This is a genomic window from Streptomyces caelestis (genome assembly GCF_001279005.1).
Classification (GTDB): domain Bacteria; phylum Actinomycetota; class Actinomycetes; order Streptomycetales; family Streptomycetaceae; genus Streptomyces; species Streptomyces heliomycini.
On sequence record NZ_LGCN01000204.1, the window covers coordinates 1 to 57,500 of the forward strand.

The 57,500-nt window shown below is 72.1% G+C and carries 48 protein-coding genes, 1 tRNA gene and 1 pseudogene (1 of these 50 running past the window's edge); 23 read left to right on the top strand and 27 right to left on the bottom strand.

The genetic code is table 11. The features are described 5' to 3' along the window. Positions 1–122 precede the first annotated feature (122 nt). From ADK41_RS21840 to ADK41_RS21860, 5 genes and pseudogenes are all read left to right on the top strand, one after another. Positions 123–1,246, top strand: a pseudogene (locus ADK41_RS21840) (LCP family protein); the annotation flags it as partial. A gap of 245 nt (positions 1,247–1,491) precedes the next feature. Then, positions 1,492–3,264 carry an LCP family protein gene (locus ADK41_RS21845; RefSeq protein ID WP_030821604.1) on the top strand — a complete coding sequence of 591 codons (1,773 nt, stop codon included), beginning with the start codon at positions 1,492–1,494 and terminating at the stop codon, positions 3,262–3,264. A 74-nt stretch (positions 3,265–3,338) separates the two neighbouring features. After that, the gene (locus ADK41_RS21850; RefSeq protein ID WP_234318624.1) at positions 3,339–4,961 is read left to right on the top strand and encodes an LCP family protein; all 1,623 of its coding nucleotides are present in this window, start codon (positions 3,339–3,341) and stop codon (positions 4,959–4,961) included. Between the two features lie 152 nt (positions 4,962–5,113). Then, positions 5,114–6,688 carry an LCP family protein gene (locus tag ADK41_RS21855; protein WP_030821608.1) on the top strand — a complete coding sequence of 525 codons (1,575 nt, stop codon included), beginning with the start codon at positions 5,114–5,116 and terminating at the stop codon, positions 6,686–6,688. Positions 6,689–7,054: 366 nt separating this feature from the next. Continuing rightward, positions 7,055–7,282: a hypothetical protein gene (locus tag ADK41_RS21860; RefSeq protein ID WP_030821610.1), complete on the top strand. Its 228-nt coding sequence runs from the start codon at positions 7,055–7,057 to the stop codon at positions 7,280–7,282. Positions 7,283–7,370: 88 nt separating this feature from the next. Here ADK41_RS21860 and ADK41_RS21865 read toward each other — a convergent pair whose 3' ends face one another. Further along, positions 7,371–8,408, bottom strand: a complete 1,038-nt coding sequence (locus ADK41_RS21865; RefSeq protein ID WP_030821612.1) for a glycosyltransferase family 2 protein — start codon at positions 8,406–8,408, stop codon at positions 7,371–7,373. A 231-nt stretch (positions 8,409–8,639) separates the two neighbouring features. On the opposite strand from ADK41_RS21865, the gene ADK41_RS21870 reads away from it, so the two are divergent. After that, positions 8,640–10,001, top strand: a complete 1,362-nt coding sequence (locus ADK41_RS21870; protein ID WP_030821614.1) for an LCP family protein — start codon at positions 8,640–8,642, stop codon at positions 9,999–10,001. A gap of 6 nt (positions 10,002–10,007) precedes the next feature. On the opposite strand, the gene ADK41_RS21875 is transcribed toward ADK41_RS21870, so the two are convergent. Then, a complete protein-coding gene (locus tag ADK41_RS21875) occupies positions 10,008–10,565 on the bottom strand; it encodes an acyl-CoA thioesterase (RefSeq protein WP_030821618.1) in 558 nt (185 codons plus the stop codon). Between the two features lie 119 nt (positions 10,566–10,684). Here ADK41_RS21875 and ADK41_RS21880 point away from each other — a divergent pair, with 119 nt between their 5' ends. Further along, positions 10,685–11,944, top strand: a complete 1,260-nt coding sequence (locus tag ADK41_RS21880; RefSeq protein WP_199821908.1) for an LCP family protein — start codon at positions 10,685–10,687, stop codon at positions 11,942–11,944. A gap of 48 nt (positions 11,945–11,992) precedes the next feature. Here the strand turns inward: ADK41_RS21880 and ADK41_RS21885 are convergent, their stop codons facing one another. Beyond that, positions 11,993–12,358, bottom strand: coding sequence for a four-helix bundle copper-binding protein (locus ADK41_RS21885; protein WP_030821623.1), 366 nt, complete (start codon positions 12,356–12,358; stop codon positions 11,993–11,995). Between the two features lie 237 nt (positions 12,359–12,595). Here ADK41_RS21885 and ADK41_RS21890 point away from each other — a divergent pair, with 237 nt between their 5' ends. After that, positions 12,596–13,759, top strand: coding sequence for a phospholipase D-like domain-containing protein (locus ADK41_RS21890; RefSeq protein WP_030821625.1), 1,164 nt, complete (start codon positions 12,596–12,598; stop codon positions 13,757–13,759). A gap of 73 nt (positions 13,760–13,832) precedes the next feature. Here the strand turns inward: ADK41_RS21890 and ADK41_RS21895 are convergent, their stop codons facing one another. Beyond that, the gene (locus ADK41_RS21895; protein WP_030821627.1) at positions 13,833–14,990 is read right to left on the bottom strand and encodes an acyl-CoA dehydrogenase; all 1,158 of its coding nucleotides are present in this window, start codon (positions 14,988–14,990) and stop codon (positions 13,833–13,835) included. Between the two features lie 181 nt (positions 14,991–15,171). On the opposite strand from ADK41_RS21895, the gene ADK41_RS21900 reads away from it, so the two are divergent. After that, a complete protein-coding gene (locus ADK41_RS21900) occupies positions 15,172–16,515 on the top strand; it encodes a UDP-glucose dehydrogenase family protein (protein WP_030821629.1) in 1,344 nt (447 codons plus the stop codon). Positions 16,516–16,749: 234 nt separating this feature from the next. Here ADK41_RS21900 and ADK41_RS21905 read toward each other — a convergent pair whose 3' ends face one another. Then, positions 16,750–17,256 carry a CGNR zinc finger domain-containing protein gene (locus ADK41_RS21905; RefSeq protein ID WP_030821631.1) on the bottom strand — a complete coding sequence of 169 codons (507 nt, stop codon included), beginning with the start codon at positions 17,254–17,256 and terminating at the stop codon, positions 16,750–16,752. A gap of 110 nt (positions 17,257–17,366) precedes the next feature. On the opposite strand from ADK41_RS21905, the gene ADK41_RS21910 reads away from it, so the two are divergent. Together ADK41_RS21910 and ADK41_RS21915 are read left to right on the top strand one after the other, a co-directional pair. Further along, positions 17,367–17,726 (top strand): VOC family protein, encoded by a 360-nt coding sequence (locus ADK41_RS21910; RefSeq protein ID WP_030821633.1) that lies wholly within the window; start codon positions 17,367–17,369, stop codon positions 17,724–17,726. 25 nt (positions 17,727–17,751) lie between these two features. Further along, the gene (locus ADK41_RS21915; protein ID WP_030821634.1) at positions 17,752–18,144 is read left to right on the top strand and encodes a VOC family protein; all 393 of its coding nucleotides are present in this window, start codon (positions 17,752–17,754) and stop codon (positions 18,142–18,144) included. Between the two features lie 228 nt (positions 18,145–18,372). Here ADK41_RS21915 and ADK41_RS21920 read toward each other — a convergent pair whose 3' ends face one another. Genes ADK41_RS21920 through ADK41_RS21930 form a run of 3 tightly spaced genes read right to left on the bottom strand, consistent with a single transcriptional unit; the run spans position 18,373 to position 21,226 of the window. Further along, positions 18,373–19,551: a dipeptidase gene (locus ADK41_RS21920; protein WP_030821636.1), complete on the bottom strand. Its 1,179-nt coding sequence runs from the start codon at positions 19,549–19,551 to the stop codon at positions 18,373–18,375. 14 nt (positions 19,552–19,565) lie between these two features. After that, entirely contained in the window at positions 19,566–20,090 is a 525-nt protein-coding gene (gene purE, locus ADK41_RS21925; RefSeq protein ID WP_030821638.1) for a 5-(carboxyamino)imidazole ribonucleotide mutase, read from the bottom strand. Further along, positions 20,087–21,226 (bottom strand): 5-(carboxyamino)imidazole ribonucleotide synthase, encoded by a 1,140-nt coding sequence (locus ADK41_RS21930; protein WP_030821640.1) that lies wholly within the window; start codon positions 21,224–21,226, stop codon positions 20,087–20,089. The genes purE and ADK41_RS21930 overlap by 4 nt, the downstream gene beginning before the upstream one ends. Positions 21,227–21,376: 150 nt before the next feature. On the opposite strand from ADK41_RS21930, the gene ADK41_RS21935 reads away from it, so the two are divergent. After that, complete coding sequence (locus tag ADK41_RS21935) at positions 21,377–21,919, top strand: GtrA family protein (RefSeq protein ID WP_051843020.1); 543 nt, start codon at positions 21,377–21,379, stop codon at positions 21,917–21,919. Positions 21,920–22,141: 222 nt separating this feature from the next. On the opposite strand, the gene ADK41_RS21940 is transcribed toward ADK41_RS21935, so the two are convergent. Further along, positions 22,142–23,416, bottom strand: a complete 1,275-nt coding sequence (locus ADK41_RS21940; RefSeq protein WP_030821644.1) for an ATP-binding protein — start codon at positions 23,414–23,416, stop codon at positions 22,142–22,144. Between the two features lie 33 nt (positions 23,417–23,449). Next, positions 23,450–24,127 (bottom strand): response regulator transcription factor, encoded by a 678-nt coding sequence (locus ADK41_RS21945; RefSeq protein ID WP_030821646.1) that lies wholly within the window; start codon positions 24,125–24,127, stop codon positions 23,450–23,452. A gap of 513 nt (positions 24,128–24,640) precedes the next feature. On the opposite strand from ADK41_RS21945, the gene ADK41_RS21950 reads away from it, so the two are divergent. Beyond that, positions 24,641–26,137, top strand: a complete 1,497-nt coding sequence (locus ADK41_RS21950; RefSeq protein WP_030821648.1) for an oligopeptide:H+ symporter — start codon at positions 24,641–24,643, stop codon at positions 26,135–26,137. Positions 26,138–26,356: 219 nt separating this feature from the next. Here the strand turns inward: ADK41_RS21950 and ADK41_RS21955 are convergent, their stop codons facing one another. Together ADK41_RS21955 and ADK41_RS21960 are read right to left on the bottom strand one after the other, a co-directional pair. Then, positions 26,357–26,920, bottom strand: coding sequence for an ATP-binding protein (locus tag ADK41_RS21955; RefSeq protein ID WP_030821650.1), 564 nt, complete (start codon positions 26,918–26,920; stop codon positions 26,357–26,359). Between the two features lie 242 nt (positions 26,921–27,162). Then, positions 27,163–27,540, bottom strand: coding sequence for an STAS domain-containing protein (locus ADK41_RS21960; RefSeq protein ID WP_030821652.1), 378 nt, complete (start codon positions 27,538–27,540; stop codon positions 27,163–27,165). 251 nt (positions 27,541–27,791) lie between these two features. Between ADK41_RS21960 and ADK41_RS21965 the strand changes: the two genes are divergently transcribed. Beyond that, complete coding sequence (locus ADK41_RS21965) at positions 27,792–28,706, top strand: RNA polymerase sigma factor SigF (protein ID WP_106979396.1); 915 nt, start codon at positions 27,792–27,794, stop codon at positions 28,704–28,706. An 82-nt stretch (positions 28,707–28,788) separates the two neighbouring features. Here the strand turns inward: ADK41_RS21965 and hutI are convergent, their stop codons facing one another. From hutI to hutU, 4 genes are all read right to left on the bottom strand, one after another. After that, positions 28,789–29,961 carry an imidazolonepropionase gene (gene hutI, locus ADK41_RS21970; RefSeq protein ID WP_030821656.1) on the bottom strand — a complete coding sequence of 391 codons (1,173 nt, stop codon included), beginning with the start codon at positions 29,959–29,961 and terminating at the stop codon, positions 28,789–28,791. Between the two features lie 20 nt (positions 29,962–29,981). Beyond that, complete coding sequence (locus ADK41_RS21975; protein WP_030821658.1) at positions 29,982–31,325, bottom strand: formimidoylglutamate deiminase; 1,344 nt, start codon at positions 31,323–31,325, stop codon at positions 29,982–29,984. Continuing rightward, the gene (locus ADK41_RS21980; RefSeq protein WP_030821660.1) at positions 31,322–32,524 is read right to left on the bottom strand and encodes an allantoate amidohydrolase; all 1,203 of its coding nucleotides are present in this window, start codon (positions 32,522–32,524) and stop codon (positions 31,322–31,324) included. Before ADK41_RS21980 ends, ADK41_RS21975 begins: the two co-directional genes overlap by 4 nt. A 425-nt stretch (positions 32,525–32,949) precedes the next feature. Continuing rightward, complete coding sequence (gene hutU / locus ADK41_RS21985; protein ID WP_030821662.1) at positions 32,950–34,614, bottom strand: urocanate hydratase; 1,665 nt, start codon at positions 34,612–34,614, stop codon at positions 32,950–32,952. Between the two features lie 139 nt (positions 34,615–34,753). Between hutU and ADK41_RS21990 the strand changes: the two genes are divergently transcribed. Then, complete coding sequence (locus ADK41_RS21990; RefSeq protein WP_030821664.1) at positions 34,754–36,166, top strand: diaminopimelate decarboxylase; 1,413 nt, start codon at positions 34,754–34,756, stop codon at positions 36,164–36,166. A 76-nt stretch (positions 36,167–36,242) separates the two neighbouring features. On the opposite strand, the gene ADK41_RS21995 is transcribed toward ADK41_RS21990, so the two are convergent. Next, positions 36,243–36,827 (bottom strand): hypothetical protein, encoded by a 585-nt coding sequence (locus ADK41_RS21995; RefSeq protein ID WP_030821666.1) that lies wholly within the window; start codon positions 36,825–36,827, stop codon positions 36,243–36,245. A 119-nt stretch (positions 36,828–36,946) separates the two neighbouring features. After that, complete coding sequence (locus tag ADK41_RS22000; protein ID WP_030821668.1) at positions 36,947–37,789, bottom strand: MurR/RpiR family transcriptional regulator; 843 nt, start codon at positions 37,787–37,789, stop codon at positions 36,947–36,949. Between the two features lie 268 nt (positions 37,790–38,057). On the opposite strand from ADK41_RS22000, the gene ADK41_RS22005 reads away from it, so the two are divergent. After that, the gene (locus tag ADK41_RS22005) at positions 38,058–39,749 is read left to right on the top strand and encodes an LCP family protein (protein WP_030821670.1); all 1,692 of its coding nucleotides are present in this window, start codon (positions 38,058–38,060) and stop codon (positions 39,747–39,749) included. A gap of 85 nt (positions 39,750–39,834) precedes the next feature. Next, positions 39,835–40,257, top strand: a complete 423-nt coding sequence (locus ADK41_RS22010) for a hypothetical protein (protein ID WP_030821672.1) — start codon at positions 39,835–39,837, stop codon at positions 40,255–40,257. 339 nt (positions 40,258–40,596) lie between these two features. Here ADK41_RS22010 and ADK41_RS22015 read toward each other — a convergent pair whose 3' ends face one another. Next, a complete protein-coding gene (locus ADK41_RS22015) occupies positions 40,597–41,985 on the bottom strand; it encodes a cystathionine beta-synthase (protein ID WP_030821674.1) in 1,389 nt (462 codons plus the stop codon). A 163-nt stretch (positions 41,986–42,148) separates the two neighbouring features. On the opposite strand from ADK41_RS22015, the gene ADK41_RS22020 reads away from it, so the two are divergent. The 3 genes from ADK41_RS22020 (at position 42,149) to ADK41_RS22030 (ending at position 45,933) form a co-directional block, all read left to right on the top strand. Then, positions 42,149–43,171 carry an SGNH/GDSL hydrolase family protein gene (locus ADK41_RS22020; protein ID WP_078661840.1) on the top strand — a complete coding sequence of 341 codons (1,023 nt, stop codon included), beginning with the start codon at positions 42,149–42,151 and terminating at the stop codon, positions 43,169–43,171. A 473-nt stretch (positions 43,172–43,644) separates the two neighbouring features. Then, positions 43,645–44,865 (top strand): acetyl-CoA C-acetyltransferase, encoded by a 1,221-nt coding sequence (locus ADK41_RS22025; protein ID WP_030821680.1) that lies wholly within the window; start codon positions 43,645–43,647, stop codon positions 44,863–44,865. A 285-nt stretch (positions 44,866–45,150) separates the two neighbouring features. Continuing rightward, positions 45,151–45,933, top strand: a complete 783-nt coding sequence (locus ADK41_RS22030) for a hypothetical protein (RefSeq protein WP_030821682.1) — start codon at positions 45,151–45,153, stop codon at positions 45,931–45,933. A 9-nt stretch (positions 45,934–45,942) separates the two neighbouring features. Here the strand turns inward: ADK41_RS22030 and ADK41_RS22035 are convergent, their stop codons facing one another. Further along, positions 45,943–46,254, bottom strand: a complete 312-nt coding sequence (locus ADK41_RS22035) for a hypothetical protein (RefSeq protein WP_106979391.1) — start codon at positions 46,252–46,254, stop codon at positions 45,943–45,945. Positions 46,255–46,356: 102 nt separating this feature from the next. On the opposite strand from ADK41_RS22035, the gene ADK41_RS22040 reads away from it, so the two are divergent. Beyond that, positions 46,357–46,587 (top strand): DUF4287 domain-containing protein, encoded by a 231-nt coding sequence (locus ADK41_RS22040; RefSeq protein WP_030821685.1) that lies wholly within the window; start codon positions 46,357–46,359, stop codon positions 46,585–46,587. 69 nt (positions 46,588–46,656) lie between these two features. Here ADK41_RS22040 and ADK41_RS22045 read toward each other — a convergent pair whose 3' ends face one another. Together ADK41_RS22045 and ADK41_RS22050 are read right to left on the bottom strand one after the other, a co-directional pair. Then, positions 46,657–47,550 carry a Bax inhibitor-1/YccA family protein gene (locus ADK41_RS22045; RefSeq protein WP_030821687.1) on the bottom strand — a complete coding sequence of 298 codons (894 nt, stop codon included), beginning with the start codon at positions 47,548–47,550 and terminating at the stop codon, positions 46,657–46,659. 652 nt (positions 47,551–48,202) lie between these two features. Further along, positions 48,203–48,289, bottom strand: a tRNA-Leu gene (locus ADK41_RS22050). A 388-nt stretch (positions 48,290–48,677) separates the two neighbouring features. Here ADK41_RS22050 and ADK41_RS22055 point away from each other — a divergent pair. Continuing rightward, positions 48,678–49,448: an ABC transporter ATP-binding protein gene (locus ADK41_RS22055; protein ID WP_030821690.1), complete on the top strand. Its 771-nt coding sequence runs from the start codon at positions 48,678–48,680 to the stop codon at positions 49,446–49,448. A gap of 65 nt (positions 49,449–49,513) precedes the next feature. Continuing rightward, complete coding sequence (locus tag ADK41_RS22060) at positions 49,514–52,042, top strand: ABC transporter permease (RefSeq protein ID WP_030821692.1); 2,529 nt, start codon at positions 49,514–49,516, stop codon at positions 52,040–52,042. A 61-nt stretch (positions 52,043–52,103) separates the two neighbouring features. On the opposite strand, the gene ADK41_RS22065 is transcribed toward ADK41_RS22060, so the two are convergent. The 5 genes from ADK41_RS22065 to ADK41_RS22085 all read right to left on the bottom strand — a co-directional run. Then, complete coding sequence (locus ADK41_RS22065; RefSeq protein ID WP_030821694.1) at positions 52,104–53,402, bottom strand: SAM-dependent methyltransferase; 1,299 nt, start codon at positions 53,400–53,402, stop codon at positions 52,104–52,106. Positions 53,403–53,982: 580 nt separating this feature from the next. Beyond that, on the bottom strand, positions 53,983–55,374 hold the full coding sequence (locus ADK41_RS22070; protein ID WP_051843022.1) for an NAD(P)/FAD-dependent oxidoreductase: 1,392 nt from the start codon (positions 55,372–55,374) through the stop codon (positions 53,983–53,985). Between the two features lie 442 nt (positions 55,375–55,816). Then, positions 55,817–56,758: a Ppx/GppA phosphatase family protein gene (locus ADK41_RS22075; protein ID WP_030821699.1), complete on the bottom strand. Its 942-nt coding sequence runs from the start codon at positions 56,756–56,758 to the stop codon at positions 55,817–55,819. Beyond that, positions 56,755–57,288, bottom strand: coding sequence for a DUF501 domain-containing protein (locus ADK41_RS22080; protein ID WP_030821701.1), 534 nt, complete (start codon positions 57,286–57,288; stop codon positions 56,755–56,757). Before ADK41_RS22080 ends, ADK41_RS22075 begins: the two co-directional genes overlap by 4 nt. Positions 57,289–57,319: 31 nt before the next feature. Then, on the bottom strand, positions 57,320–57,500 hold the 3' portion of the coding sequence (locus ADK41_RS22085; protein ID WP_030821702.1) for an FtsB family cell division protein. The gene runs 296 nt beyond the window's last position; 181 of the gene's 477 nt are visible here — the last part of the coding sequence; its start codon lies beyond the right edge, outside the window; it ends in the stop codon at positions 57,320–57,322.

Here is a 57,500-nt window from a genome sequence, read left to right on the forward strand (position 1 = left end):
CCGTCCGCCCCGCTCCCTCCCCCGTCCGGCGCACCACCACCCGCCCCGGACCGCCGTCCCGGGGCATCCTCGTACGCGACGGCACCACCGCACGCCGTACGCAGTGAGGGGTGGACCCGGTCATGAGCGACACCGCAGGCGCGTCCTCCGCGCGGCCGGAGGGCGGCCGTGCCCTCGGTCCGGGGACGGGGTCCTCGGCGAGCGGGCGGGCCCGGCGCCGGCGCCGGGCGGTGTACCGGAAGCCGGAGGGGAACATCACCCCGGACGAGGCGGCGGCGGCCGAACTCGAGCGGTTCGGGGAGGAACGGCCCACGGCGCTCGTCGAGGACGCCCGGAACATCCTGCCGATCGGCTCGGACTCGCGCTCCGGGGAGGGGAACGCCCGCTACGGACGGGACGCGGGGGCGGAGCGTTCGGACACCGTGATCCTGCTGCGCCTGTCGGCGGGCCGGCGCGGCGCCACCGCGGTGTCCGTCCCCCGGGACCTGACGGTGGACGTGCCCGGCTGCCGCCGCCCCGACGGATCGCGTTCCGAACCGGTGTTCGCGATGTTCGACTCGGCTTTCGTGGTGGGCCGTTCGTCCTGCGCCATCCGAACGGTGGAGAAACCGACGGACATCCGCGTCGACCACCACGTCGTCGTCGACTTCGCCGGTTTCAAGGACGTGATCGACGCGGTGGGCGGGGTCGGGGTGTGCCCGCGCGAGCCCGACGAGGACGCCGGACCGGGACTGCCGGCGGGCCGGGGGACGCCGAACGGGGAGCAGGCGCTCGGTCACGTCCGCGCCCGCAAGGCCCTCGGCGACGGCAGCGACACCGGCCGGATGGAGCGGCGGCAGCGCTTCCTCGGCGCGCTCGCCCACACGAGGGGCGGCAACGACGTGCTGCTGAATCCGGTGAGACCGTACCCCGTCCTGGACGCGGCCGCCTCGTCGCTCACCACCGATCCGGGACTGGCCGGTCCGCGAAGTCCGTACGGCCTTGTGCGCGGACTGCGGGACATCCCCACGGAGGGCGTGCAATTCCTGACCGTTCCCGGGAGCCGTACGTCGGGAACGTGAATCGGGACCGATCCGCACGGCCCGCCGCGGAGGAACTGTTCGAACGGCCGCGCAGGAGCGCACCCGTGATTGTCGCCACGGAAGGTGACCGGAAGGCCACGGGAAAGGGATCCGGGAAGGCGTCCGGCAACTCCTCCCCGGCACCGACGTTCCCGGGGAACACGGCCGTCGAGGACACCTGTGCGCAAAGCCTGCTCCAAGCCAACTCCAAGGCATCGCACCTTTGTCCGAGGAAATGGGTGGATTGCCCACTTGTGAGGAAGTGGAATTCGTCACCGCCGTCGCTTCCACTCGATCAGGACCGTTAGTGTGAGCGCTCCGGTGCGTCCGTTCCTTCAGGCCTGTCCTGAGAATCCCGCACTGTGTGACAGACCCGAGCGCCTTGGGAGGGGAAAGGCGCCGCGTGGGCCCGACGGAGGATTCAAGCGACGTGGACGCGCAAGGCCGTGGGCGGGCGGAGAACATCGATCCCGCAGACCAGTGGGTGCTCAACCCGGACACTGGCGAATACGAGCTGCGACTGGGCCCTTCCGCACCGCAATCGGCGGTCCCCGGGCCACGCGGTCCACGCCCCCGGGGCGCGGGGCGCGGCCGGCCGGCGCCGTCGGGCCGCGCGCCCGAACGCGAGCGGAAGGCGCCGGACCGGAAGACGCCGGACCGGGAGACCCCGGACCGTGAGGTGCCGTCGCAGCGCAGGCGCCGGGGCGCGCCGGAGGAGCCGCCCCCGGGGCGGCGCGGGCGCCGGCCGGCGAAGAAGTCGAAGACGAAGAAGGCCCTGCTGTGGACCGGCGGCACGATGGCGTTCGTGGTGCTCGCGGCCGGTACGGCCGGGTACTTCTATCTGGAGCACCTGAACGACAACATCCAGTCCGTCTCCGACGACGGCGCCAGCACGGGCGGCTTCAGCAAGGACAAGGCGATCAACATCCTGCTGATCGGCACCGACAAGCGCACCGGCTCGGGCAACGACGGATACGGGGACGCGGGCAGCGAGGGGCACGCCGACACCACGCTCCTGCTGCACGTCTCCAAGGACCGCTCCAACGCGACCGCGTTGAGCATTCCGCGTGACCTGATAGTCGACGTCCCCGACTGCCCGACGGAGCAGGAGGACGGCAGCGAGAAGATCATCCCGGGCTCCGTCGGCGTCCGCTTCAACACCAGCCTCGGCCAGGGCGGCCGTACGCCCAGCTGCACCATGCGGACGGTGACGGAGCTGACCGGCATCACGCCGGACAACTTCATGGTGGCCGACTTCAACGCGGTGAAGACGCTGACGTCGGCCGTCGGCGGCGTCGAGGTGTGTCTGGCCAAGGACATCGACGACCCGGACTCGCATCTGAAGCTGCCCAAGGGCACGCACACCATCGAGGGTGAGGACGCGCTGGCGTTCGTCCGTACCCGGCACTCGGTCGGCCTCGGCGGCGACCTGAGCCGGATCGAGCTGCAGCAGCAGTTCCTGAGCTCGCTGATGCGGAAGCTGAAGTCGAACGACACGCTCACCAGCCCGACGAAGATGATCAAGCTGGCGGAGGCGGGCACCGAGGCGCTCACCGTCGACTCCCAGCTGGACAGCATCAACAAGCTCAAGGACCTCGGTCTGGAGCTGGGCAAGCTCAACGTCAAGAACCTGACCTTCGCGACCGTGCCGGTGAAGGACAATCCGGCCGAGAGGGTCAAGGCGACGGTCGTCCTGAAGGAGGGGTCCGCCCAGCAGGTCTTCGACATGATCAAGAACGACGTCTCCTTCACCGAGGTCAAGCAGCAGAAGAAGAAGGAGAAGGCCGCCGTCGCCGCCCGGCTGAAGGGCGAGAAGGCGCCGGCCTCCGAGGTCCGGGTGCAGATCATGAACGGCGGCGCCGAAGCCGGCAGCGCCCAGGAGACCCTCAGCTGGCTGCAGGTCGAACAGGGTGTCGCCAAGTCGGAGAACGCCGGCAACGCGCCCGAGGAACTGAGCAGGACGACGCTGGAATACGCCCCTGATCAGGCCGCCCAGGCACGCCGTCTGGCCGACATCCTGGGTCTGTCGGGGTCGGCGATGAAGCCCGGTGAGAGCGTCACCAACTCCCAGGGCGTGCCCGCGATGACGCTGACCCTCGGCAAGGACTTCAAGGGTGCGGGCGTCAAACTCAACGCGGCCGCGGCGGACGTGCCCGATGACGCTCAGAAGTCCACGGCGGACAAGGTCGAGTGCGCCAAGTGACCTGAGGGGCCTGTTCCGCGTCCTCCAGGGCGCGGGGCAGGCCCGTTGCGTGGCGTGAGGGGACGACGGTGACGGTGACGCGGAGCGGTGTGCAGGAAGAGCCGGGACCTGGCCTGCCGGACGGCGGCCCGCAGGCCCCGGACGGCGCCAACGGCCCACCGGAAGGCGGACGACGGCCGTCCGCCGGGCGGGGCCGGCGCGCGCTGCGCTGGTCGGCGACGACCCTGGCCGTGCTGATACTCGGGACGGCCGGCGCCGGTTACCTGTACTACGAGCACCTGAACGGCAACATCGAGAAGGGTGAGCGCAGCAGCGGTGACTCCGAGGCGCACAAGGCCGAGCCGAACGCGGCCGGGCAGACGCCGCTGAACATCCTGCTGATCGGCTCCGACAGCCGCGCCTCCGACGAGAACGTGAAGCTCGGCGGCGGCCGGGACACCCGCGGCAACCCGCCGCTGGGCGATGTGCAGATGCTGATCCACCTCGCCGCCGACCGTGAGAGCGCGGCCGTGGTGAGCATCCCGCGCGACACCCGGGTGGACATCCCCCGGTGCGAGGACCCGGAGACCGGTGACACCTACCCGGCGACCAACGACATCATCAACACCTCGCTGGGCCGCGGCGGTCCCGGCTGCACGCTGGCCGCCTGGCAGAACCTCACCGGCGTCTACATCGACCACTGGATGACGATCGACTTCGCCGGCGTGGTGAGCATGGCCGACGCCATCGGCGGGGTCGAGGTCTGCGTCAACCAGAACGTATGGGACCGCCCGCTGCCCGGCGTACCCGGCGGCTCGGGCCTGAAGATGCGGGCCGGGTCCGAGAAGGTCGAGGGCGAGCGGGCGCTGCAGTGGCTGCGCACCCGGCATGCCTGGGGCAGTGACCTGCTGCGGGCGCGGGCACAGCACATGTACATGAACTCGATGATCCGCACCCTGCGGGACCAGAACGTCTTCACCGACACGGGCAGGCTGACGGACCTGGCGGAGGCGGCGACGACGTCGCTGACGGTCTCGGAGGAGATCGGCTCGGTGAAGAAGCTGTACGACCTGGGGATGCAGCTGAAGACGGTGCCGCCGGACCGCATCACGATGACGACGCTGCCCACGGTCGAGGACCCGCAGAACCGCAACCACCTGCTCCCGGCCGGCGCCGGCGCCGAACAGGTGTGGGCCATGCTCCGCGACGACGTGGCGTTCGATGCCAAGGGCGGCGCGAGCGGCAAGAGCGGCAAGGACGGGAGCAAGGCGGCCGCCGCGGCCTCCGGCGACCCGGCCGCACCCGCCGGGGAGATCGCCGTCCAGGTGCGGAACGCCACCCGGTCCGCGACCCTCGGCCCGGTAGGCGGCAGGGCGGCCGCGGTCGCCGGGACGCTGGTGTCGAAGGGCTTCACCCGGGCCGCGCCGGACACGTCCGCCGCCCTCGCCGAGGAGCGGACCGAAGTGCGCTATCCGGGCGCCGCGTCGCGCGGGGACGCCCAGCGGGTCGCCGAGTCGCTCGGGATCCCGGTGAGTTCGGTCAAGCAGTCCACCGGTGTCTCCGGTGTCACGGTGGTGGTCGGCGCCGACTGGCGCGAGGGCACGGCCTATCCGGAGCAGCCGGCGCCCGAGGCCGGGGACCTGCCGGAGGACGCCGACGCCCTCAACGGCTCGGAGACGGGCACGTGCATGGACGTGTACGAGCCCTACCGCTGGTAGCGAGCGCGGGGCGCCTTTCCCGGCCGGCCGAAACTTGTTGAAGTCGTTGGGATTCCGGGGGCAACTGAAGGGCCCGTCGTGCGTCTAACAGGAGGCAGGACGGCCCTGCTTGACGAGGCGAGAGGTTGCCAGGAGTGGGGAGAACGGGGGTGGTGACGCAGAACGCCGCGCCGGAGACGCTCGGTGACGGCGAGCCGGAGGAGGGCCCGGACGAGAAACCCTCCGACGGCGCCGACGCCCCCCGCCCGCGCCGGGTGCGCCGGCTGCTCACCTGGTCCGCGGCGACCCTCGCACTGCTCATGGTCGTCGGGGCAGGGGCGGGTTACCTCTACTACCGGCAGCTGAACGACAACATCAAGAAGGACCCCCTCAACCTGGGGGACAGCAAGGTCGCCGAGCCGACGCCGAACGCGGCCGGGCAGACCCCGCTGAACATCCTGCTCATCGGCAGCGACGCCCGGGACTCCGAGGAGAACCAGCAACTCGGCGGCGCCCGCGAGACCTTCGGCTCCACCCCGCTCGCCGACGTACAGATGCTGGTGCACCTGTCCGCCGACCGGTCCAACATGTCCGTGGTCAGCATGCCGCGCGACACCCTGCTCGAGATCCCCAAGTGCACCGACCCCGAGGACGGCACGGTGTACCCGGCGAGCGACGGGCGCACGATGACCAACCAGAGCCTCGGGCACGGCGGTCCCGGCTGCACCGTGGCCACCTGGCAGGAGCTCACCGGCATCCACATCGACCACTTCGTCATGGTCGACTTCGCCGGCGTGGTGTCCATGGCGGACGCGGTCGGCGGTGTCCCGGTGTGCGTCGACGCGAACATCCACTCCCGCGACAGCCAGGGCCACGGCTCCGGTCTGAAACTGGAGGAGGGCACCAACTACGTCAAGGGCGAGCAGGCCCTGCAGTGGCTGCGCACCCGCTACGGCTTCGAGGACGGCAGTGACCTCGCCCGTGCCAAGGCACAGCACATGTACATGAACTCGCTGGTCCGGCAACTGCGGGAGAACGCCACCCTGAGCAGCCCCAACAAGCTGCGCAGACTGGCCGAGAAGGCCACCGAGGCGCTCACCGTCGACCCCGGGCTCGACACGGTGAAGAAGCTCTACGACCTGAGCACCGAGCTGCGCAAGGTGGCGCCGGAGCGCGTCACCATGACCACGATGCCCAACCGGTACGTGGGCGCCCGGGTGGAGCCGACCGAGGACGCCGAGAAGCTGTTCCGCCTGGTCCGTGAGGACATCGCCCTCGACGGCAAGGACGCGGAGCCGGCGAAGGCCGAGCCGAAGGCGCCGGCGGACCCGGCCGCCGACGACGCCGACATCGCCGTACAGGTCGTCAACGGCACCCGCACCGACACCCTGGCCGCCGCCGCGGGGCGCACCGGCACGGTCCGCGACGCGCTGAAGGAGAAGGGCTTCACCGGGGCGACCGCCGACACCACCAGCGCAGTCAGCGCCGAGCGGACGGTGGTGCGCTATCCGGGCGCCGACCTGGAGGGCGACGCCCGGCGGGTCGCCGAGGCGCTCGGCATCCCGGCGGGTTCGGTGAAACGGTCCACCGACGTGTCCGGCGTCACCCTCGTCGTCGGCGCCGACTGGCGCGAGGGCACGACGTACAAGGCGCCGGTGGAGGACAACACCACCCCCGAGTCGGCGCAGGCGCTCAACGGCGCCGACGACAAGGCGTGCATGCACGTCAGCCCGGGCTTCACCTGGTGAACGCGCGACCGGAGTGAACGTGACGAGCCCCTTCCGGCCGCTGTCGCGCACACCGCGGCCGGGCGGGGGGACGGCGCCGGTCGTCGGGCTCCCGGGCAGGCGGGCGGTTCCGCACCGGTGATGCGCTCATCGGCCATCGACCCCGCCTTTCCGGTTCTCTCCCCGTACGGGAAATCCCGGCCCGGCTCCGCCGCGTAGTGATCCTGGACGGCTCCGGGCCGAGGTCCTCCGGCAGGGTCTCGCAAGGGCCCACCAGTGATCGGACCCGCGCCGGTGCGACCGCGGGGCCATGGCATCCCTGCCGGCCGCCCCGGGCGACAGCCGGCCTTCCAGCCCGTCGCCTTCGCCATCACCGGAACGGTCCTCATGACCGGCACCGCGGCGGCCGCCTCGTACCACAGCGCCCGTGGTTCAGGTTGCAAAGTGATCGACTCGATGGATGCGGGTGAGGGCGACACGTTCCTGACCTGCAACAGCTCCACCGGATACGACTGCGTCGTGACCGTGGGGGGCGCCCCGGGTGCCCGCATCGACCGGGGCGGCCGCGCCGAGTCCACCTGCACGCGCATCAACCACACCGTCCACTGCGGCTGACGGCGCCCGCCCGACAGCTCAGGCAGCCCCGCCCGTCGCAGCGCCAGGGTTCCGTCCCCTTCCGGCCGGGGCGCCCGGCGCGACGACGTCAGGCGGCCGGCGCGTCCGCGGGGACGGCGGGCCGGCGCGAGGCGATGACCTTCTTCGCCAGGGCGCGCGGGCTGGTCAGGAAGCCCCAGCCCCACGACATGTGCATGGTGGCCAGCGCCACCGGGATCTGCAGCCGCGCCTTGGGCGGCAGCCCCTTGCCCGCGGGGACGGACCCCAGCACGATCGCCGCGAGGTAACCGCCGGGCACCACGAAGCCCCACGGGGTGAGCACCGCGCCCACCACGATCCCGGCCGCGATCGCGCACACCGCGGTCGGCGGGGCCAGGTAGCGCAGGTTGATGGAACCGGAGTGGTAGCGGGCCACGACGTGCCGCCAGCGGCCGTAGTCCTTGTACTGCTTGGCCAGCGCCCGCACGCTCGGCCGGGGCCGGTACGACACCTTCAGCTCCGGCGAGAACCAGATCAGCCCGCCGGCCTCACGTATGCGGAAGTTCAGCTCCCAGTCCTGGGCGCGGATGAACTCCACGTTGTAACCGCCCTGCCGCTCCAGCGCCTCGCGCCGGAACACCCCCAGGTACACCGTCTCGGCGGGAGCGGCCTCGCCGCCGGTGTGGAAGGCGGCGTTGCCCACGCCTATCTTCGACGTCATCGCGGCCGCGACGGCGTGCTCCCAGTCGTTCTCCCCCTCGGCGTGCATGATGCCGCCGACGTTCTGCGCGCCGGTCTCCTCCAGGAGCCGCACGGCGGTCGCGATGTAGTTCGGGGAGAGCATCCCGTGCCCGTCGACGCGGACCACGATCGGATGGCGCGAGGCCTGGATCGCCGCGTTGAGGGCGGCCGGGGTGCGGCCGGTCGGATTGGGCACGGTGTGCACCCGCGGGTCCTCGGCCACGAGCTCGGCGGCGATCTCGTCCGTGCGGTCCGTGGACGGACCGAGGGCGATCACGACCTCCATCTCGCCGGCGTACTCCTGGGCGAGGATCGCGCGGACGGCGCCGCGCAGGTGCCGCTCCTCGTTGAGGACGGGCATGATCACGGAAACGGCGGGGAGCCGCACGTCGGGATTGGCGTTCATAGAGGGCTCACGTTACCGCGAACGGGGGACACCGACGCGCGCGCCGGGGGCGATGCGCCGGACCGCAGATCGTATCGGCCTACCGTGCTCACGATCCCACGCACGGCCGTCGTCCGGAGGTGTCCCCCCTTGCCCACGCCGCCGCGGTCCCCCCGGCCCCGCACCGCACCGCAGCGTCCTCCGCGGCCGCCCGCGCCGCGCGGGAAGCCGCGCGGGAAGCCGCGCTGGGTCGTGCGCACCGTCACCACGCTCTCGGTCGTGGTGCTCGCGGCCGCGGGGATCGGGCACGCGGTGATGAGCGGCCTCGACGAGGACATCGCCCGGGTCGACCCGTTCCGCGACATGAAGAACCGTCCCGAGGCCGGTCACGGCATGAACATCCTGCTCGTCGGCACCGACGGCCGGGAGCGGATCGGCGCGAGGGAGCGGGAGAGGTACCGGCTCGGCGGGGCGCCCTGCCACTGCACCGACACGGTCATGATCGTGCACATCTCGGCGGACCGCGACCGCGCCTCCGTGATCAGCCTGCCCCGCGACTCGTACGCCGTGACGCCCCCGCACACCGACCGCGTGAGCGGCGAACGGCACGAGGGGCACCCGCTCAAGCTGAACGCGGCGTACGCGGAGGGCGGGCCGCGGCTGACCGTGCGCACGGTCGAAAAAATGACCCGGGTGAAGATCGACCACTACCTGGAGGTCGACTTCACCAGCTTCATGAGGACCGTGGACGTGGTCGGCGGCGTCGAGATCTGCACCGGCAGGCCGCTGAAGGACGGCCGCACCGGCCTCGACCTGCCCGCCGGCCGGCACACCCTGAAAGGCGGCCAGGCCCTGCAGTACGTCCGTTCCCGGCACGTCGACGGCGCCTCCGACCTCAGCCGGATGAGGCGTCAGCAGCACTTCATGGCGGCCCTGGTGGACCGGGTCACCTCCTCCGGCGTCCTGCTGAACCCGATGAGGTTCCGGGACGTGACCCGGGCGGTGCTCGGCTCGGTCCGCGCCGACGAGGGCTTCGGCACCGACGAGCTCCTCGACCTCGGCCGGGCGATGCGGAACTTCTCGCCCTCCTCCTCCGAGTTCGCCACCGTGCCGATCGCCGACATGAAGTACGCCGTGAAGGGCGTCGGCTCGACGCTGAAGTGGGACGCCGACCAGTCCGAGCGCGTCTTCGACGCGCTGCGCCGGGACGAGCCGCTCTCCGCGCACCGCACCCCCGACGCGGCGCTCCGGGTCCCGGTGGACCCCCGGCGGGTCCGCGTCCAGGTCGAGAACGGCACCCGCACCACGGGCCTCGGCCGGCGGGTGGACGCCGCGCTGGCGGCGACCGGCTTCGACACCACCCGCGCCCCGGTCAACGCGGCGGACCAGGGCGTGCGGCGGACGGTCGTCGCCTACGACCCCCGCTGGGACCGCTCCGCGAAGTCCCTCGCGGCGGCCCTTCCCGGCAGCGAGCTGCGCGCGGTGAAGGGCCAGGGCGCCGTGCTGAGGGTGATCGCGGGCGCCGACTTCGAGAAGGTCCGCAAGGTGCGGGCGCAGGACCCGGAGCGGGGCGAGTTCGGGGTGGTGCGGGGCGACGAGGTGGGCTGCTCCTGACCTCCGTCAGTCCTCGAACCCTTCGGCGGCCCGCTTCTCCCGCAGTTCCACGATCGCCCGGCGGCGGGCCAGGCGGTGGGCCCGGCGGATCTGGGCCTCCTGGTAGCGGCGCCTGTCCCGCTCGGTCTCCGGCGTCACCGGCGGCACCCGGCGCGGCTTGCCGTCGGCGTCGACGGCCGCGAAGACGAGGTACGCCGAACCGACCTGGGTGGGCGGCGCGGACTCGTTCCAGCGCTCGGCCAGCACCCGCACCCCGACCTCCATCGAGGTCCGCCCGGTCCAGTTGACCTGGGCCTTCACATGCACCAGATCGCCGACGCGGACCGGCTCCAGAAAGGCCATCTCGTCCATGGAGGCGGTGACGGCAGGCCCTCCGGAGTGCCGTCCGGCGACGGCGCCCGCGGCGTCGTCGACCAGCTTCATGATCACCCCGCCGTGCACCGTGCCCAGCAGGTTGGTGTCGTTGTGGGTCATGATGTGGCTGAGGGTCGTACGGGACGCCGAAGTGGGCTTGCCCGGGATGTCCGGACTCTCCGTGGCTGCGGCGGGGGCCTGATCTGTCATGGCCTCCACCTTATGCCGAGGTCGCACTCGCGGAATTTGTGTCGGATTCGCAACAGCGGTGACCTGATTTTCCGACGACCCTTGCACGGCGCACAGCCGGGACCTGCACACTGTCTCCCATGACTGATTGGCCCGAGGCACGGTCCGACGACAACCGCGGCGGACGCTACGGACGCGGCAGCGCGAGCGCACGGCCCGAAGGCGCCCGCGTCATGCGGCAGGTCCGCCGCGGCCCGGCGGCCCCTCCCGGGCAGGGCGGGTACGGCGTCCCGCAGCAGCCGTCGTACGTGGACGGCCACGGCAGCGGCGGCGGCTACGACAGCGGCTACAACACCGGCCAGGTGTACGGCGCCCCCGGCGGCGGACCGGGCGGGGACGGCCATGGCCCGCAGCGCCCCGCGCCGGACTGGCGCCGCCGCGTCAAGTGGACGGCGATCACCGTGGCGACGGTGCTGGTCGTGACGACCGTCGGCACCTACTTCTGGGCCGACTCCAAGCTCAACCGCGAAGTCGACCTGTCGAAGGTGATCGAGCGGCCCGAGAAGGGCGAGGGCACCAACTACCTCATCGTCGGCTCCGACAGCCGCGAGGGGATGTCCGACGAGGACAAGAAGAAGCTGCACACCGGGTCCGCCGAGGGCAAGCGCACGGACTCGATGATGATCCTGCACACCGGCGACAACGGTTCCACCCTGATCTCGCTGCCCCGGGACTCCAACGTCGAGATCCCGTCCTTCGTGGGCTCCGACTCGGGCAAGTCCTACCCGGGAACCGGCCGGCAGGTGAAGCTCAACGCCGCGTACGCCGAGGACGGGCCCGAACTGCTGGTCCGCACGGTCGAGTTCAACACCGGCCTGCACATAGACCACTACGTGGAGATCGGCTTCGGCGGCTTCGCCGGCATCGTGGACGCGGTCGGCGGTGTGGAGATGGACATCCCGCAGGACATCAAGGACACCAAGTCCGGCGCCGACCTCAAGAAGGGCAAGCAGACCCTGAACGGCGAGGAGGCCCTGGCCTTCGTCCGCACCCGCTACGCTCTGGCGGGCTCCGACCTGGACCGTACGAAGAACCAGCAGAAGTTCCTCTCCGCCCTCGCCAACCAGGTGGCCACGCCGGGCACGGTCCTCAACCCCTTCACGTTCTACCCGACCATGGGCGCCGGCCTGGACTCCCTGATCGTCGACGAGGACATGGGCCTGTTCGACCTCGCCGACATGTTCTGGTCGATGAAGGGCGTCAGCGGCGGCGAGGGCACGTCCATGAACATGCCGATCGCGGGCTCCGCCGGCGGCAACCTGCTCTGGGACAAGGCCAAGGTGAAGCAGCTGGTGAACCAGCTGAACAACGACGAGAAGGTCACCGTCAAGGGCGGCTGAACCGGGTGTGGGCGCCCCACGGGGCGCCCACGCCCGTGCCCGGCGGTGTCACATCGTGGCGCCCGCCATGGCACGGCACATCTCGGAGCAGCGGCGACAGGACTCGGCGCAGCGCGTCATCCTCTCGTCGTCCGGCATGGACATGCACGCCTCGGCGCACATGTCGCAGGCCTGCGCGCACATCATGCACATCTCGTTCGCCAGCGGCGAGCGGCGCATCATCATGTCCGCGCACATACGGGTCATCTCCGAGCAGTCCATGAGCGCCCGCATGATCCGCATCCGGTCCTGGCCGCCCCTCTGCAGGCAGGAGCTCATGGTCTCCTCGCACACACCGTGGCAGGCCATGCACGCCTGGACGCAGTCCTGCATCTCCTTGCTCATCGGTTCCATGGTCGGCTGCTGCTGGGTCATGGTTCCTCCCGGGGAACGGCGGGACCGCTTCCGGCCCCGCCCCTTCCGTCCTACGCCCCCGGTCCCATGAGCACCACAGGAGACGGGACGCCCGCCGGCCCGTTCCCCCGCCGGGTGTCGGGCAGGACACACGGGGCGCCCGCGTGGAACCTCCGGCAGCGGCAAAAAGAGGAGAGGCGGCCGGGGCGACACCGGCCGCGCCACGGGGCGGGACGAGCGACCAAGGGGAGAGCACACATGACACCGCAGGAGGAGCGACAGCGGCTGCGCAGACGGCTGGAACGGCTCATCGGCATCGCCGCGACCGAGGGCAACGAGCTCGTGCCGCTGCGCAACGGCGACCAGATCTTCCCCGCGATGCTGGAGGCCGTCCGCGCCGCGGAACACACCGTCGACATGATGACGTTCGTGTACTGGCGCGGCGACATAGCGCGGGAGTTCGCCGACGCCCTGGCCGAGCGGGCGCGCTCGGGGGTCCGGGTGCGGCTGCTGCTGGACGGTTTCGGCGCCAAGGAGATCGAGCCGGAGCTGCTGAACGCCATGGACGACGCCGGCGTCCAGGTGGCCTGGTTCCGCAAGCCCACCCGGCTGTCCCCGATGCGGCAGAACCACCGCTGCCACCGCAAGGTCCTGGTGACCGACGAGCACACCGCCTTCACCGGGGGCGTCGGCATCGCCGAGGAGTGGTGCGGTGACGCCCGCGGCCCGGGCGAGTGGCGCGACACCCACGTGCGGGTCAGGGGACCCGCCGTGGACGGCATCGCCGCGGCCTTCGCCCAGAATTGGGCCGAGTGCCACGACGACCTGTACGACGAGCACGACCGCTTCACCTCCCAGGAGCAGCCGGGGAACGCCACGGTGCAGGTGGTGCGGGGCTCGGCCAGCTTCGGCTGGCAGGACATGCAGACACTGCTGCGCGTGATGATCACCTCGGCGCGGGAGCGTTTCCGGCTCTCCACCGCCTACTTCGCGCCCGATCCCTACTTCATCGGCCTGCTGGCCGACGCCGCCCGCCGGGGGGTGCGCGTCGAGATCCTGCTGCCCGGCCCGTACACCGACCAGCGGGCCTGCCTGCTGGCCGGACGGCAGCACTACCAGACCCTCGTCGACGCGGGCGTGGAGGTGCGGGAGTACCAGCCGACCATGCTGCACACGAAGATCATCACCGTGGACGGCGTCTGCTCCCTCATCGGCTCCACCAACTTCAACCGCCGTTCCCTGGAGCACGACGAGGAGGTCATGCTGGCCGTCCTCGACGAGGACTTCACCGCCGCGCTGGACGCCGACTTCGACGCCGACCGCAAGCTGAGCGAGCCCGTCGACCCGGCCCGCTGGCGCCGCCGTCCCCTGACCGCACGCCTCGCCGAGGCCGCGGTCACGCCGATCCGCCGCTTCCTGTGACGGCGCGCGGCGGCCGGGAAGGGGGAAGGGCGCCCGGCCCGCGGACGCCCTTCCCCCGTCGGTCCGCCGGCCCTTACGGCAGGTTGCGGGCCATCACGATCCGCTGGACTTGGTTCGTGCCTTCATAAATCTGCGTGATCTTCGCGTCGCGCATCATGCGCTCGACCGGGTAGTCGCGGGTGTAGCCGTAGCCGCCGAGGAGCTGGACGGCGTCCGTGGTGACCTCCATGGCGACGTCGGAGGCGAAGCACTTCGCCGCGGCGCCCTGGAAGGTCAGGTCGGCGTCGCCGCGCTCGGACTTGGCCGCGGCGGCGTACGTCAGCTGGCGGGCGGCCTCTATCTTCATGGCCATGTCGGCGAGCATGAACTGGACGCCCTGGAAGTCGGCGATCGGCTTGCCGAACTGCTTGCGCTCCTTGACGTAGCCCTTGGCGTAGTCGAGGGCGCCCTGGGCGATGCCGAGGGCCTGCGCGGCGATGGTGATGCGGGTGTGGTCCAGGGTCCTCATCGCCGTGGCGAAGCCGGTGCCCTCCTCGCCGATCATGCGGTCGGCGGGGATGCGGACGTTGTCGAGGTAGACCTCGCGGGTCGGGGAGCCCTTGATGCCGAGCTTCTTCTCCGGGGCGCCGAAGGAGACGCCCTCGTCGGACTTCTCGACGACGAAGGCGGAGATGCCCTTCGAGCGCTTGGCGGGGTCGGTGACGGCCATCACCGTGTAGTACTCGGACTCGCCGGCGTTGGTGATCCAGCGCTTCACGCCGTTGAGGACGTAGGCGTCGCCGTCGCGGACCGCCCTGGTCTTCATGCCGGCCGCGTCGGAGCCCGCGTCGGGCTCGGAGAGGCAGTACGAGAACATCGCGTCGCCCTTGGCGAGCGGGGTCATGTACTTCTTCTTCAGCGCCTCGGAGCCCGAGAGGATGACCGGCAGCGAGCCCAGCTTGTTCACGGCGGGGATGAGGGAGGAGGACGCGCAGACGCGGGCCACCTCCTCGATCACGATGACCGTCGCGAGGGCGTCCGCGCCGGCGCCGCCGTACTCCTCGGGGACGTGGACGGCGTGCAGGTCGTTCGCGACCAGCGCGTCGAGGGCCTCCTGCGGGAAGCGGGCCTCCTCGTCCACCGCGGCGGCGTACGGCGCGATCTTCGCCTCGGCCAGTGAGCGGACGGCGTCGCGGAGCATGTCGTGCTCCTCGGACGGGCGGTACAGGTCGAAGTCAGCCGATCCGGCCAAGGTCTCTCACGCTCCAAAACACTGCGATGCTGATCACGCTAACTACCGTTAAGTAACTCAAATGTTAGGCCTTCACCGGCGTCCGTGGATAGGTGAGCTGGACGACAGGCCGCCGAGGACGTTCCGGGGCCCCCGGTTATGCTCGGGCCCGCACTGCATGCCGCACACCCCTGGAGCACTCATGGCCCTCAAGATCACCGTGATCGGCACCGGTTATCTCGGTGCGACCCACGCGGCGGCCATGGCGGAGCTGGGGTTCGAGGTGCTGGGTCTCGACGTCGTGCCGGAGAAGATCGACACGCTCCGGCGCGGTGAGGTCCCGATGTACGAGCCGGGGCTCGAGGAGCTGCTGCGCAAGCACGTCGCCGGGATCGAGGGGTCCAGCGGGCGGCTGCGGTTCACGATGGACTGGGCCGAGGCGGGCGAGTTCGGCGACGTCCACTTCGTGTGCGTGAACACCCCGCAGCGGCACGGGGAGTACGCGTGCGACATGTCGTACGTCGACTCCGCGATCGCCTCGCTCGCGCCGCACCTGAAGGGTCCCGCGCTGGTCGTGGGCAAGTCGACGGTGCCCGTCGGCTCGGCCGACCGGCTGGCCGCCTACCTGGCCGAGCACGCCCCGGCCGGCCAGGACGCGGAGCTGGCGTGGAACCCGGAGTTCCTGCGCGAGGGGTTCGCCGTGCGCGACACGCTGCACCCGGACCGGGTCGTGGTGGGCGTGCGCAGCGAGCGGGCGGAGAAGGTGCTGCGGGAGGTGTACGCCACGCCGGTCGAGGAGGGAACGCCGTTCGTGGTGACCGACTTCGCGACCGCGGAGCTGGTGAAGACCTCGGCGAACTCCTTCCTGGCCACGAAGATCTCGTTCATCAACGCGATGGCCGAGGTGTGCGAGGCCGCGGACGGTGACGTCGCCAAGCTGGCGGAGGCCATCGGCTACGACGACCGGATCGGCGCGAAGTTCCTGCGGGCCGGGATCGGTTTCGGCGGCGGCTGCCTGCCGAAGGACATCCGGGCGTTCATGGCGCGCGCCGGCGAGCTGGGCGCGGACCAGGCGCTGACGTTCCTGCGGGAGATCGACTCGATCAACATGCGCCAGCGCGGCCGGATGGTGGAGCTGACGAGACAGGCTCTGGGCGGCGGGTCGTTCCTGGGCAAGCGGGTGGCGGTGCTGGGCGCGACCTTCAAGCCGGACTCGGACGACGTCCGGGACTCGCCGGCGCTGAACGTGGCCGGGCAGATCCATCTGCAGGGCGGCCAGGTCACGGTGTACGACCCGAAGGGCATGGGCAACGCCCGCAGTCTCTTCCCGACCCTGGGGTACGCCGACTCGGCGCTGGGGGCGGTGCGCGGCGCGGACGTCGTGCTGCACCTGACGGAGTGGCGGGAGTTCCGCGAGCTGGACCCGGCGGCGCTGGGCGAGGTGGCGTCCCAGCGGCTGATCCTCGACGGGCGCAACGCGCTCGACCCGGAGGAGTGGCGGCGGGCCGGCTGGCGCTACCGCGCGATGGGGCGCCCCACCGCCTAGACGGAAACAGGTGACGCCGGTTCGGCCGAGGCTCAGTCGGCCGAACCGGCGTCCTGCCGCATTCTGCCCCACCGGGCGGGTCCGGCGCGCCCGCGCGCCTTTCGCACGGGCCCGGCCAGCGCCCTGAAGGGGCGCGGGACCGTACCGATGTGCGGCTGCCGCCGCGTGGGCGCGACCGGCCGCGACGGCGCCGCGGACGACCGACGGCACGTCGCCGCTCTCCCGGCGGAGCGCTCACGCGCCCTTCGCCCGGTACCGGCGCATCTTCGCGCGGGCCCCGCACACCTGCATGGAGCACCAGCGGCCGCGGCCGGCGGGGCTGCGGTCGTAGTACGCCCAGAGGCAGTCGGCGGCCTCGCAGGCCTTCAGCCGGTTCCAGGTGCCCGCCGTGACCGCTTCGGCGACGGCGGCGGCCACGCGGGAGAGCAGGGACCCGTCGTCGACGGGGGCGAGGGCGGCGGAGCCGTCCGCGGTGTCGACGGTGACCACCAGGGGCGCCCGGGCGAGCAGTTCGCCGAGCGGGGTGACCGCGTGGTGGGGCGGGTGTCCGGCGTGGGCGAGGAGCGTGGCGCGCAGGGACTCGCGCAGTTCGCGGGCGGGGGCGGCGGTCTCCTCGGTGAGCCCGAAGGGCGCGCGGCCGTCCGCCGTGTCCAGCGCGTCGGCGCCCGACTCGACGTCCAGCGTGTTGACCAGGGCCTGGACCAGGGCCAGCTTCCCGGGCGGGGCCGCTCTCTCGCTCATGTCTGGACCGTACCTCCCGCTTTTCCCCTTGCGACGTTACCCCTCATAGGGCAGCATGCGGTAACGGATACCGGTTGACCGGCTCTGCCGGTAACGATGAGGAGGAAGTCATGCCCGTTGCCAAGGTGGGATCCGTCGTTCTGGACTGTCCGGACCCGCGCGCGCTGGCCGATTTCTACGCCGGGGTGGTGGGCGGCACCGTGGTGGACGAGGGCGAGTGGGTGGACCTCAAGGTGCCCGGCGGCCCGGTCGTCGCCTTCCAGGCGTCCCCCGGGTACGCACCGCCGCGGTGGCCGTCGGCCGACGGCTCGCAGCAGTTCCACCTGGACCTGACGGTCGAGGACCTGGACGCGGCCGAGAAGGAGGTCCTGGCGCTGGGCGCGAGGCCGCTGGACGCGGACGACCGCACGCGGACCTTCCGGGTTTACGCGGATCCGGCCGGGCACCCGTTCTGCCTGTGCGCCGGCTGACCCGCTGATCCCCGGAGGATGATCCATGGCCCCCGTGGCCCGTTTCCGTTCCGTCGTTCTCGACTGCCCCGACCCGCGTGAACTGGCCGTCTTCTACGCGGCCGTCGGGGGCGGCACGCCCGTGGAGGAGGACCCGGACCGGGTGGTGCTGCAGGTCCCCGCGGGACCCCGGCTCGCCTTCCAGCGGGCGCCGGGGCACACCCCGCCGAAGTGGCCGAGCGCCGACCACGACTCCCAGCAGTTCCACCTCGACTTCGACGCCGGCGGGACCTGGGAGGAGGTCGACGCGGCCGAGGAGAAGGTGCTGGCACTGGGGGCGCGGGTGCTGGACCGGGAGGACTCCGAGAGCAAGGGCTTCCGGGTGTACGCCGATCCGGCGGGGCATCCGTTCTGCCTCTGCCGGATCGAACAGCCCTAGCCGTCCGGCCCGGTGGCGCCGGGCCCACAGGGGCGGCGGGGACGGCGGCGGGTCGGGGGCCGGCGTCCGGTTCGCAGACGTGCTCGTACGTCTCCGGCGGGGTGCGGACCGTCCTGGAGACCGGCCGTCACGGGCTCCGTACGTCATGCCCCGGCGGTACGGTCGGCGTCGCGCGGAGCGCCCGCCGGCTTCCCGGTGGCCGGGGGCACGGCCGCCCCCGGCCGCCCTTCAGCCGTCCAGCGACTCGAGCGTGGCGTGGGACGGCGCCCGGGTCTCCTGGAGGCTCCGGGCCACGTCCTCCGCGGCGCCCAGCACCCGTACCGCGTTCTTCCAGGTGAGCTTGGCCAGGTCGGTCCTCGACCAGCCGCGGTCGAGGAGCTCGGCGATCAGGTTCGGGTAGCAGGAGACGTCGCCGAGGCCGTCGGGGGTGAAGGCCGTGCCGTCGTAGTCGCCGCCGATGCCGAGGTGGTCGACGCCGGCGACCTCGCGCATGTGGTCGAGGTGGTCGGCCACGGTGGACACGGTGGCGACCGGGCGCGGGTGGGTCTCCTCGAAGGCGCGGTGGACCTTCATCCCCTCGGCGGTGGTGTCGAGGTGGTGGAAGCCGTGCGCGCGCATGTTCTCGTCGGCCGCGGCGGTCCAGTCGACGGCCGCCTGGAGCACGAACTTCGGCACGAACGTCACCATCGCGACGCCGCCGTTGGCGGGCAGCCGCTCCAGGACGTCGTCCGGGATGTTGCGCGGGTGGTCGCAGACCGCGCGGGCGGAGGAGTGGGAGAAGATCACCGGCGCGGAGGTGGCGTCCAGCGCGTCCCGCATGGTCGTCGCGGCGACGTGGGAGAGGTCGACCAGCATGCCGAGCCGGTTCATCTCCCGCACCACCTCGCGGCCGAAGGCCGACAGTCCGCCCACGCCGGGCTCGTCGGTCGCCGAGTCCGCCCAGGCCACGTTGAAGTTGTGGGTGAGGGTCAGGTAGCGGACGCCGAGGTCGTACAACCCGCGCAGGGTGCCGAGGGAGTTCGCGATGGAGTGGCCGCCCTCCGCCCCCATGAGGGAGGCGATACGGCCCTGGCCGCGCGCGGCCTCCATGTCGGCGGCGGTCAGCGCGGGCGCCAGCTCCCGCGGGTGACGGGCCAGCAGCCGACGTACGCAGTCGATCTGTTCCAGCGTGGCCGGCACCGGGTCGGGCCGGTCCGCGCGGACGTACACCGACCAGAACTGCGCGCCGACCCCGCCCGCGCGCAGCCGGGGTATGTCGGTGTGCAGGTGGGCGGACTGGTCGCCGGCGATGTCGCGGGCGCCGAGGTCGTAGCGGACCTGTTCGCGCAGCGCCCACGGCAGGTCGTTGTGCCCGTCGACGACGGGGAACTCGGCCAGCAGCGCGCGGGCGTCGTCGAGGGACGTCATGGCACCCGCCCCGCTCACTTGCCGAAGCCGAAGCCGTTGCCGGAGCCCTCGGCCTTGGCGCGCAGCCGCCTGCCCTTCTCGGTGGCCTGGTCGTTCAGCTCCTGCTGGAACTCCCGCATGCGGCCGAGGAGTTCCTCGTCATGGGCGGCGAGGATACGGGCCGCGAGCAGGCCCGCGTTGCGGGCGCCGGCCACCGAGACGGTGGCGACCGGGACGCCGGCCGGCATCTGCACGATGGACAGCAGGGAGTCCATGCCGTCGAGGTACTTCAGCGGGACGGGCACGCCGATGACGGGCAGCGGGGTGACGGAGGCGAGCATGCCGGGCAGGTGGGCGGCGCCGCCCGCGCCCGCGATGATCACCTTGAGCCCCCGGTCCGCGGCCTGCTCGCCGTACGCGATCATCTCGCGGGGCATGCGGTGCGCGGAGACGACGTCGACCTCGTAGGCGACCTCGAACTCGTCGAGGGCCTTGGCGGCCGCCTCCATGACGGGCCAGTCGGAGTCCGAACCCATGACGATGCCGACAACGGGACTCATTCGGTGATCGTGCCTCTCAGGTAGCCGGCTGCGTGACGGGCGCGCTCCAGCACGTCGTCCAGGTCGTCGCCGTAAGTGTTGACGTGGCCCACCTTGCGGCCGGGCTTCACGTCCTTGCCGTACATGTGGATCTTCAGCTGGGGGTCGCGGGCCATGCAGTGCAGGTACGCGGAGTACATGTCCGGGTAGTCGCCGCCGAGGACGTTGACCATGACCGTCCACTTCGCGCGCGGGCGGGGGTCGCCGAGCGGGAGGTCGAGGACGGCGCGGACGTGGTTGGCGAACTGCGAGGTGATCGCGCCGTCCATGGACCAGTGTCCGGAGTTGTGCGGGCGCATCGCGAGCTCGTTGACGAGGATGCGGCCGTCGCGGGTCTGGAACAGCTCGACCGCGAGGTGGCCGACGACGCCGAGTTCCTTGGCGATGTTCAGCGCCATCTCCTCGGCCTTCAGCGCGAGGTCCTCGGCGAGGCCGGGGGCGGGCGCGATCACCGTGTCGCAGACGCCGTTCACCTGCCGCGACTCGACGACGGGGTAGGCGACGGCCTGTCCGTGCGGGGAGCGGACCACGTTGGCGGCCAGCTCGCGCACGAAGTCGACCTTCTCCTCGGCGAGGACGGCGACACCCGCCCTGAACGGCTCGGCCGCCTCCTCGGCGGAGTCGACGACCCACACGCCCTTGCCGTCGTAACCGCCGCGGACCGTCTTGAGGACGACCGGGAAGCCGTCGCCCTCCGCCGCGAACGCCGTCACGTCCTCGGGGTCGGCGACGATGCGGTGCCGCGGGCACGGCACGCCGATCGCGTCGAGCTTCGCGCGCATCACGCCCTTGTCCTGGGCGTGCACCAGCGCGTCGGGGCCCGGGCGGACGGGGATGCCGTCCGCCTCCAGGGCCCTGAGGTGCTCGGTGGGCACGTGCTCGTGGTCGAAGGTGATCACGTCGCAGCCGCGCGCGAACGCGCGCAGCGTCTCCAGGTCGCGGTAGTCGCCGACGACGACGTCGCCGACGACCTGCGCCGCGGAATCCTGCGGAGTGTCACTGAGGAGCTTGAACCTGATGCCGAACGGGATGCCCGCCTCGTGTGTCATACGAGCGAGCTGGCCACCGCCGACCATGCCGACTACCGGGAACGTCACGCCCCCAGGGTATCGGCCGAGCCACCGTGGCCGATTTACCGGTCCCCCGGACGGGCCGCGGCCGGGATCCTCGTCCGCAGGAAGATCGCGGGGACGGGTGGTTAGCATGGTCTGATTGACGCCGACCGAGGGACGGGGGTCAGCACGACCATGGGACGCGGTTCCTCAGGGCCTCCGACCACGGCCCCGGCACCGCCTCCGCGCGGCGGTGTGCGGGAGCGGTTCGACCGGCTCGTCCGTGAGGTGGCGAAGTTCGGCGCGGTCGGCGGAGCCGGCCTGCTGGTCAACCTCCTCGTGTTCAACCTGGTCCGGCAGGTGACGGACCTCCAGGTGGTGCGGGCGAGCGTCATAGCGACCGTCGTCGCGATCGTCTTCAACTACATCGGCTTCCGCTACTTCGCCTACCGGGACCGCGACAGGTCCGGGCGCACCCGGGAGATGTCGCTGTTCCTGCTGTTCAGCGTGGCCGGCCTGGTGATCGAGAACGGCGTGCTGTACACGGCGACGTACGGCTTCGGCTGGGACAGCCCGCTGCAGAGCAACATCTTCAAGTTCTTCGGCATCGGTGTGGCGACCCTGTTCCGCTTCTGGTCGTACCGCACCTGGGTGTTCCGCGCGCTGCCGGCCCGGGAGCCGGTGACGCGGGGCGCCGCGCGCCCCGAGGGCTCCCGCGCGACGCAGCGCGTGCTGTAGGGCCTGCCCGGCGGACCATGCCGGAGACGCGGGGCCCGACACACATCCGCGGCATTGCCGTCGGTTGCCGGCTCCCCCACGCTCGGCTTCGCTCGCGCGGGAGGGGCCCCCATCGCGTCGACGCCCTCCTCCGCCTCGCAGGCGCACGCACCAGGCCCCGCTCACCCGTGCTTCGAAGCGCCGCCGGTCTCCTCCGTTTTCCCGCCGGACAGGCCTTGGCCGTCAGCGCACCGTCCGGCGGGACTCGTCGTCCGGGGACTTCTGCGGGGGTGTGCGGGAGAGGAACAGGCCGAAGACGGCCGGACTGGCCTGGAGCATCTCCAGCCGACCGCCGTCCGCCTCCGCCAGGTCGCGGGCGACGGCGAGGCCGATGCCGGTGGAGTTGTGGCCGCTGATCGCCCGTTCGAAGATCCGCGAGCCCAGGTCGGCGGGGACGCCCGGACCCTCGTCGGTGACCTCGACGACCACCTGGTTGCCGGTGACCCGGGTGCGCAGGGCGACCGTGCCGCCGCCGTGCATCAGCGAGTTCTCGATCAGCGCGGCCAGCACCTGGGCGACGGCGCCCGGCGTGCCCACCGCCCGCAGCTCCCGTTTGCCGGAGGTGACGATCGCCCGGCCCGCGCTGCGGTAGGCGGGGCGCCACTCGGCGAGCTGCTGCTTGATGACCTCGTCGAGGTCGAAGGTGACCGCGGAGCCGGTGCGGGGGTCGCGGGAATTGGTCAGCAGCCGCTCCACCACGTCCGTCAGCCGCTCCACCTGCGCCAGCGCGATCGTCGCCTCCTCCTTCACCGTCTCCAGGTCGTCGGTGAGGGTGATCTCCTCCAGCCGCATGGACAGGGCGGTGAGGGGCGTGCGCAGCTGGTGGGAGGCGTCGGCGGCCAGCCGCCGCTCCGCGGTCAGCATACGGGCGATGCGCTCGGCGGAGCGGTCCAGCACGTCCGCGACCCGGTCCAGCTCGGGAACGCCGTAGCGGCGGTGGCGGGGGCGCGGGTCGCCGGAGCCGAGGCGCTCGGCGGTCTCCGCGAGGTCGGTCAGCGGGGAGGCGAGCCTGTTGGCCTGGCGGATCGCCAGCAGCACCGCCGCGACCACCGCGAGCAGCGCCACCAGGCCGATGATCAGCAGCGTACGGCCGACCTCCCGGGTCACCGAGGAGCGCGGCTCCTGGACGGTGACCGTCTCGCCCTCCTCGCCGGGCGCCGAGCCGCTGATGACGTCGCCGTCCGGCTTGGCGCCGACCTCGATGGGCGGCTTGCCGGGGATCCGGATGACGGCGTACCGGTCCTCGGTGACCTGGTTGCTGAGGATCTCGGCGGTGACCTTGTCCTCGACGATCAGCCGGCTGTCGACGATGCTGGCCAGCCGTACCGCCTCGGACTCCACCCGCTCCCTGGCGCTCTCGCTGATGGTGCGGGTCTCGACGATGACCAGGGAGACGCCGAAGACGGCGATCACGACGAGCACCACGGCGAGCGTGGACTGGATCAGACGGCGGCGCATGTCCTCTTACTCACTGGCGAACCCCGACGGGGTTCAGCTCTTCTCGAACCGGAAGCCCACACCGCGCACGGTCGCGATGTAGCGGGGGTTGGCCGCGTCGTCGCCCAGCTTCTTGCGCAGCCAGGAGATGTGCATGTCGAGGGTCTTGGTGGAGGACCACCAGGTGGTGTCCCAGACCTCGCGCATCAACTGGTCGCGGGTGACGACCCGGCCCGCGTCCCGCACCAGGACCCGCAGCAGGTCGAACTCCTTCGCGGTGAGCTGGAGCTCCTCGTCGCCCATCCACGCCCGGTGCGACTCGACGTCGATGCGCACCCCGTGGGTGGCGGGCGGCTGCTGGGGCTCGGCGGAACCGCGCCGCAGCAGGGCCCGCACCCGGGCCAGCAGCTCGGCGAGCCGGAACGGCTTGGTGACGTAGTCGTCGGCGCCCGCGTCCAGGCCGACGACCGTGTCCACCTCGTCGGCGCGCGCGGTCAGGATCAGCAGGGGGACCGTGTGCCCCTCGGAGCGGAGCCGGCGGGCGACCTCCAGACCGTCCATGCCGGGCAGTCCGAGATCCAGCACCACCAGGTCGACGCCGCCCTGCATGCCGGCTTCGAGCGCGGTGGGTCCGTCCTCACGCACCTCGACTTCGTAGCCCTCCCGGCGCAGGGCGCGGGCCAGCGGCTCCGAGATGGACGCGTCGTCCTCGGCGAGCAGTACACGGGTCATGCAGTGATGGTAGTCCCGCCGCCGAGGGGCCCGGGGTGTGATCGCGGGCGTTGTCCCTTACCTCCGGCATGCCCGTTTCCCACCTACGGCGCTCTTGGTTCGCGCCTGCGGCTGTGGGGTGCGAACCTGAGAGAGACCTTCGAATGGGTGATCGCGGTTCCAGTGAAACCTGTGATCCCTGTCTCAAGTCCTTCCATATCCGGCACTGTCCTGCCGTATGGTGAATCAACGCCTGTTGCACCACGGGGGCCTTTGGCGCAGTCGACGCCGAGGGTCTCTTTTGTGTGCGGGCCGGCTTCTCCGCCGGCCCCGGAAGGAATGACCTGTGGCCGGGCCTCCCCGCGCACTGACGCGCGTAGAGGTGTGGATCCCGGTGGTCGCCGTCCGCCGTTCCGCGACCCGGAGCGGCCTCCCCCGGGCGTGGGGTGGACGGTACGACCCCGCCGGTGCCGGCCGCCCCCCACCGGGCGCGTACACGCTCGCGCGACGCGTCCCGACCAGCAAGGATCGACCATGGCGTCCAGCCTGACGAAGGACTCGGTCACCCCGGGCACCCCCGGCTCCGAGAAGACCTTCTTCGGCCACCCCCGCGGACTGGCCACTCTCTTCATGACCGAGATGTGGGAGCGTTTCTCCTACTACGGCATGAGGGCTCTGCTCCCGCTGTACCTCGTCGCGCCGGGCGGCCTGGCCCTGAGCGCCGGCACCGCGACGGCGATCTACTCGGTGTACGTGTCGCTGGTGTACCTGCTCGCCATGCCCGGCGGCTGGTTCGGCGACCGTGTCTGGGGTCCCCGCAAGACCGTCGCCGTCGCCGGCGGCGTCATCATGCTGGGCCACCTGACGCTGGCCCTGCCGTCCTCCGGCACCTTCTACGCGGGTCTCGGTCTGGTCGCCATCGGCTCCGGCCTGCTGAAGGCCAACATCTCCACCATGGTCGGCCACCTCTACAAGGGCCCGGACGACCCGCGCCGGGACGGTGGCTTCACCGTCTTCTACATGGGCATCAACCTGGGCGCCTTCGCCGCGCCGCTGATCATCGGCACCATCGGCGAGAGCGTCAACTGGCACCTGGGCTTCGCGCTCGCCGCGCTGGGCATGGGTCTGGGCCTGGTCCAGTTCCTGCTGGGCAGCCGTCACCTGGACGCGCACTCCAGCGTCGTCCCGAAGCCCCTGTCGGCCGAGGAGAAGTCCGCCACCCTGCGCAAGGCCGCCCTCTGGGCGGGCATCGCCGTCGTCGCCTACACCGCCCTCGGCCTCTCCGGCCACTACACGCTGAACTGGGTCCTGGTCCCGCTGACGCTGCTCGGTGTGATCATCCCGGTGATGGTGCTGGTCCGCATCAAGCGCGACAGGGAGCTCGACCGCGCCGAGCAGTCGAAGATGTCCGCGTACATCTGGTTCTTCGTCGCCGCGGCCGTGTTCTGGATGATCTACGACCAGGGCGGCTCGACGCTGTCGATCTTCGCCGACGCGTCGGCCGACAACACCGTCCTCGGCTGGGGGTTCCCGGTCTCCTGGTACCAGTCGGTCAACCCGGTCCTGATCATGGCGCTGGCCCCGGTCTTCGCCTGGGTCTGGCTGGCGCTGAACCGGCGCGGCAAGGAGCCGAGCACGATCGTGAAGTTCTCCTCCGGCCTGGTGCTGGTCGGCGCGTCCTTCTTCCTCTTCCTGGCCCCGCTGTCGATCGCCGAGGGCGGTCACAAGGCGGCGGCGCTGTGGCTGGTGGCGATCTACTTCACGCAGACCGTCGGTGAGCTGCTGCTCTCCCCGGTCGGCCTGTCGGTCACCACGAAGATGGCGCCCGCGAAGTACGCCTCGCAGATGATGGGCGTCTGGTTCCTGGCCGTCACCGCCGGTGACGCCACGACCGGTCTGCTCTCCATCGCCGGCGTCGACCTGAACAAGACGGGCATCGTCGCGCTGGAGGCGAGCCTCGCGGTGGTCGCCGGTGTCGCGGTGTGGATGTACCGCAACAAGGTCAAGGCCCTCATGGGCGACGTGCGCTGAGCCATCCCCCCCCACGGCTCGACGCGAAGGCCCCTGGAAACCGGCGGTTTCCAGGGGCCTTCGGGCGTTGCGACGAGGCTCCGACGCCGGGTGCTCCGGGTGCTCCGGGTGCGGATCCCGCGGGCGTGCCGGGTCCGGGCCACGCTCGCCCCGGCCACCGTGAAACCCGGGCCGTGCGCGACGCACCGGGCCCGGGCATGGCGGTGTCCCGGGGCCGGGTTACGCCGGTGCTCCGAGTTCCGCCCAGACCGTCTTGCCCGCGATGTCCGCGGCCCGGAGGACTCCCCAGTCCAGGCAGAGCCGCTGCACGATGAACATGCCGTGGCCGCCCGGGCGGCCCGCCCGGTGCGGGGTGCGCGGGGCCGGCTGGCCCGTGCCCCGGTCGGTGACCTCGATCCGGATCACCTTCTTGTCGCAGGTGATGGCCAGATGGTCCGGCCCTTCGGCGTGCAGGCAGGCGTTGGTGACCAGTTCGGAGACGACGAGCAGGACGTCCTCGGCGGCGGCCCGCCGATCGGCGGTGTCGGCGGGCAGCCAGCCCCACGCGTACAGCGCCTGGCGGGTGAAGTCACGGGCGAGCGGTACGACGCCGCTCTGGTCGTCGAAGCTCAGCCGGTAGACCTGGCCGCCGCCCGGCGGCCCGGAAGACCCCGACGGCTCGGTGGGCACGGCGACGCCCCCGTCGGAGGCGCTCGCCGTCGGCGCGCCGCCCCCGGGCGTCCCGGAAGCGCCGCTGGGCTCCGGACCGCGGTCGCCCGGCGGGTAGGGCCGGGTGGTGCTCATCAGCGCTTCACCTCACCGTGTCACCAGTTCACGATTCAAAAGTTCCCGTACTAGATCGGTCCCGCGCGGACGACCCATCCGGTTCCCGGCGCCCTCGCGACCACCGTGCCCGACGCGTTCAGGGTCTCTCCTGCCCGGGCGTGCCGAGGGGACACCCCCGTATTCGCAAGAAAAGGCGTGCCGGAAGCGGCCCTCCGGCAACGAGGGCGACGCGAGAGCCCGGCCGGGCCTGCCCGCGCGCGTCACGCGGAATCGTCGGCCAGCGCCGCCTCGAGCGTGTCGTGGACGGCGAACACCGCGTCCGCTCCCGTGATCTCGAAGACGCGCGCGACGACGGGCTGCATCCCCACGAGATGGACCCCGCCTCCGGCCGCCTCGGCCTTCAGCCGGGCGCCGAGCAACACGTTCAGCCCCGTGGAGTCACAGAACTCCAGCCGGGAGCAGTCGATGACAAGCCGCTTGAATCCCTTGGCGAGACAGTCCTCCAGTGGCTCCCGCAACAGATCGGCGGTGTGGTGATCCAACTCACCCGCCGGAGTCACGACGGCACTGGGGCCCTCTTCTCGCACCTCGACCAGAAGCCGGCCAGACTGTGCGCTGCCGACCGTCCCGCGGTCCATGCCGTCTCTCTCTCCCGACCTCTTGGCTGCTTACTGACGTCCTCGAACATTACGCCTTATGGCGACGCTTCGACAGCCTAACAATCGCGCACAAACAGACATATGCGGACAGACTGCACTTGCGATCGGCTCGGGAAAGCGGGTAGGGCTAGTAAGAACACGCAACCGACACGGCCGGCTTTGGAGGCGCCGCACACCGCAGTGCACGTATCGGCTTCGGCAGCCATATGCCGAGAACGATGGAGGACATCATGTCACCCCGGCTCGACGCATCGCGTACCCCGAAAGCGACGTCGACACTCCCTCCGGAACATCTGGATCCCATCGAGCAGGACGACCCGGGTGTCGTCCCGGACGACCTACTCGCCGGGCTCCCGGAGATCCCCCCGTACGACGAGGTGGGCCCGGTCGACGCGCGAGCCCTCTCCAAGACCCTCTTCGAGCGCTTGGAGTCGCTGGAGGAAGGCACCCAGGAGTACTCGTACGTACGCAACACGCTCGTCGAGCTGAACCTCGCCCTGGTCAAGTTCGCCGCCTCCCGTTTCCGCTCGCGCAGCGAGCCGATGGAGGACATCATCCAGGTCGGCACCATCGGCCTGATCAAGGCGATCGACCGCTTCGAACCGTCGCGCGGTGTGGAGTTCCCCACGTTCGCGATGCCCACCATCATCGGCGAGGTCAAGCGCTTCTTCCGCGACACCTCGTGGTCCGTGCGCGTACCGCGCCGGCTGCAGGAGCTCCGGCTCGACCTGGCCAAGGCCGGTGACGAGCTGGCCCAGCAGCTGGACCGGGCGCCGACGGTGGCCGAACTGGCCGAGCGTCTGGGCATCACCACCGAAGAGGTCATCGAGGGCATGGCGGCGTCGAACGCCTACACCGCCTCCTCGCTGGACGCCCAGCCGGAGGAGGACGACACCGAGGGCGCCCTGGCGGACCGGATCGGCTACGAGGACCACGGACTCGAAGGCATCGAGTACGTCGAGTCGTTGAAGCCGCTGATCGCCGAACTGCCGCCGCGGGAACGGAAGATCCTCTCCCTGCGCTTCGTCGCGGGCATGACCCAGTCCGAGATCGGCGAGGAACTGGGCATCTCCCAGATGCACGTCTCCCGCCTGCTGTCGCGGACGCTGGTGAAGCTGCGCAAAGGACTCACCGTAGAGGAATGACCCTCACCGGGTGACGTGCGCCCTCCGGGGGCGGTCCGCGACCGGGCCGCCCCCTTCGGCGCGTCCGGGAGCGCCGGGCCGCTCACACCCTGCGCACGCCCCGGCGCCACACCCCCGCGACCAGCGGGACACCGGGCCGGTAGGCGAGGTGGACGTGGCTCGGGGCGTCGAGGAGGGTGAGATCGGCGTACGCGCCCGGGGCCAGCCGGCCGATGTCGTCACGGCGCAGGGCCGCGGCGCCGCCCGCGGTGGCCGCCCGGACCGCCTCGTCCGGCGTCATGCCCATGTCGCGCACGGCGAGCGCGACGCAGAAGGGCACGGAGGACGTGAAGGACGAGCCGGGGTTGCAGTCGGTGGACAGCGCGACGGTGACGCCCGCGTCCAGCAGCCGGCGGGCGTCCGGCCACTCGGCACGGGTGGAGAACTCGGCGCCGGGGAGCAGGGTGGCGACGGTGTTCCCGCCGGCGAGGGCGTCCACGTCGGCGTCGGTGAGGTGGGTGCAGTGGTCGGCGCTGGCCGCGTCGAGTTCGACGGCGAGCCGGACGCCGGGGCCGTACGACAGCTGGTTGGCGTGGACGCGCGGGTGCAGGCCCCTCGCCTTCCCGGCGGTGAGGATCGCGCGGGCCTGGTCGCCGTCGAAGGCGCCCTCCTCGCAGAAGACGTCGATCCAGCGGGCGTGCGGTGCGCAGGCGTCCAGCATCTCGCCGGTGACCAGGGCCACGTATCCGGCCGGGTCCTCGGCGTACTCGGGCGCGACGACGTGGGCGCCGAGGTAGGTGACCTCGTCGGTGTGGCGGGCGGCCAGGCGCAGGGCGCGGGCCTCGTCCTCGACGGTCAGGCCGTAGCCGGACTTGGTCTCGAAGGTCGTGGTGCCCTGGCGGAGCGCCTCGTCGAGGAGACGGACGAGGTTCGCCTCCAGTTCCGCGTCGGCGGCGGCCCGGGTGGCGGCGACGGTCGTGCGGATGCCGCCGGCGCCGTAGGCGCGGCCGGACATCCGGGCGTTGAACTCCTCGGTGCGGTCACCGGCGAAGACCAGGTGGGAGTGGGAGTCGACGAAGCCCGGCAGGACCGCCCGGCCCCCGGCGTCGACCCGGTTGTCGGTGGCGGGTGCTTTCCTTGACTCACCGGTCCACACGACGCGGTCGCCCTCGATGACGACGGCCGCGTCCCGGACCAGGCCGAGGGGGGAATCGTCCCTCAGGGAGGGGTCGTTGGTGACCAGCGTGGCGATGTTGCTGATGACGGTGCTGCTCATGGTGTCCTCATGGGTGGTCGTCAGACGCGCAGTGCCTCGACGGCCCGCGCGAGGGCTCCGGGTACGTCGGGGACGAGCGTGTGCGCCCCGTCGCGTACGACGTGCCGGCCCGCCACGACCGTGTGCCGCACGTCCGCCGCTGTCGCCGCGAATACGGCCGTCTCGGCGCCGAGTCGGGGCGGTGGCCCCGCTGTTCTGACCGAGTCGAGCGCGAGGGTGGTGAAGTCGGCGCGCGCCCCGGCCTCGATGCGGCCGGTGTCGTCCCAGCCGAGGGCGGCGTGTCCGTCCGCGGTGGCGGCCCGCAGCAGCGCGGCGGCCGTCCAGTGGCCGCGGGTGCGGGTGCGCAGGCGCTCGTCGAGCTCCAGCGCGCGGGCCTCTTCGAGCAGGTCGATCACGGCGTGGCTGTCGGAGCCGAGGGAGAGTGGGGAACCCTCGTTCTGCAGGGCGGCGGCCGGACCGATCCCGTCGGCGAGGTCGCGTTCGGTCGTCGGGCACATACAGGTGCCGGTGCCGCTGCCGCCGATGAGGGTGATGTCCTCGGCGGTGAGGTGGGTGTTGTGGACACCGGTGGTGCGCGGTCCGAGGACGCCGTGCAGGGCCAGGAGCTGTGCCGGGGTGCAGCCGTGGACCTCCCGGCAGGCGTCGTTCTCGGCGGTCTGCTCGGACAGGTGCACGTGGAGCGGGGCCCGCCGCTCCTCGGCCCACCGCGCCACGGTCGCCAACTGCTCCGCCGGTACGGCCCGGACGGAGTGGACCGCCGCACCGATCCGTGCGTGGTCCCGTTCCCCGAGGGCGGAACAGCGCTGGGCCCAGGCGTCCGCGTCGCCGTCGGAGAAGCGGAGCTGGTGGGTGGTGGGCGGCTGTCCGAAACCGGAGGAGAGGTAGGCGGTGTCGAGGAGGGTGATGCGGATGCCGGCCTCGGCGGCGGCCTCGACGAGCGCCTCGCCCATGGCGTTGGGGTCGGCGTAGGGCGTGCCGCCGGGGGCGTGGTGGACGTAGTGGAACTCGCCGACCGCCGTGATGCCCGCCAGCGCCATCTCGGCGTACACGGCCCGGGCGAGGGCGTGGTAGGTGTCCGGGGTGAGCCGGTCGGCCGTGGCGTACATGATCTCGCGCCAGGTCCAGAAGGTGCCGGAGCCCACCTGGACGGTGGAGCGCAGGGCGCGGTGGAAGGCGTGGCTGTGCGCGTTCGCCAGTCCCGGCAGGGTCAGTCCGCGCAGGATCTCGGCGCCGGGCGGCGGGGCGGGGGTGTCCGGGCGGACGGCGGTGATGCGGCCGCCCCGGACCTCCGTGGTCACGCCCGGTTCGACGTGGGTGCCGAGCCAGGCGTGCTCCAGCCAGTACGTCCGCGGGGTGGCAGTCACGTGCAGGCCAGTCCTTCCAGTACGTCGGCGAGGGCGAGGACCCCGGCCACGCAGTCGTCCTCGTCGGCGGACTCGGCCGGGGAGTGCGAGACGCCGGTGGGGTTGCGCACGAACAGCATGGCGGTCGGGACGCGTCCGGAGAGGATTCCGGCGTCGTGTCCGGCGCCGGTGCCGAGGACGGGCACCCTGAGGTCGGTGTCGCCGCCGAGGATGCGGGCGAGCTCGTCGCGCAGGGCGTGGTCGAACTCGACGACGGGGGTGAAGGACTCGCGTTCGACGTCGAGTGTGACGCCGTGCTCCCGCGCGTGGGCGCGGGCGGCCTGCCGCACGCCGTCCACGACGGCGTCCAGGCTCTTCTGGTCGGAGGCGCGGGAGTCGAGCCAGCCGCGCACCAGGGAGGGGACGGCGTTGACGCCGTTGGGCTCGACGGCGATCTTGCCGAAGGTGGCTACGGCACCGGCGAGTTCGGCCTCCCGGCGGGCGGCGAGGACGGTCCCGGCGTACGACAGCATGGGGTCGCGCCGGTCGGCGAGCCGGGTGGTGCCGGCGTGGTTGGCCTCGCCCCGGAAGTCGAACCGCCAGCGGCCGTGCGGCCAGATGGCGGACGCGATGCCGACGCGGTCGCCGGACAGGTCGAGGGCGCGGCCCTGTTCGACGTGGAGTTCCACGAAGGCGCCGATGAGGTCGAGCCGTTCGGGGTCGGGGCCGATGGCGCCAGGGTCGTGTCCGGCGGCCTCCATGGCCTGCGGGAGCGTGACGCCGTCCCCGTCGGTGAGCCGGTGGGCCTGCTCGACGGTGAGCGCGCCCGCGGTGAGCCGGGAGCCGACGCAGGCGAGCCCGAAGCGGGCGCCCTCCTCGTCCCCGAAGTTGACGATGCCGAGCGGCTTGGCGAACCGCGCGCCCCGCCGACGCAGTTCGTCGAGCGCGGCGAAGGCGGACACGACCCCGAGGGGCCCGTCGAAGGCCCCGCCGTCGGGCACGGAGTCGAGGTGCGACCCGGTGACGACGGCGTCCCCCCGCGCGGGCTCGCCCAGCCAGGCCCACTGGTTCCCGTTCCGGTCGATCTCGTAGGTCAGTCCTCGGCCACGGGCCTGCTCCTCGAACCACCTCCGGCACTCGGAGTCGGCCCGGGTCCAGGCGAACCGCCGGTAGCCGCCGGAGGCGGCGTCGCGCCCGATGGGCAGCAGCTGCCGCCACATCTCGTGGAACGAGGGCGGCACAACCCACGAACCACCGCCCGGCTGACGGCCGCCGGGCTGTAGGCCGCCCGGCTGTGGGCCGCCCGGCTGTGAACCCTCAAGCTGTGGGCCGCCCGACTGTGGGCCCCCGGGCTGTGGGCCGCCAGGCTGCGAACCGCCCGACTGTAGGCCCCCAGGCTGTAGGCCGCCCGACTGCAGGCCGCCGGGCTGTGGGCCGCCAGGCTGCGAGCCGCCGGACTGTGAGCCGCCAAGCTGTAGGCCGCCCGGCTGCGAACCGCCCGACTGCGAACCGCCCGGCTGTGGGCAGTCGTTCCGTAGGGCGATGGGGGTGTCTCCTCTGCCTTTCGGGCCATGGGGGAGGGCGGGCACAGCCGAACCCGCGGGCGGTGACGACCCGCCCGCCCCCGCTGAGGAGGCGCCGTCCCTCACGCCGACCCGTCCTCACGCATCGGCACCCGCACACCCCGCGAGTCCGCCACCGACTCCGCGATGTCGTACCCGGCGTCGACATGCCGGATCACCCCCATCCCGGGGTCGTTCGTGAGCACCCGGCGGATCTTCTCCCCCGCCAGCGCGGTCCCGTCGGCCACCGTCACCTGCCCGGCGTGGATCGACCGCCCCATGCCGACGCCCCCACCGTGGTGGATCGACACCCACGACGCCCCGGAAGCCACGTTCACCATCGCGTTCAGCAACGGCCAGTCGGCGATCGCGTCGGACCCGTCCAGCATCGCCTCGGTCTCCCGGTAGGGAGAGGCCACCGACCCGCAGTCGAGGTGATCGCGCCCGATCACGATCGGCGCGGTCAGCTCCCCGCTCGCGACCATGTCGTTGAACCGCTCACCGGCCCTGTCCCGCTCCCCGTACCCCAGCCAGCAGATACGCGCGGGCAGCCCCTGGAAGCGCACCCGCTCCCCCGCCATCCTGATCCACCGGGCCAGGGACTCGTTCTCCGGGAACAGCTCCAGGACCGCCTTGTCGGTCCTGGCGATGTCGGCGGGGTCGCCCGACAGCGCGGCCCACCGGAAGGGCCCCTTGCCCTCGCAGAACAGCGGCCGGATGTACGCCGGCACGAACCCCGGGAAGGCGAACGCGCGCTCGTACCCGGCGAGCCGCGCCTCACCACGGATGGAGTTGCCGTAGTCGAACACCTCCGCGCCGGCGTCCTGGAAGCCGACCATCGCCTCGACGTGCCGGGCCATGGACTCGCGCGCCCGGGCGGTGAAGCCGGCCGGGTCCTTCGCGGCGGCGTCCGCCATGTCCTCGAAGGCGGTCCCGACGGGCAGGTACGCCAGCGGGTCGTGGGCGGAGGTCTGGTCGGTGACGATGTCGACGGGCGCGCTCATGGCGAGCAGCCGCGGGAGCAGCTCGGCGGCGTTGCCGAGGACGCCGATGGACAGGGGCCTGCGCCGGTCGCGGGCCTCGACGGCCAGCCGGAGGGCGTGGTCGAGCGAGTCCGCCCTGACGTCCAGGTAGCGGTGCTCGATGCGGCGCTCGATCGCGCGGGGGTCGCAGTCGACGCAGATCGCCACGCCGTCGTTCATGGTGACGGCGAGCGGCTGGGCGCCGCCCATGCCGCCGAGCCCGGCGGTGAGGGTGATGGTCCCGGCGAGGGTGCCGCCGAACCGCTTCGCGGCGACGGCGGCGAAGGTCTCGTAGGTGCCCTGGAGGATGCCCTGGGTGCCGATGTAGATCCAGGAACCGGCGGTCATCTGCCCGTACATGGTGAGGCCGAGGGCCTCCAGGCGGCGGAACTCCTCCCAGTCGGCCCAGTCGCCGACGAGGTTGGAGTTGGCGATGAGGACGCGCGGCGCCCACTCGTGGGTCTGCATGACGCCGACCGGGCGGCCGGACTGGACGAGCATCGTCTCGTCCTGCTTGAGGGTCCTCAGCGTGCGGACCATGGCGTCGAAGGAGCGCCAGTCACGGGCCGCCTTGCCCGTGCCGCCGTAGACGACGAGCTTGTCGGGGTGCTCGGCGACCTCCGGGTCGAGGTTGTTCTGCAGCATCCGCAGGGCGGCCTCCTGCTGCCATCCCAGGGCGCTCGGTTCGGTGCCGCGGGGCGCTCGGACGGGCCGGGGTCCTGACATGTCTGCCTCCTCAGCTGCGGATGACTACTGCGGATATTCACATACTCCTGGCCTGAATAGAGCTAGTCAACACAGGGGCGGGCCGGCCCGGCCGCGCGGGGGATGTTTGGCCGGGTCCCCGCGCGCGAACCCTGGGTTCATGCGCGCGAACACGGAGAACGCCGAAGGGACGAGGGGCGCGGTGGCCCACGACGACGGCCGGACGGACGAGGTGGACGCGTACGCCGAGGGGCGGACGGTCCGGCGGAACAAGGCGGTGCGGGCCGCCGTGGAGCAAGGGCTGGTCGACGCCGACAACCCGCTGGTGGCCCTGCTCGACGTGGTCGGCATCCGGGAGTCGGCGGCCGAACTGCGGTCGGCGTTCGACGCGGTGACGGCGCCCGGCACGCCCGTGCTGCACGCCTTCGCGGTGAAGGCGAGCCCGCTGGTGCCGGTGCTGCGACTGCTGCGGGCGGAGGGCATCGGCGCGGAGGTGGCCAGCCCGGGTGAACTGGCGCTGGCGCGGGCGGCGGGGGTGGAGCCGGAGCGGACGGTCCTCGACTCGCCCGCCAAGACGCCCGCCGAACTGCGGGAGGCGCTCGCGCTGGGCATCGCCGTCAACGCGGACAACCCGCAGGAACTGGCCCGCCTCGACTCCCTGATGGCGCGGTCCGGCTCTCGCTCACCCGTCGGCATCCGGGTGAACCCGCAGGTCGGCGGCGGTTCCATCGAGGCGCTGTCCACGGCCACGGCGACCTCGAAGTTCGGGGTGGCGCTGCGCGACGAGGGCGCGCGGGAATGGGTCGTACGGGCGTATCTGGAGCGGCCGTGGCTGACCCGGCTGCACGCGCACACGGGCTCCCAGGGCATCGAGCTGACGATGATGGCGCGGGGGATCGCTCAGACGTACGAACTGGCGGAGGAGATCAACCGGCGCGCCGGACGCCACCAGGTCGACACCGTCGACATCGGCGGCGGGCTGCCGGTGAACTTCGCCTCCGAGGCGATCACACCGACGTACGGGCGGTACGCGCGGCTGCTGCGCGAGACGGTGCCGGGGCTGTTCGACGGGCGGTACGGGCTGGTCACCGAGTTCGGCCGGTCACTGCTGGCCAAGCACGGCACGGTGGTCGCGCGCGTGGAATACGCCAAGAGCGCCGGCGGGCGTCCGGTCGCGGTGACGCACGCGGGCGTGCAGGTGGCGACGCGGACGGTGTACGCGCCGGAGTCGTGGCCGCTGCGGATCGCCGCGTACGACGCACAGGGGCGGCCCAAGGAGGGCCCGGCGGTCGTGCAGGACGTGGCGGGACCGGCCTGCTTCGCGGGCGACCTGCTCGCCCGGGCGCAGTCACTGCCGTTGCTGGAACAGGGCGACCACGCGGCGGCGCTGGACACGGGCGCGTACTACTTCGCCCACCACTACGCCTACAACTCGCTCCCCCGCCCCGGCATCCACGGTTTCGCCCCGGACGGGGCGGGAGGCGTCGCCTTCGCGACGGTGCGCGCTCCCCAGACGATCGAGGAGATCGTGACCGAGTCGGGCGCCGCCCACACCGACGCCCTGGTCCCCTAGGGGCGCGGGGCCGTGCCGGCGCGCGGCCCCGGCGTGCGGGCGCGACCGCCCGCGGCGTCCCCGGGGAAGACCGGCCTCAGACGAGGGCCGGCGCCCGCCGGCGCGCACCGCCCGGCGCCGCGTCACCCGCCGCGATGCCGGTCGTCCGGTACCCCTTGACCGCCTTGCCGGCCGGCCGCCCCACCCCCGCACGGAGCCAGTCGACGCGTACCCACAGCAGGGCCTCGTCCGCCCGCTCCAGACGCCCGATCCAGGCCGCCTTCAGCCGGAGCCCCACCCCGCACCCGGCGAGCAGCAGACCACCGGCGGCGGGTACCGCGAACGCCGTGCCCAGTGCGGCGAGGAAGGCGAGCAGCAGCCACCAGCGGTGCCCGCGGCGCCAGTTGCGGACGGTCACCGCCCGGTCCTGGAGCACGTCGTGCCGGCCCGCCCGGGCCGCCGAACGGGCCGCCGCGCGATACCGTCCCCGCCGCCCGTACGCCACGACGGCCGCCGCCACGAGGAACAGCGCGGCGCCCGCCAGTACCCCGATCCGGCGCCCCGTCAGCCCCGGCACCAGCGCCCCGGTGCCCGCCGCGACCGCTCCCAGCCACCACAGTGGCGCGGCCCCGGCCCGTACGACGACGGCCACCCGGGCCAGCCCCTGTCCTCCACGCGTCATCTCCGGCCTCCCGTCCTCCGACTGCCTGTGCATGTCCTGGCCAGGGGACGAACGCTAGCGACGCAAGGTGAGACGAGTCTGAGAACGCGGGCGGACCTCCCCCGCCGCCCCGCGCGCCGTCAGTCGACGAACAGCCCGCGCGCCGCCGCCTTCGCGTCGAACTCCTCCAGCCGCGCCTGCGCGTCGGGCAGGTCGTCGCACATCGCCTCCAGCAGCACCCGGCCCAGCAGCATCGGCGCGCACGCCGTGTCGAAGGCCAGCCCGGTGCCGACGGCGGCGGGCAGCATCAGGTCGGACACCTTGGCGACCGGCGCGAACGGGGAGTCGGCGACGGTGACCACGGTCAGCCCCGTCTCCCTGGCACGGGCGAGGGCGTCGACGACCTCGCGGGGATGCCGGGGCAGCGCGAAGCACAGCAGGGCGCTCGCTCCGGCCCGCGCGGCGGCGTCGATCCGGTCGTGGAGCATCGTGCCGCCCTCGTTGAGCAGCCGTACGTCCGGATGGACCTTGGCGGCGAAGTAGGCGAACCCGTGCGCCTGGGCCGCCGCGGCCCGCAGCCCCAGCACGGGCAGCGGCCGGCTCCCGGCCAGCACCCGGCCCGCCCGCCGCACCGGCCGGGGATCGGCCAGCGCCTCCGCCAGGTGCCGCAGGTTCTCGATCTCGGCCTCGACGGCCTGCTGGTACGCGTTGTACGAGTCGGCCACCGGCGCCGGCTCGGCGGGCGCGACCTCGCGCAGATGCCGCCGCAGGGCGGGATAGCCGTCGAAGCCGAGGGCGACGGCGAACCGGGTCACGGACGGCTGGCTGACCCCGGCCAGCTCGGCCAGCTCCACGCTGGACAGGAACGGCACGTCGGCGGCGCGTCGCACCATGCTGTGCGCGATACGCCGCTGGGTCGGCGTCAGCCGATGCCCCTCGAAGAGCGCCTGGAGGCGCGCGGCGGGGCTTTCGGTGCCGCTCATGACCTGACTCCCCCTCGACGCCTCGCTCTATTCACCCGTCACCATCCCTGCATACCGTTATACAGGCACACGCGGAGGCGCACCGACCGCGCGTCGCGATGGGCGGAGATCACACACTGTGCCCGTTTCGGTGACAGATCCGGAACTCGACGATTTTGCTACGACGTCACCGCATCCTGAACGGGCCGGATAGCGTAACTCATCGAACAACAGAGCGCCTTGGGGCGCAGGCGACCCATGTGGCACCCGACGGAGGACTGGTACAGGCGTGGACGCGCGAAGTCGTGGGCAGGCGGACGGAACCGATCCTGCCGACCAGTGGGTACTCAACCCGGAGACCGGCGCATACGAACTGCGGCTGAACGATTCCGCGGAGCGGCCGAGCACGCCCCGCCCCCGCAGCGCCCCGCGCCCCGGCTCCACCGCGCCCGCCCGCGTCCCCGGCCAGCGCCGCCGCCGCGCCGCACCCGCCGCGGAGGACACGCCCGACCCCGGCCGCCGCAAGCGCAAGCCGGGGAAGAGCCGCAGGAAGAAGGCGCTGATGTGGACGGGAGGCGCCCTCGGGCTGGTCCTCGTCGGCGGTTCGGCGTTCGCGTACTACTGGTACGACCGCCTCTCCGGCAACATCGACACCGTCGACATCGGCGGCGTGGGCAGTGACAAGGTCCTGGCGGACGGTCCGGTCAACATCCTGATCATCGGCAACGACGTCCGCACCGGCGAGGGCAACGAGGCCTACGGCAACCGGACCAACGTCACCGGCCACGCCGACACCACGCTCCTCTTCCACGTGGCCGAGGACCGCACCAACGCGACCGTGGTGAGCATCCCCCGCGACCTGGTGATCAGGATCCCGGACTGCGAGTCCATCCAGTCCGACGGTTCCACCAAGAGCATCCCCGGCTCGACGGTCGCCACCCGGTTCAACGAGTCCTACGGGGTGGACGGCCGCGATCCGGGCTGCACCATGCTCACGGTCGAGGAGATCACCGGCCTCGAGGTCGACCACTTCATGATGTTCGACTTCAACGCGGTCAAGACGATGTCCACCGCGGTCGGCGGCGTCGAGGTGTGCCTGGAGAAACCCCTCAAGGACCGGGACGGCGGCTCCGGGCTCGACCTTCCGGCCGGGGAGAGCAGGATCCAGGGCGAGGAGGCGCTCTCCTTCCTCCGCAACCGGCACGGTCTGAGGAACGAGAGCGACCTGGACCGGATCGAGATGCAGCAGAAGTTCGTCGCGTCGATGCTCCGCCAGCTGAAGGAGGACACGCTGGGCAGCCCGTCGAAGATGCTCGACGTCGCCGACGCGGCCACCAAGTCCCTCACCGTGGACAAGGGCATAGGCAGCCCCGGCAAACTGCTCACCCTCGCCAGGGAGCTCGGCAGGATCGACCTGAAGAACATCACCATGATGACCGTGCCGGTGAAGGACAACCCGGACGAGCCCACGCCCGTCACCGTCGTCCTGGACCCGGTCAAGGCACCGAAGGTCTTCAGCATGCTGCAGAACGACGTCTCCTTCACCGAGGTGAAGAAGAAGGAGAAGAAGGCCAAGGACAAGCAGGCCGAGCTGCTGGAGGGCACACGGGCCGAGGCGTCCGAGATCCGCGTCGACGTCTTCAACGGCGGCGGCCCGGCCGGCGCCGCGCAGGACACCCTCGTCTGGCTGCAGACCGGCGAGGGCGTGGCCAGGTCCACCAACAGGGGCAACGCCCCGGCCGAGGTCGACAGGACCCGGCTGGAGTACGCGCCGAACCAGGCCGGCCAGGCCCGCAAGCTCGCCGACCTGATGGGCCTGCCCGCCTCGGCCATGCAGCCCGGCACGAAGGACGCCGACGCGACGACCCCGATGACGCTCACCCTCGGCCCCGACTTCACGGAGGCCGGCGTCCCCGTCGCCCCGCCGAAGAAGGTCGACGTCGGGCAGTCCCGGGCCGACGAGAAGATGTGCGGGAAGTAGCGGCCCGGCGAACCCGAGGTCGAGAGGGGGGTTACCCCCAGTGCCCCCGGCCCCCCGCCTCCCTACCGTGGGACGCATGACCGGAATGGACGCGCGGGACACCGAGCTGAAGAAGGAACTCGACGCCTCCCTGCGGGCCCGCAGGGAGCTGGGCGAGGAGTACGAGTCCGCGCTGGTCGACTCGTTCCTGGAGAAGGTCGATCAGCGCATCGACGGCGCGGTGGAGCGCCGGGTGCGCCGGCAGTTCGCCGAGCAGCGGATGACGGCGGCCCGGGACTCCCGGTCGCCGAGGGCCACGGACACCTGGGGCGAGCGCTTCGGCTTCGGCATCGTCTCGCTGGTCCTGGCGGTGCCGCTGTCCGCGATCGGCGGGAGCGTGGGCGGCCGGCTCGGTCTGGTGGTCGCCTGGCTGGGCATCGTCGGCGTCAACGTGGTCCAGGCCGTCCGTACCGACCCGGGCCTGTTCGGCCGCCGCAAGCCGGCCCGGGACGGCGACTGGGACGACTGAGGCCGATTGCGCGGGGACCGCCGCACCCCCGTCGCCGGGGGGCGGGACGACGGCGGTCCCCGCGAGGGACGCGCGCCCGTTGAGGCGGGTCGCGCGTCCGAGGCGTCCGTGGAGGTCCGGGAGCCGCTCCGGAGGTCCTGTGACGCCGTTCGGTCGCCGGCCGGAACGGGGAGCCGCTCCCACTCCTGCCGACACCCACCACTGTGCCGGACCCGTGTTAAGCGAGTGCTGCGCGGACGTGACGCCCGCGTACCGCTTCCGCGAAGTCCACGAAGATCATCGACGGATCGACGCCCGGCCGTTCACGTCGGGTTCGCCGGCGGTTCGCCCGGCGTCCCGTCACTTCCCGGTCCTGGCGAGGAAGGACAGCAGGTCCTGGCGGCTGACCACACCGGTCGGCTTGCCCTCGACGAGGACGATCGCCGCGTCCGCCTCGCCCAGGACGGCCATCAGGTCCGCGACGGGCTCCCCCGAGCCGACCTGCGGCAGCGGCGCGGACATGTGCTTCTCCAGCGGGTCGTCGAGCGAGGCGCTCTTGCTGAACAGCGCGTCCAGCAGCTCCCGCTCCACCACCGAGCCGACGACCTCGGCGGCCATCACGTCCGGGTGACCGGCGCCCGGCTTGACCACCGGCATCTGCGAGACGCCGTACTCGCGCAGCACCTCGATGGCCTGGCCGACCGTCTCGTCGGGGTGCATGTGGACGAGGGAGGGGATGTGGCCGCCCTCCTTGTCGTTCAGGACGTCGGCGACGCGGGCGCTGGGGCCGGCGTCCTCCAGGAAGCCGTAGTCGGCCATCCACTCGTCGTTGAAGATCTTGCTGAGGTAGCCGCGCCCGCTGTCCGGCAGCAGGACGACGACCACGTCGTCCTCGCCGAGCCGCGAGGCCACCTCCAGCGCCGCCACGACCGCCATGCCGCAGGAGCCGCCGACCAGCAGGCCCTCCTCCTTGGCGAGCCGGCGGGTCATCTGGAAGGAGTCCTTGTCGGAGACGGCGACGATCTCGTCCGCGACGTCACGGTCGTACGCGGTCGGCCAGAAGTCCTCGCCGACGCCCTCGACCAGGTACGGCCGCCCGGAACCACCGGAGTACACGGAGCCCTCGGGGTCGGCGCCGATGACCTTCACGCCGCCGTCGCTGACCTCCTTCAGGTAGCGCCCGGTCCCGGAGATGGTGCCGCCGGTGCCGACGCCGGCCACGAAGTGGGTGATCCTCCCCTCGGTCTGCTCCCACAGCTCGGGGCCGGTGGAGTGGTAGTGGGAGAGGGGGTTGTGGGGGTTGGAGTACTGGTCCGGCTTCCAGGCCCCCGGCGTCTCGCGCACCAGCCGGTCGGAGACGTTGTAGTAGGAGTCGGGGTGCTCGGGCGCCACGGCGGTCGGGCAGACGACGACCTCGGCCCCGTAGGCCCGCAGCACGTTGATCTTGTCCGTGGACACCTTGTCCGGGCAGACGAAGATGCACTTGTAGCCCTTCTGCTGGGCCACGATGGCGAGCCCGACCCCGGTGTTGCCGCTGGTCGGCTCGACGATGGTGCCGCCGGGCCTCAGCTCCCCGCTCCGCTCCGCCGCCTCGATCATGCGCAGGGCGATGCGGTCCTTCACGGAACCGCCCGGGTTGAAGTACTCCACCTTGGCCAGGACGGTCGCCCTGATACCCCGGGTCACGTTGTTGAGCCGCACCAGCGGGGTGTTGCCGACGAGGCTGATCATCGAGTCGTGGAATTGCACCGTTGTCTCCGGATGCTGCAAAAGAGGTGGTCGTAGTGGTCCTGCCAGCCTAGGCCCTCGCCCGTCAGGACCCGGCCGGGTCGTTCACCCGCCGTGGGGATTGGACCACGGTCCGTACGGGGCAAGCACTGGGTGTACGGGTTCGAGGAGGTGGCGGCGAGGCATGACGGGCTTGTCGAGGGCGAGGGTGGCCCGGCGGATCGCGGCCGGCGCGGCGTACGGCGGCGGGGGGATCGGTCTGGCCGGGGCGGCCACCGTGGGGCTCCTGATGGCCGAGGCCCAGCTGGCGCGGCGCCGCGTGGGCAACGGGGCGACTCCTCATGTGCCGAACGCGGACGGGCTGTACGGCGCGGCGCACACGGTGCCGGGCGAGCCGGCGCTGCGGCTGACGATGCTGGGCGACTCCACGGCGGCCGGGCAGGGTGTGCACCGGGCCGGGCAGACGCCGGGCGCGCTGCTGGCGTCGGGCGTCGCCGCGCTCGCGGAACGTCCGGTGGGGCTGAGCACGGTCGCGGTGCCCGGGGCCTGCTCCGACGATCTGGACCGGCAGGTGACGAGGGCGCTGGCGGATCCGTCCCGGGCGCCCGACATCTGCGTGATCATGATCGGCGCCAATGACGTCACCCACCGCATGCCGCCCGCCCGGTCCGTACGCCATCTGTCCTCGGCGGTACGACGGCTGCGGACGGCCGGCGCGGAGGTGGTCGTCGGCACCTGCCCCGACCTCGGCACGATCGAGCCGGTGTGGCAGCCGCTGCGCTGGCTGGCCCGCCGGGCCTCGCGGCAGCTGGCGGCGGCCCAGACGATCGGGGCCGTCGAGCAGGGCGGGCGCACGGTGTCGCTGGGCGACCTGCTGGGGCCCGAGTTCGCGGCGAACCCGCGCGAGCTGTTCGGGCCGGACAGCTACCACCCCTCGGTGGAGGGGTACGCCACCGCCGCTATGGCGGTGCTGCCGACGGTGTGCGCGGCGCTGGGGCTGTGGCCGGAGGAGGAGCGGCCGGACGCCGCCCGTCGCGAGGGGTTCCTGCCGGTGGCCCGGGCGGCGGCGGAGGCGGCGGCCGAGGCGGGCACGGAGGTCACCGCGGCGATGCCGGCGGGTTCGCGGGGGCCGTGGGCCCTCCTGAAACGCCGCCGGCGCCGGCGGGTCGCGGAGACGGAGCCGGAGCGGTCGGCCCAGCCGTCGTAGGGGGCGGGCCGCCCCTCCCGCGGGCGGTCGCGCCGCTGAGCCGCCCCTCCCGCGGGCGGTCGTGCCTCCCCCGGCGCCTGAAGGGCCTGGGAGGCGCCCCCAGGGCGGCACGGGTGGGCGCGGGACGCCGCCCCGCGAGCGCCGGGCCGCGCGACTTCCGTCCGGCGGGCGCCCGCACCGTTTCGCCTGCCGGGGAGGGCGCGTCGCTCCGCCGGCGTTCGCCGAGTGCCTCCCCCGGAGGGGCGCCCCCGGCGCCCGCCCGTGCCGCCCCGCGGCACGACCGCCCGTGTCGACACAAAAGCAAGCGCTTAGACAGTTGCGGTCCATGTCACATCGCGCCCCCCGTGACCCCGCCCGTACGGCCGGGTAACTTCCCAAGAAGCCCCGCGCCGACCACCCGGTACGCCCTCCCGCCACCCGACCACCACCCCTCGACGAGGCGCTGTGCGCCGCCCCTCACCTCTGGAGCCGTGATGCCCGAAGCCGTGATCGTCTCAGCCGCCCGCTCCCCCATCGGCCGCGCCTTCAAGGGCTCCCTGAAGGACCTGCGTCCGGACGACCTGACCGCCACGATCATCCAGGCCGCCCTCGCCAAGGTCCCCGAGCTGGATCCGAGGGACATCGACGACCTGATGCTCGGCTGCGGCCTCCCCGGCGGCGAGCAGGGCAACAACCTCGGCCGCGTGGTCGCCGTGCAGATGGGGATGGACCACCTCCCCGGCTGCACCATCACCCGCTACTGCTCGTCCTCGCTGCAGACCTCCCGCATGGCCCTGCACGCCATCAAGGCCGGCGAGGGCGACGTGTTCATCTCGGCCGGCGTCGAGACGGTCTCCCGCTTCACCAAGGGCAACTCCGACAGCCTCCCGGACACCCGCAACCCGCTGTTCGCCGAGGCCGAGGCCCGTACCGCCGCCGTCGCCGAGTCGGAGGGCTCCTCCTGGCACGACCCGCGCGAGGACGGCCTGGTACCCGACCCGTACATCGCGATGGGTCAGACGGCGGAGAACCTGGCCCGCCTCAAGGGCGTCACCCGCCAGGACATGGACGAGTTCGGCGTCCGCTCCCAGAACCTCGCCGAGGAGGCCATCAAGAACGGCTTCTGGGAGCGCGAGATCACCCCGGTGACCCTCCCCGACGGCACGGTGGTCTCCAAGGACGACGGCCCCCGCGCCGGCGTCACCATGGAGGGCGTCCAGGGCCTCAAGCCGGTCTTCCGTCCGGACGGGCTCGTCACCGCCGGCAACTGCTGCCCCCTCAACGACGGCGCCGCCGCGCTCGTCATCATGAGCGACACCAAGGCCCGCGAGCTGGGCCTGACCCCGCTCGCCCGCATCGTCTCCACCGGCGTCTCCGGCCTCTCCCCCGAGATCATGGGCCTCGGCCCGGTCGAGGCGAGCAAGCAGGCGCTGGGCCGCGCCGGCCTCACCATCGACGACATCGACCTGGTCGAGATCAACGAGGCGTTCGCCGCCCAGGTGATCCCCTCCTACCGCGACCTCGGCATCCCGCTGGAGAAGCTGAACGTCAACGGCGGCGCCATCGCCGTCGGCCACCCCTTCGGCATGACCGGCGCCCGCATCACCGGCACGCTCATCAACTCCCTCCGGTTCCACGACAAGCAGTTCGGTCTGGAGACGATGTGCGTCGGCGGCGGCCAGGGCATGGCGATGGTCATCGAGCGTCTCAGCTGATCCTCCGGAGCACGGGCGGACCGTAGCCGCCGCGGCACGGTCCGTGAGCCCATGGCCCGGGCCTCCGGGACCCCCGGAGGCCCGGGCCGATTCGTGATCCAATCTCCCCCAGGATGTGACCTATCTCCCTGGTCGCGAGGGTTCACGCAGGTCAGGGCCGGACCCCTCGCGGACGCACCCCCAAGAGCCCGTCCGTTTCGTGACGTTACGCACTGACAGATGGTTAGTCCACCCTTCAAGCTGATGTAGGAAGTCGGGGGTCGACTTTGAACCGGGAGTACGTCAGTGAGCGCCATGCCGATCGCCCTGCTGATCACCACGGCCGCCACCGGCGCCGTGGGCGTCGCTGTCCTGCGCAGCATCATGGTGCTGCGCCGACAGGTCGCGGCCCTGCACACCGCGCTGGCCGAGGGCCGCGCCGCGGCCACGCGCGCGCACGTGCCGCCCGCGCGCACGGCCGGCGCGGACGAGATACGCACCGCCGTGGCGGAGGCGCTCGCCGAGGAGCGGGAGCGCGAGCTCGCCGAGGCGCGGGCCTTCTGGGCCGCTCAGGAGGCGCGTGACGCGTCCGACGCGCCGTCCCTGCTGGGTGGTCTGGCCGACAGCGAGCTGTTCCTGCCCCGGCAGGCCGATTTCGCGGGTCTGGAGCCGGTGACCGAGCCGGGCGCGGACACCGAGGAGTACTCCGGGGACTCCCCGGAGCTGGCCGCGGCCCGCCGCCGTCACCCCTCGCACCCGGACTTCGTGCCGAACCCCTCGCCGGTCGTGAACGACCACGAGCGCACGCTGGCCGTCCTGGAGGAGCTGGCCGCCGCCCGGACCGAGCTGACCGACGTCCGCCCGGGCCCGCTGGGCACCCTCGACGTCTACGTCTTCGCCGACGGGACGACGCTGTGCATGACGCCGGGCCACCGCGAGACCGCCGAGCGCCTGGCCGCGGCCCTGCGCGCGGGCGAGACGCCCTTCCTGCTGGGCGGCTCCGGCATCTCGGGCGCGTACACGCTGACGTTCTCCTGCGGCGAGGAGAACGTCTACATCCTGGCGGACCGCGTCATCGCGTCCCTCTAGGGGCGGCGGCTACACACCGGCGCGCCCGCGCGCCTCCTCCACCAGCCGTACGACCTCCCCCACCTCGTCCTCGCTCTTCAGCACGAGCGCCAGGTCGTGTCCGGCGACGGTGATCTGGTCGGCGGCGGCGAACATCCCCGCGTCGGGCATCTCACGGAGCTCGGTGCCCGGCTCCTCGACGAGCTGGGTGCGCCGCGCCAGCTCCCTGGCCAGGGCGAGCGCCTCGGCGGCCCCGCCCCGCTGCAGCCTGCTCTGCGGCGCGGCCCGCAGGCGGTCGGCGAAATGATCCACGGCACGGGTGAAGGGCGTCGTATCAACCACGCGGCGAGCGTACGCGGCGCGGCGGGACTGTTGCCAACGGACGGACGCTCGGGCACGGTGACCTGAAGGACCGGCTCACACCCCATGCGTCCGGAGGCGCCGATGTCCCACGTCTTCTCCGCAGAGACCCACCGCAACATGCTCGCCCGCATCCCGCACTGCACCGGCCGCGAGATCTCCGACTGGCTGCGCACCGTCGAGGAGGGACCGGCGCTCTTCCGCTTCGAGGAGAAGGTCAGCTGGCTCCGGCACGAGTACGACCTGGCGTACGGCCACGCCAAGGCGATCGTCCACGAGTACGACCTGAGGAGGGCCGCGCGCAAACTGCTCTGACGCGCGCGCGGACACGGCGAAGGGCCCCGGGTGGGAACCCGGGGCCCTTGTCCGTACCGTGCGCGGGTACTAGTCGCTGCTGCTGAGGATCGAGATGAGCCGCAGGAACTCCAGGTAGATCCACACCAGCGTCAGCGTGAGGCCGAAGGCGGCGAGCCAGGCCTCCTCGCGCGGGGCGCCGTAGGCGATGCCGTCCTCGACCTGCTTGAAGTCCAGGGCGAGGAAGCAGGCGCCGAGGATGATGCCGACGACGCCGAAGACGACGCCGAGCGCGCCGCTGCGGAAGCCGAGGCCGTCACCGCCGCCGAACACCGCGAACAGCAGGTTCACGGCCATCAGCAGGATGAAGCCGAGCGCGGCCGCCATCACGAAGCCGTAGAAGCGGCGGTTGACGCGGATCCAGCCGGCCTTGTAGGCCACCAGCACACCGGCGAAGACCGCCATGGTGCCGATCACGGCCTGCATGGCCGCGCCGTCGGCGATGCGGTTGTCGACGATGCTGGAGATGACGCCGAGGAAGACGCCCTCGAACGCGGCGTACGTCAGGATCAGCGCCGGCGAGGCCTTGCGCTTGAAGGACTGCACGAACGCCAGGACCATGCCGATCAGCGCGGCGCCGATGCCGATGCCGTAGGACCGGCTGATGTGGGCGTCGTCGACCGGCAGCAGCGCCCAGGAGAGCGCGGCGGTGACGATGAGCACACCGAGGGTGGTGCCCGTGCGCATGACGACGTCGTCGATGGTCATCCGGCCGGTGGTGGCCGGCGCCTGCGGCGGTGCGCCGTGCTGCAGGTCCTGCTGTGCGTAGGGGTTCTGGGCGTACGGATTGCCCGTCGGCTGCGCGTACGGGTTGGCCTGCGTGGCGACAGCGGGGCCCCCGGCCTGCGGCGCGGTGTTGAAGCCCGCGTAGCCGTTGTCGCGGCCGAACCCCCGTCGCGAGAAGACCGGGTTACTGCTCCTCATTTCACTCCTCCATGGCCGCGCGGCGCGGCCTTGGCTCAAGAGTAATAGGTAGGCAAAGGAATGACCCTAATGCTTGGGGAGGATCTTTCCCTCGTCGTGCTGCGCAACACGCTACGCGGTCGGGTGATTCCCCTCACCGGACGGCACCGAACCATGACCGACCCGGTACCGGCCGGAGATCATCCGTTCATCACGCCCGGACGACCGCGTGGTGGCCCGGGACGTCCAGGGCGGGCCCGGGCAGCGGGCCGCGCACCGGGCGGACGGGCCGCGCGGCGTGGTCGCCGAGGGCGTGCCCGAAGACCCGGGCCCACAGGCCCGCCGAAGGTGTCGACGGCGTAGCCGGTGAACCCGTGGGCCGCGATCCGGCGGATCCCGGGCAGTCCGTTCACCCGGACGGGTCGCGCGAAGGTGTGGTGCGAGCGGTCCCCGCCGCCGAGGGCGCCGCCCGCGCCCCGCCCCCGGGCCCGGACGGCTCCGTCCCGGACGAGGGCATGGGCCACGTCCGACCCGCCGCTCGGGCCGCCTCGCCCCGCCGGCGTACCGCCGAAGGGGCGACCGCGGCCCGTCACACGCGTGACGCGCACCGGCCGAGAGCCTCGTGCCGCCGGCCGGGGCCCGTGGTGCGGGGGGAGAGGAGCGGCATACGTAGTGGTGCCCGGAGCCGGACTCGAACCGGCACGCCCGCTCAGGGGCAGCGAGGTTTAAGCTCGCCGTGTCTGCATTCCACCATCCGGGCAGGCCAAGGGCTCCGCGTCGCGATCCTGAGCCTATCGGTGGCCCTCCCTCTCACCGTGACCGGAGGGGCCGATCTTGTCTTATTTTATTGGCGCTTGATGGTCCATCAGGACCATGAAGTCGCCGCCAGCACGTGCCGACAGCCTTGCGTGTGACGATCCGTCACGCATGCGGAATGACGGAATTTCACCGTCGGAACAGGGGTGCTCCACCTGTTCCGCGCGTCCCCGCCCCAGAGGCGGTGTCATCCCCAGGTATGACACCGCGCCCGGTGCTCCCTCCCGAGTCGCCCCCCGGAACCGGAGCAGCGGGTGACTACACGGCGGTGCGGCGGCGGGACGATGGAGACGTCCCCGAACACACGCCGTCCCGACAGGAGCGTCCATCCCGTGACCACCGCATCCCTCGCCGACCGGACCACCGCCGTGGCCGCGCGCGCCACGGAGCTCTCGAAGATCTACGGCCAGGGCGAAACCCAGGTGGTCGCCCTGGACCGGGTCTCCATCGCCTTCCAGCAGGCCGAGTTCACCGCGATCATGGGCCCCTCCGGGTCCGGCAAGTCCACGCTGATGCACTGCGTGGCCGGCCTCGACACCTTCTCCTCCGGGTCCGTGCGCATCGGTGAGACCGAGCTGGGCTCGCTGAAGGACAAGCAGCTGACCAGGCTGCGCCGGGACAAGATCGGTTTCATCTTCCAGGCGTTCAACCTGCTGCCGACCCTGTCCGCGCTGGAGAACATCACGCTTCCGATGGACATCGCGGGCCGCAAGCCGGACAAGGAGTGGCTGGACACCGTGATCCGGATGGTCGGTCTCTCGGACCGGCTGAGCCACCGGCCCTCGCAGCTGTCCGGCGGTCAGCAGCAGCGGGTCGCCGTGGCGCGGGCGCTGGCCTCCCGGCCCGACATCATCTTCGGTGACGAGCCCACCGGAAACCTCGACTCCCGTTCCGGCGCCGAGGTGCTGGGCTTCCTGCGCAACTCCGTGCGCGAGCTGGGGCAGACCGTGGTCATGGTGACGCACGACCCGGTCGCCGCCGCCTACGCGGACCGGGTGGTCTTCCTCGCGGACGGCCGGATCGTGGACGAGGTGCACGGGCCGACGGCCGACTCGGTGCTCGACCGCATGAAGCGGTTCGACGCCAAGGGCCGCACCAGCTGACGCCCCCGCCCGCCCCCTCCTCAGCCCGCCCCCTCCTCCGTACGTCTGGAACCGAGAAGACTTCCATGTTCCGTACCGCCTTGCGCAACGTGTCCGCGCACAAGGCCAGGCTCCTGATGACCGTGCTCGCCGTCATGCTCGGCGTAGCGTTCGTGTCGGGGACCCTGGTCTTCACCAACAGCCTCTCCGACGCCCTGCAGAAGCAGTCCGCCAAGGGCTTCGACCACGTCGACGTCGCAGTCACCCCCCGATGGAAGGAGGGCGAGGGCGGCAAGACCGGCGCGTACCACGAGCTGACCCGCGAACTGGTCGACGCCAGTGCCGCCGTGCCCGGCGCCGCGCGGGCCATCGGCACCGTCCAGGGCTTCACCGCGCTCGCCGACAAGGACGGCAAGCTGATCGGCGACGGCTTCCAGTCGCAGGGCGGCAACTACTGGGGCGCCGAGGATCCCCGGTACCCGCTGGTCAGCGGGCGCGCACCGAAGGGCGAGGGCGAGATCCTCATCGACTCCAGGACCGCGGAACGGGCCGGCTACGAGGTCGGCGACACGGTGCGGATGTCGGTCGACGGTCCCGTCCTGGAGCCGGTGGTCACCGGCGTCTTCACCACCGACGACGGCAACGTCGCGGCCGGCGGCAGCCTCACGCTGTTCGACACGGCGAGCGCGCAGAAGCTGTTCGGCAAGGCGGGCACCTTCGACGAGATCGCCGTCGAGGCGAAGGACGGCGTCAGCGACACCGCGCTGCGGGCCCAGCTGGAGAAGGCCCTGCCGTCCGACGCCGTGGAGACCACGACGGGTACGCGGCTCGCCGACGACCAGGCGAAGGCGATCGCCTCCTCGATGAGCGGCCTGAAGCAGGGTCTGCTGGTGTTCGCCGGGATCTCGCTGTTCGTCGGTACGTTCATCATCGCCAACACCTTCACCATGCTGGTCGCCCAGCGCACCAAGGAGCTGGCCCTGATGCGCGCGGTCGGCGCCTCCCGGCGCCAGGTCACGCGGTCGGTGCTGATCGAGGCGTTCGTGGTCGGCACGGTCGCCGCCGTCGCCGGACTCGTCGCCGGTGTCGGCATCGGCGCGGGGCTGCGCTCCCTGATGGGGACGATGGACGCGCCGATGCCCGACGGTCCCCTGGTCATCAGCCCGGGCACGGTCGGCTCCGCGTTCGTGGTCGGCATCCTGGTGACCATGCTCGCCGCGTGGCTGCCCGGCCGCCGGGCCGCGAAGATCCCGCCGGTGGCGGCGATGAGCGCGCTGCACGCCACGGCGACCACCAAGTCGCTGGTGCTGCGCAACACGCTGGGCGCGCTGTTCTCGGCGGCCGGTGTCGCGGTGGTCCTCGCGGCCACCACGATGGAGGGCGCCGACGGCCAGGCCCCCATGGGTCTCGGCGCCGTCCTGCTGATCATCGGCGTCTTCGTCCTGACCCCGCTGCTGTCCCGCCCGCTGATCGCCGCCGTGGCCCCGGTGCTGCGCGTCTTCGGGGTCTCCGGCAAGCTGGCCCGGCAGAACGCGGTGCGCAACCCGCGCCGTACCGCCGCCACCGCGTCCGCGCTGATGATCGGTCTCACCCTGATCACCGGTATGACGGTGATGGCCGGAAGCCTGCAGAAGTCCATCGACAAGATGGCGGCCTCCGCGATCGAGGCGGACTACATGGTGTCCATGGTGAACGGGCGCCCGCTGTCGTCGGACGTCGAGAAGGAGCTGAAGCGGGCCGACGGCGTCACCGCCACCAGCCCGATGCGCAACGCGTACGCAGGCGTCGACGGCCAGGACGAGTACCTGACCGGCGTGAACGGCGCCACGATCGGCGAGCTGACCGACTTCCCGATGGCGCAGGGCGCCTTCGAGGTCGACGGCACGCGGGCCGTCGTGGACGAGGACACCGCGAAGTCGTACGGCTGGAAGGCCGGTTCGGTCTTCACCCTCGTCCGCGAGGACGGCGCGAAGCGGAAGCTCACGGTCTCCGGTGTCTACCGGGCCAACGAGCTGGTGCGCGGCATCCTGGTCGACACCGCGGTCCTCGACCCGCACGCGTCGGAACCGGCCGACATGATGGTCATGGTGAAGACCGCCGACGGTACGTCCGACGCGACGAAGGAGGCGCTGGAGAAGGCCCTCGGCGCCAACCCGGTGATCACGGTCCAGGACAAGCAGGACCTCTCCAACGAGATCGCGAAGATGTTCACCCTGATCCTGAACATGGTCTACGGCCTGCTGGCGATGGCGGTGATCGTGGCGGTCCTCGGCGTCGTCAACACCCTGGCGATGTCGGTGTTCGAGCGGTCCCAGGAGATCGGCATGCTGCGGGCGATCGGCCTGGACCGCAAGGGCGTCAAGCGGATGGTCCGGCTGGAGTCCCTGGTGATCTCGCTGTTCGGCGCGGTGCTGGGCCTGGGTCTGGGCGTGTTCTTCGGCTGGGCGGCCGGTGAGCTGGTGGGGTCGCGCATGGCGACGTACGAACTGGTCCTGCCGTGGGGCCGGATGGGGCTCTTCCTGCTGCTGGCCGCGGTGGTGGGGGTGCTGGCGGCGCTGTGGCCGGCCCGGCGGGCGGCCCGGCTGAACATGCTGCAGGCGATCAAGGCCGAGTAGCGCACGGCGCACGACGACGGGTCCCGTTCCGGGTGGAGCGGGACCCGTCGTCGTGTGCGGGTCAGTTCCAGGTGCGGGTGCGCAGGGGGAGGCCGGAGGCGCCGGACTCGGGGGTCCTGACGGCGAGGACCTGGTTGACGCCGATGCGGTGGTGTTCGAAGGCGAGGGCGGACGCGGCCATGTACAGCAGCCAGACACGGGTCCGTCCCGGGCCGGCGAGCTCCACCGCGCGGGCCCAGCCGGCCTCCAGGTTCGCCACCCAGCGGCGCAGGGTGAGCGCGTAGTGCTCGCGGATCGACTCGACGTCCCGCACCTCGAAACCGGAGCGTTCCAGCAGGGACACCGTGGTGCCCAGCGGGGCGAGTTCGCCGTCGGGGAAGACGTAGGCGTCGATGAAGGGGTCCACCCGGTACGACGCCTCGTCCCGCTGCGGACGGCGTGCGATCTGGTGGTTCAGCAGCCGTCCGCCCGGCTTGAGGAGCCGGTGCAGGGCGGTGGCGTACTCCAGGTAGCGCTCGGACCCGACGTGTTCGGCCATGCCGATGGAGGAGATGGCGTCGTACGGGCCGTCCGTGACGTCCCGGTAGTCCTGTACGCGGATCTCGACGCGGTCGGTCAGGCCCTCGTCGGCGACGCGCTTGCGGGCGTAGGCGGCCTGTTCGTGGGAGAGGGTGACGCCGACGACGCTCACGCCGTGGTCGCGGGCGGCGTGGACGGCCATGGAGCCCCAGCCGCAGCCGACGTCCAGCAGACGCCGACCGGGCTTCAGGGCGAGCTTGCGGGCGACGAGGTCGAGTTTGTCGTGCTGGGCCTGTTCGAGGGTGCCCCGCGGGGGCGGTGCGGGCCAGTAGGCGCAGGAGTACACCATGGACGGGCCGAGGACGATCTCGTAGAAGTCGTTGCCGACGTCGTAGTGGTGGCTGATGGCGCGCCGGTCGCTGTGCCTGGTGTGCAGGCCGCGGCGGGGACGGCGGGCCTCCTCGCGGGGCGGGGCGGGCGGCAGCGGGGGGCCCGCGAGGGCGATCAGTCCGCGGACGGCGGAGCGGAAGTCGGGGTCGCGCAGGGCCCGGGCGAGGGTGCGGGCGTCCTCGCCGCGCTCCCAGATGAGGCCGGAGAGCCGGTCGAGAGCGGTGTAGAGGTCGCCCTCGACGGTCAGGTCGCCGGCCACCCAGGCGCGGGCGAGGCCGAGTTCGCCCGGCTTGCGGAGCAGGTGGCGCAGGGCTCGGCGGTTGCGTACGACCAGGGTCGGGGCGTCCGGGGGGCCGGCCTGGGAGCCGTCCCAGGCGCGGATCCGGACGGGGAGGGGGGCGTCGATCAGCTTCTCGACGTGGCCTTTCAGCCGCGCGGCGGCGTCTGGCATGGTGTACACCTCCGTGACGGGGAATCCCGGAATGTCGTCACCACTTGAACACCCGGGCACGGGTCGGCAGTACCCGGCACGCGTCATCTCTGGGCAAAACACTGAATCGCACGCGCGGCGGCGCCTCGTGGGCTCCGCCCGCGGGCCGGGAAAGGCGCCCCTTCGGCGCCCTCGGTCCCCGGGGCTCCGCCCCCCCCTGGACCCCCGGCCCGCGCCCACCCACCACCCGACTCGGGAGCTGGGAGCGCACCCCGCCGGGGCCGCTCCCCGGCCCTCGGGCGGGGCTCCGGCGAGGTCTCTCCGGACGCAGCCCCGGGGAGGCGCTCCTCACCCCCACCGAGCCGGGAGGACGGGCGGGGACCGGGGCCGGGGGCAAGCCCCATGGGGTGACCTGCCAATCCACCGAGCCGGACGGACAGGCGGACGGGAACCAGGACCCGAGGCAGACCCATGGGACGGCCCGACAATCCACCGAGCCGGACGGACAGGCGGACGGACGCATCCCGGCGGCCCCCCGGGAACGCCGAAGGGGCCGCCCGCACCACGGATGGCGGGCGGCCCCTTCGGGGGTGACCGGAGGTCAGGAGGCCTTGGCCTCGGTCTTCTTCGGCTCCTGCTGGGCAACCGCCGGCGCCGGCGCCGGCTTCGCCGCCTCGTAGAACTCGTCGCGCGGCGACTCGATCGCGCCCAGGGACACGACCTCGCGCTTGAGGAACATGCCGAGGGTCCAGTCGGCGAAGACGCGGATCTTGCGGTTGAAGGTCGGCATCGCCATGCCGTGGTACGCACGGTGCATGTACCAGGCGAGACGGCCCTTGAGCTTGATCTTCATCTTGCCGACGACGATCATCGCCACGCCCTTGTGCAGGCCGAGGCCCGCCACCGCGCCCTTGTTGGCGTGGCTGTACTTCTTCTGCGGGAAGCCCCGCATGCCGGAGACCACGTTGTCGCCGAGGACCTTGGCCTGGCGCAGCGCGTGCTGGGCGTTCGGCGGGCACCAGGCGTTCTCGTTGCCGGCCTTGCGGCCCACGAGGTCCGGGACCTGGGCGTTGTCGCCCGCGGCCCAGATGTAGTCGGTGCCCTTGACCTGGAGGGTCGGCTCGGTGTCGACGTGACCGCGCGGACCCAGCGGCAGGCCGAAGCGGGACAGCGCCGGGTTCGGCTTGACGCCCGCCGTCCACACGATCGTGTTGGAGTCGACCTCGAGGCCGTTCTTCAGCACCACGTGGCCGTCGACGCAGGAGTCCATCGACGTGGAGAGGTAGACCTCGACGCCGCGGCCCTCGAGGTGCTCCTTGCCGTACGCGCCGAGCTTGGGACCCACCTCGGGGAGGATCTTGTCGGCGGCGTCCACCAGGATGAAGCGCATGTCCTCGCGGGACACCGTCTTGTAGTACTTGGCCGCGTCCCGGGCCATGTCCTCGACCTCGCCGATCGTCTCCGCGCCGGCGAAGCCGCCGCCGATGAAGACGAAGGTGAGCGCCTTGCGCCGGATCTCCTCGTCCGTGGTGGAGTCGGCCTTGTCGAGCTGCTCGAGGACGTGGTTGCGCAGGCCGATGGCCTCCTCGACGCCCTTCATGCCGATGCCCTGTTCGGCGAGGCCGGGGATCGGGAAGGTGCGGGAGACCGCGCCGAGCGCGATCACCAGGTAGTCGAAGGGCAGCTCGTACGCCTCGCCGACCAGCGGGGCGATCGTGGCGACCTTGCGGTCCTGGTCGATGGTGGTGACCCGGCCGGTGAGGACCTCCGCCTTGGGCAGCACGCGTCGCAGCGGGACGACGACGTGTCGCGGGGAGATGTTGCCGGCGGCGGTTTCGGGAAGGAAGGGCTGGTAGGTCATGTACGACCGCGGGTCGACGACGGTGACGGTCGCCTCGCCGTAACGCATCTTCTTCTGGATGCGCCGAGCTGCGTACAGGCCTACGTACCCACCGCCTACTACGAGGATCCTGGGACGCTCCGTGGTGCTCATGCCATCGAGTATCCACCCGCCTCAGGGGGGTATCTCGTGCGCCCCTTCACAAGCTTTGACAGGGCCTGTGTTACCATCCCCCGCTTCTTGATCCAGATCACAGCGCGAAACGGGAACCGGCATCCCGCGCGGGACGTTGTCAATGCCGCGTGAGCTGCCTCTCTGTCCCTCGGCAGGCGCTGTGAGGCCGATCGCGGAGCCCTCGCGGCGACCTCCGGTACGGCGACCTCCGACCCCTTCTGAACGTGTTCAAAGGGGCGTTGAGGGCCCGAATGGGTCAACCGGGTTCGGTTCTTCGTTCCTCCGGGGCCAATTCCTTGTGAAGAACTTCACGAACTTTCCCGGCGGAGCCCCGCCGAGGGGCCCGAAAGGCCCCCCGGACGCCGCTCAAACGCTATACCGGCTGCTCAGCGGAGTGCTACCGGCCGGTAGTGAAGGAGGGCTAGGCCACGGACCAGGCGATGCCGTCGAGGATGTCGTGCTCCGACACCACGACTTCCTCCGCCCCGGTCCGCTCCATGATCGACAGCAGCACCAGGGCCCCGGCGCCGATCACGTCGACCCGGCCCGGATGCAGGGAGGGCACCGCCGCGCGCTCGGCGTGGGTGGAGCGCAGCAGCCATTCGGTGATCTCGCGGACGCGGTCGCGGGAGACGCGGGAGTGGTGGATGGCCCCGGAGTCGTACGCGGGGAGGTCCTGGGCGATCGCCGACACGGTGGTGACCGAGCCGGCCAGGCCGACCAGGGTGTGCGCCTCGCGCAGCGGGACCGTCTCCTCGGCGTGGTCGAGGGCGGCCTCGATGTCGGCGCGCATCGCCGCGATCCGGTCCTCGGTCGGCGGGTCCGTGACGACCCCGTCCCGCACCAGGTGCCGCTCGGTCATCCGTACGCAGCCGACGTCCACGGAGCGGGCGGCGCGGACGTGGTCGTCGCCCACGACGAACTCGGTCGAGCCGCCGCCGATGTCCACGACCAGGAACGGGCGGTGCAGGTCGGTCCGGCCCGTCAGCTCCTTGGTGGCCCCGGTGAAGGAGAACTCGGCCTCCTGGCCGCCGGTGATGACCTCGGGCTCCACGCCCAGGATGTCCAGCACCCCGCGCACGAAGTCGTCGCGGTTCTCGGCGTCGCGGGAGGCGGAGGTGGCGACGAAGCGCAGGCGCTCCGCGCCGTGCTCCTTGACGACCTCCGCGTACGCGCGGCAGGCGGCGAACGTCCGCTCCAGCGCCTCGGGCGCCAGCCGGCCCGTGCGGTCGACGCCCTGGCCGAGCCGCACGATCGTCATCCGCCGGTCCAGTTCGGTGAGTTCACCGGTCCGTGGATCCGCGTCGGCCACCAGGAGCCGGATGGAGTTCGTACCGCAGTCGATGGCGGCGACCCGGGTCACTGGCCGTCCTCCTTCACGGGGAGCGTCACGCAGGCGCCCTTGCGCCACCACTGGGGCAGCATCGCCAGCGCCTCGTCGCCCAGCGGGTTGACCCCGGGGCCCGCGGCCAGCGAGTGGGCGACCAGCACGTGCAGGCACTTCACGCGGTCCGGCATGCCGCCCGCGCTGGGGAAGTTCCTGAGCTCCTCGATCTCGTCGCGGCGCCGGATGTAGTCCTCGTGCGCCGCGCGGTACGCGGCCGCCAGCTCGGGGTCGGCGGCCAGCCGCTGCGTCATCTCCTTCATCACGCCGTCTGCCTCCAGCGTCCCGATCGCGGAGTTCGCCTTCGGGCAGGTGAGGTAGTACAGCGTCGGGAAGGGAGTGCCGTCGGGCAGCCTCGGCGCGGTCTCCACGACGTCCGGCTGCCCGCAGGGGCAGCGGTGCGCGATGGCGCGCAGCCCGCGCGGGGGCCGCCCGAGCTGCTGCTTGAAGGCCTCGACGTCCGCGTCGGTGGGCTCGGTGCGCGGGGTCGTGGGCGGGGGCGTTTCCATAGCTGTCTTTCTTACGGCTTTCTGCAAGGGGTCACTGGTCGGCGGCGTCGGCCTTGTCGACGCCGTCCCAGACGTTCGCGTACCAGGGTCGGTCGGCGGCGTCGAGATCCGTGCGGGACTGCTTCGCCGCACCCGGGTCGATGACGATGTAACCGGTCTCGCCGGGCATGACGTAGTGCAGCCGCCGGCGGATCTCCTGCTCGGCGTAGGCG

Coding starts and splice junctions, on each gene's coding strand:
- ADK41_RS21860 (WP_030821610.1), top strand. CDS start 7,055: ATGACCGGCACCGCGGCGGCCGCCTCGTACCACAGCGCCCGTGGTTCA.
- ADK41_RS21865 (WP_030821612.1), bottom strand. CDS start 8,408: ATGAACGCCAATCCCGACGTGCGGCTCCCCGCCGTTTCCGTGATCATG.
- ADK41_RS21875 (WP_030821618.1), bottom strand. CDS start 10,565: ATGACAGATCAGGCCCCCGCCGCAGCCACGGAGAGTCCGGACATCCCG.
- ADK41_RS21880 (WP_199821908.1), top strand. CDS start 10,685: ATGACTGATTGGCCCGAGGCACGGTCCGACGACAACCGCGGCGGACGC.
- ADK41_RS21885 (WP_030821623.1), bottom strand. CDS start 12,358: ATGACCCAGCAGCAGCCGACCATGGAACCGATGAGCAAGGAGATGCAG.
- ADK41_RS21890 (WP_030821625.1), top strand. CDS start 12,596: ATGACACCGCAGGAGGAGCGACAGCGGCTGCGCAGACGGCTGGAACGG.
- ADK41_RS21900 (WP_030821629.1), top strand. CDS start 15,172: ATGGCCCTCAAGATCACCGTGATCGGCACCGGTTATCTCGGTGCGACC.
- ADK41_RS21905 (WP_030821631.1), bottom strand. CDS start 17,256: ATGAGCGAGAGAGCGGCCCCGCCCGGGAAGCTGGCCCTGGTCCAGGCC.
- ADK41_RS21910 (WP_030821633.1), top strand. CDS start 17,367: ATGCCCGTTGCCAAGGTGGGATCCGTCGTTCTGGACTGTCCGGACCCG.
- ADK41_RS21915 (WP_030821634.1), top strand. CDS start 17,752: ATGGCCCCCGTGGCCCGTTTCCGTTCCGTCGTTCTCGACTGCCCCGAC.
- ADK41_RS21920 (WP_030821636.1), bottom strand. CDS start 19,551: ATGACGTCCCTCGACGACGCCCGCGCGCTGCTGGCCGAGTTCCCCGTC.
- purE (WP_030821638.1), bottom strand. CDS start 20,090: ATGAGTCCCGTTGTCGGCATCGTCATGGGTTCGGACTCCGACTGGCCC.
- ADK41_RS21935 (WP_051843020.1), top strand. CDS start 21,377: ATGGGACGCGGTTCCTCAGGGCCTCCGACCACGGCCCCGGCACCGCCT.
- ADK41_RS21940 (WP_030821644.1), bottom strand. CDS start 23,416: ATGCGCCGCCGTCTGATCCAGTCCACGCTCGCCGTGGTGCTCGTCGTG.
- ADK41_RS21945 (WP_030821646.1), bottom strand. CDS start 24,127: ATGACCCGTGTACTGCTCGCCGAGGACGACGCGTCCATCTCGGAGCCG.
- ADK41_RS21950 (WP_030821648.1), top strand. CDS start 24,641: ATGGCGTCCAGCCTGACGAAGGACTCGGTCACCCCGGGCACCCCCGGC.
- ADK41_RS21955 (WP_030821650.1), bottom strand. CDS start 26,920: ATGAGCACCACCCGGCCCTACCCGCCGGGCGACCGCGGTCCGGAGCCC.
- ADK41_RS21960 (WP_030821652.1), bottom strand. CDS start 27,540: ATGGACCGCGGGACGGTCGGCAGCGCACAGTCTGGCCGGCTTCTGGTC.
- ADK41_RS21965 (WP_106979396.1), top strand. CDS start 27,792: ATGTCACCCCGGCTCGACGCATCGCGTACCCCGAAAGCGACGTCGACA.
- hutI (WP_030821656.1), bottom strand. CDS start 29,961: ATGAGCAGCACCGTCATCAGCAACATCGCCACGCTGGTCACCAACGAC.
- ADK41_RS21980 (WP_030821660.1), bottom strand. CDS start 32,524: ATGTGGCGGCAGCTGCTGCCCATCGGGCGCGACGCCGCCTCCGGCGGC.
- hutU (WP_030821662.1), bottom strand. CDS start 34,614: ATGTCAGGACCCCGGCCCGTCCGAGCGCCCCGCGGCACCGAACCGAGC.
- ADK41_RS21990 (WP_030821664.1), top strand. CDS start 34,754: ATGCGCGCGAACACGGAGAACGCCGAAGGGACGAGGGGCGCGGTGGCC.
- ADK41_RS21995 (WP_030821666.1), bottom strand. CDS start 36,827: ATGACGCGTGGAGGACAGGGGCTGGCCCGGGTGGCCGTCGTCGTACGG.
- ADK41_RS22000 (WP_030821668.1), bottom strand. CDS start 37,789: ATGAGCGGCACCGAAAGCCCCGCCGCGCGCCTCCAGGCGCTCTTCGAG.
- ADK41_RS22010 (WP_030821672.1), top strand. CDS start 39,835: ATGGACGCGCGGGACACCGAGCTGAAGAAGGAACTCGACGCCTCCCTG.
- ADK41_RS22020 (WP_078661840.1), top strand. CDS start 42,149: ATGACGGGCTTGTCGAGGGCGAGGGTGGCCCGGCGGATCGCGGCCGGC.
- ADK41_RS22025 (WP_030821680.1), top strand. CDS start 43,645: ATGCCCGAAGCCGTGATCGTCTCAGCCGCCCGCTCCCCCATCGGCCGC.
- ADK41_RS22040 (WP_030821685.1), top strand. CDS start 46,357: ATGTCCCACGTCTTCTCCGCAGAGACCCACCGCAACATGCTCGCCCGC.
- ADK41_RS22045 (WP_030821687.1), bottom strand. CDS start 47,550: ATGAGGAGCAGTAACCCGGTCTTCTCGCGACGGGGGTTCGGCCGCGAC.
- ADK41_RS22060 (WP_030821692.1), top strand. CDS start 49,514: ATGTTCCGTACCGCCTTGCGCAACGTGTCCGCGCACAAGGCCAGGCTC.
- ADK41_RS22065 (WP_030821694.1), bottom strand. CDS start 53,402: ATGCCAGACGCCGCCGCGCGGCTGAAAGGCCACGTCGAGAAGCTGATC.
- ADK41_RS22070 (WP_051843022.1), bottom strand. CDS start 55,374: ATGAGCACCACGGAGCGTCCCAGGATCCTCGTAGTAGGCGGTGGGTAC.
- ADK41_RS22080 (WP_030821701.1), bottom strand. CDS start 57,288: ATGGAAACGCCCCCGCCCACGACCCCGCGCACCGAGCCCACCGACGCG.